General features: G+C 62.3%; 48 protein-coding genes (1 of these 48 running past the window's edge). 24 read left to right on the top strand and 24 right to left on the bottom strand.

Annotated elements, in window-relative coordinates:
- From GRI32_RS09885 to GRI32_RS09895, 3 genes are all read right to left on the bottom strand, one after another.
- Window positions 1-4826, bottom strand: a 4826-nt coding sequence (locus GRI32_RS09885; protein WP_160591795.1) for a beta strand repeat-containing protein, incomplete at its 3' end; no start/stop codon positions are given.
- Window positions 4827-4836: 10 nt separating this feature from the next.
- Window positions 4837-6693 (bottom strand): ShlB/FhaC/HecB family hemolysin secretion/activation protein, encoded by a 1857-nt coding sequence (locus tag GRI32_RS09890; protein ID WP_337190197.1) that lies wholly within the window; start codon window positions 6691-6693, stop codon window positions 4837-4839.
- Window positions 6694-6939: 246 nt separating this feature from the next.
- Complete coding sequence (locus GRI32_RS09895; RefSeq protein ID WP_160591798.1) at window positions 6940-7794, bottom strand: tetratricopeptide repeat protein; 855 nt, start codon at window positions 7792-7794, stop codon at window positions 6940-6942.
- Window positions 7795-8000: 206 nt separating this feature from the next.
- Between GRI32_RS09895 and GRI32_RS09900 the strand changes: the two genes are divergently transcribed.
- Genes GRI32_RS09900 through GRI32_RS09915 form a run of 4 tightly spaced genes read left to right on the top strand, consistent with a single transcriptional unit; the run spans window position 8001 to window position 13963 of the window.
- Window positions 8001-10451 (top strand): NAD(P)-binding domain-containing protein, encoded by a 2451-nt coding sequence (locus GRI32_RS09900; protein WP_160591800.1) that lies wholly within the window; start codon window positions 8001-8003, stop codon window positions 10449-10451.
- Complete coding sequence (locus GRI32_RS09905; protein WP_160591802.1) at window positions 10451-11311, top strand: hypothetical protein; 861 nt, start codon at window positions 10451-10453, stop codon at window positions 11309-11311. Before GRI32_RS09900 ends, GRI32_RS09905 begins: the two co-directional genes overlap by 1 nt.
- Before the next feature lie 8 nt (window positions 11312-11319).
- Window positions 11320-13053 carry a cytochrome c3 family protein gene (locus GRI32_RS09910; RefSeq protein ID WP_160591804.1) on the top strand — a complete coding sequence of 578 codons (1734 nt, stop codon included), beginning with the start codon at window positions 11320-11322 and terminating at the stop codon, window positions 13051-13053.
- A gap of 55 nt (window positions 13054-13108) precedes the next feature.
- Complete coding sequence (locus GRI32_RS09915; protein ID WP_160591806.1) at window positions 13109-13963, top strand: metallophosphoesterase; 855 nt, start codon at window positions 13109-13111, stop codon at window positions 13961-13963.
- 464 nt (window positions 13964-14427) lie between these two features.
- Here the strand turns inward: GRI32_RS09915 and GRI32_RS09920 are convergent, their stop codons facing one another.
- From GRI32_RS09920 to GRI32_RS09945, 6 genes are all read right to left on the bottom strand, one after another.
- The gene (locus GRI32_RS09920) at window positions 14428-18510 is read right to left on the bottom strand and encodes a hypothetical protein (RefSeq protein ID WP_160592063.1); all 4083 of its coding nucleotides are present in this window, start codon (window positions 18508-18510) and stop codon (window positions 14428-14430) included.
- 68 nt (window positions 18511-18578) lie between these two features.
- On the bottom strand, window positions 18579-20510 hold the full coding sequence (locus GRI32_RS09925; RefSeq protein WP_160592065.1) for a TonB-dependent receptor: 1932 nt from the start codon (window positions 20508-20510) through the stop codon (window positions 18579-18581).
- A 29-nt stretch (window positions 20511-20539) separates the two neighbouring features.
- A complete protein-coding gene (locus GRI32_RS09930) occupies window positions 20540-22555 on the bottom strand; it encodes a heme-binding protein (protein ID WP_160591808.1) in 2016 nt (671 codons plus the stop codon).
- Entirely contained in the window at window positions 22555-23979 is a 1425-nt protein-coding gene (locus GRI32_RS09935) for a multiheme c-type cytochrome (RefSeq protein ID WP_160591811.1), read from the bottom strand. Before GRI32_RS09935 ends, GRI32_RS09930 begins: the two co-directional genes overlap by 1 nt.
- Window positions 23980-24081: 102 nt before the next feature.
- Complete coding sequence (locus tag GRI32_RS09940) at window positions 24082-24801, bottom strand: hypothetical protein (protein WP_160591813.1); 720 nt, start codon at window positions 24799-24801, stop codon at window positions 24082-24084.
- Window positions 24802-24948: 147 nt separating this feature from the next.
- On the bottom strand, window positions 24949-26952 hold the full coding sequence (locus tag GRI32_RS09945; RefSeq protein WP_237437508.1) for an adenylate/guanylate cyclase domain-containing protein: 2004 nt from the start codon (window positions 26950-26952) through the stop codon (window positions 24949-24951).
- Window positions 26953-27273: 321 nt separating this feature from the next.
- Between GRI32_RS09945 and gdhA the strand changes: the two genes are divergently transcribed.
- The 5 genes from gdhA (at window position 27274) to GRI32_RS09970 (ending at window position 32534) form a co-directional block, all read left to right on the top strand.
- Window positions 27274-28629 carry an NADP-specific glutamate dehydrogenase gene (gene gdhA / locus GRI32_RS09950; protein WP_160591817.1) on the top strand — a complete coding sequence of 452 codons (1356 nt, stop codon included), beginning with the start codon at window positions 27274-27276 and terminating at the stop codon, window positions 28627-28629.
- A gap of 15 nt (window positions 28630-28644) precedes the next feature.
- Entirely contained in the window at window positions 28645-29430 is a 786-nt protein-coding gene (locus GRI32_RS09955; RefSeq protein WP_160591819.1) for an enoyl-CoA hydratase-related protein, read from the top strand.
- A 94-nt stretch (window positions 29431-29524) separates the two neighbouring features.
- Window positions 29525-31576, top strand: a complete 2052-nt coding sequence (locus tag GRI32_RS09960) for a pilus assembly protein TadG-related protein (protein ID WP_160591821.1) — start codon at window positions 29525-29527, stop codon at window positions 31574-31576.
- Window positions 31577-31581: 5 nt separating this feature from the next.
- A complete protein-coding gene (locus GRI32_RS09965) occupies window positions 31582-32097 on the top strand; it encodes a TadE/TadG family type IV pilus assembly protein (protein WP_160591823.1) in 516 nt (171 codons plus the stop codon).
- Window positions 32094-32534 (top strand): TadE/TadG family type IV pilus assembly protein, encoded by a 441-nt coding sequence (locus tag GRI32_RS09970; protein ID WP_160591825.1) that lies wholly within the window; start codon window positions 32094-32096, stop codon window positions 32532-32534. The genes GRI32_RS09965 and GRI32_RS09970 overlap by 4 nt, the downstream gene beginning before the upstream one ends.
- A 61-nt stretch (window positions 32535-32595) precedes the next feature.
- Here GRI32_RS09970 and GRI32_RS09975 read toward each other — a convergent pair whose 3' ends face one another.
- The 9 genes from GRI32_RS09975 to GRI32_RS10015 form a co-directional block, all read right to left on the bottom strand.
- A complete protein-coding gene (locus tag GRI32_RS09975) occupies window positions 32596-33399 on the bottom strand; it encodes a class I mannose-6-phosphate isomerase (protein ID WP_160591827.1) in 804 nt (267 codons plus the stop codon).
- 76 nt (window positions 33400-33475) lie between these two features.
- Window positions 33476-34603 carry an oxidoreductase gene (locus tag GRI32_RS09980; protein WP_160591829.1) on the bottom strand — a complete coding sequence of 376 codons (1128 nt, stop codon included), beginning with the start codon at window positions 34601-34603 and terminating at the stop codon, window positions 33476-33478.
- Window positions 34604-34719: 116 nt separating this feature from the next.
- Window positions 34720-35901, bottom strand: a complete 1182-nt coding sequence (locus tag GRI32_RS09985) for an APC family permease (protein WP_160591831.1) — start codon at window positions 35899-35901, stop codon at window positions 34720-34722.
- 130 nt (window positions 35902-36031) lie between these two features.
- Window positions 36032-36919, bottom strand: coding sequence for a TauD/TfdA dioxygenase family protein (locus tag GRI32_RS09990; RefSeq protein WP_160591833.1), 888 nt, complete (start codon window positions 36917-36919; stop codon window positions 36032-36034).
- A gap of 45 nt (window positions 36920-36964) precedes the next feature.
- On the bottom strand, window positions 36965-37162 hold the full coding sequence (locus GRI32_RS09995) for a helix-turn-helix transcriptional regulator (RefSeq protein WP_160591835.1): 198 nt from the start codon (window positions 37160-37162) through the stop codon (window positions 36965-36967).
- The gene (locus GRI32_RS10000) at window positions 37162-37584 is read right to left on the bottom strand and encodes a hypothetical protein (protein WP_160591837.1); all 423 of its coding nucleotides are present in this window, start codon (window positions 37582-37584) and stop codon (window positions 37162-37164) included. Before GRI32_RS10000 ends, GRI32_RS09995 begins: the two co-directional genes overlap by 1 nt.
- Entirely contained in the window at window positions 37581-38171 is a 591-nt protein-coding gene (locus GRI32_RS10005) for a hypothetical protein (RefSeq protein WP_160591838.1), read from the bottom strand. The genes GRI32_RS10000 and GRI32_RS10005 overlap by 4 nt, the downstream gene beginning before the upstream one ends.
- Entirely contained in the window at window positions 38168-38353 is a 186-nt protein-coding gene (locus GRI32_RS10010) for a hypothetical protein (protein WP_160591840.1), read from the bottom strand. The genes GRI32_RS10005 and GRI32_RS10010 overlap by 4 nt, the downstream gene beginning before the upstream one ends.
- Before the next feature lie 217 nt (window positions 38354-38570).
- Entirely contained in the window at window positions 38571-40625 is a 2055-nt protein-coding gene (locus tag GRI32_RS10015) for a TonB-dependent receptor domain-containing protein (protein ID WP_160591842.1), read from the bottom strand.
- Window positions 40626-40823: 198 nt separating this feature from the next.
- Here GRI32_RS10015 and GRI32_RS10020 point away from each other — a divergent pair, with 198 nt between their 5' ends.
- Together GRI32_RS10020 and ftsH are read left to right on the top strand one after the other, a co-directional pair.
- Complete coding sequence (locus GRI32_RS10020; RefSeq protein ID WP_160591844.1) at window positions 40824-42041, top strand: helix-turn-helix domain-containing protein; 1218 nt, start codon at window positions 40824-40826, stop codon at window positions 42039-42041.
- A 105-nt stretch (window positions 42042-42146) separates the two neighbouring features.
- A complete protein-coding gene (gene ftsH, locus GRI32_RS10025) occupies window positions 42147-44090 on the top strand; it encodes an ATP-dependent zinc metalloprotease FtsH (protein WP_160591846.1) in 1944 nt (647 codons plus the stop codon).
- A 66-nt stretch (window positions 44091-44156) separates the two neighbouring features.
- Here the strand turns inward: ftsH and GRI32_RS10030 are convergent, their stop codons facing one another.
- Complete coding sequence (locus GRI32_RS10030) at window positions 44157-45227, bottom strand: DUF3667 domain-containing protein (RefSeq protein WP_160591848.1); 1071 nt, start codon at window positions 45225-45227, stop codon at window positions 44157-44159.
- A gap of 172 nt (window positions 45228-45399) precedes the next feature.
- Here GRI32_RS10030 and GRI32_RS10035 point away from each other — a divergent pair, with 172 nt between their 5' ends.
- From GRI32_RS10035 to GRI32_RS10050, 4 genes are all read left to right on the top strand, one after another.
- Entirely contained in the window at window positions 45400-45801 is a 402-nt protein-coding gene (locus GRI32_RS10035; RefSeq protein WP_160591850.1) for a hypothetical protein, read from the top strand.
- Window positions 45801-46004 (top strand): helix-turn-helix transcriptional regulator, encoded by a 204-nt coding sequence (locus tag GRI32_RS10040; protein ID WP_160591852.1) that lies wholly within the window; start codon window positions 45801-45803, stop codon window positions 46002-46004. Before GRI32_RS10035 ends, GRI32_RS10040 begins: the two co-directional genes overlap by 1 nt.
- Before the next feature lie 107 nt (window positions 46005-46111).
- Window positions 46112-46927 (top strand): hypothetical protein, encoded by an 816-nt coding sequence (locus GRI32_RS10045; protein ID WP_160591854.1) that lies wholly within the window; start codon window positions 46112-46114, stop codon window positions 46925-46927.
- Window position 46928: 1 nt separating this feature from the next.
- Entirely contained in the window at window positions 46929-47195 is a 267-nt protein-coding gene (locus tag GRI32_RS10050; protein ID WP_160591857.1) for a hypothetical protein, read from the top strand.
- 15 nt (window positions 47196-47210) lie between these two features.
- On the opposite strand, the gene GRI32_RS10055 is transcribed toward GRI32_RS10050, so the two are convergent.
- Window positions 47211-47945: a ParA family protein gene (locus GRI32_RS10055; RefSeq protein ID WP_160591859.1), complete on the bottom strand. Its 735-nt coding sequence runs from the start codon at window positions 47943-47945 to the stop codon at window positions 47211-47213.
- A gap of 186 nt (window positions 47946-48131) precedes the next feature.
- On the bottom strand, window positions 48132-48476 hold the full coding sequence (rpoZ, locus tag GRI32_RS10060) for a DNA-directed RNA polymerase subunit omega (protein ID WP_160591861.1): 345 nt from the start codon (window positions 48474-48476) through the stop codon (window positions 48132-48134).
- A 106-nt stretch (window positions 48477-48582) separates the two neighbouring features.
- On the opposite strand from rpoZ, the gene GRI32_RS10065 reads away from it, so the two are divergent.
- The gene (locus tag GRI32_RS10065) at window positions 48583-49782 is read left to right on the top strand and encodes a phospholipase D-like domain-containing protein (RefSeq protein WP_160591863.1); all 1200 of its coding nucleotides are present in this window, start codon (window positions 48583-48585) and stop codon (window positions 49780-49782) included.
- 21 nt (window positions 49783-49803) lie between these two features.
- On the opposite strand, the gene GRI32_RS10070 is transcribed toward GRI32_RS10065, so the two are convergent.
- Entirely contained in the window at window positions 49804-51321 is a 1518-nt protein-coding gene (locus GRI32_RS10070; RefSeq protein ID WP_160591865.1) for a replicative DNA helicase, read from the bottom strand.
- 165 nt (window positions 51322-51486) lie between these two features.
- Between GRI32_RS10070 and GRI32_RS10075 the strand changes: the two genes are divergently transcribed.
- The 4 genes from GRI32_RS10075 (at window position 51487) to GRI32_RS10090 (ending at window position 53613) form a co-directional block, all read left to right on the top strand.
- A complete protein-coding gene (locus GRI32_RS10075; RefSeq protein ID WP_160591867.1) occupies window positions 51487-51990 on the top strand; it encodes a UPF0262 family protein in 504 nt (167 codons plus the stop codon).
- A 25-nt stretch (window positions 51991-52015) separates the two neighbouring features.
- A complete protein-coding gene (locus GRI32_RS10080) occupies window positions 52016-52714 on the top strand; it encodes a glycoside hydrolase family 25 protein (protein WP_160591869.1) in 699 nt (232 codons plus the stop codon).
- A complete protein-coding gene (locus GRI32_RS10085) occupies window positions 52711-53121 on the top strand; it encodes a cytidine deaminase (protein WP_160591872.1) in 411 nt (136 codons plus the stop codon). Before GRI32_RS10080 ends, GRI32_RS10085 begins: the two co-directional genes overlap by 4 nt.
- A gap of 69 nt (window positions 53122-53190) precedes the next feature.
- A complete protein-coding gene (locus GRI32_RS10090; RefSeq protein WP_160591874.1) occupies window positions 53191-53613 on the top strand; it encodes a hypothetical protein in 423 nt (140 codons plus the stop codon).
- Between the two features lie 28 nt (window positions 53614-53641).
- Here the strand turns inward: GRI32_RS10090 and GRI32_RS10095 are convergent, their stop codons facing one another.
- Complete coding sequence (locus GRI32_RS10095; protein ID WP_160591876.1) at window positions 53642-54772, bottom strand: M14 family metallopeptidase; 1131 nt, start codon at window positions 54770-54772, stop codon at window positions 53642-53644.
- On the bottom strand, window positions 54769-55380 hold the full coding sequence (locus GRI32_RS10100) for a DUF4136 domain-containing protein (RefSeq protein ID WP_160591878.1): 612 nt from the start codon (window positions 55378-55380) through the stop codon (window positions 54769-54771). The genes GRI32_RS10095 and GRI32_RS10100 overlap by 4 nt, the downstream gene beginning before the upstream one ends.
- Before the next feature lie 77 nt (window positions 55381-55457).
- Here GRI32_RS10100 and galE point away from each other — a divergent pair, with 77 nt between their 5' ends.
- The 4 genes from galE to GRI32_RS10120 form a co-directional block, all read left to right on the top strand.
- Window positions 55458-56471: a UDP-glucose 4-epimerase GalE gene (gene galE / locus GRI32_RS10105; RefSeq protein WP_160591880.1), complete on the top strand. Its 1014-nt coding sequence runs from the start codon at window positions 55458-55460 to the stop codon at window positions 56469-56471.
- A 111-nt stretch (window positions 56472-56582) separates the two neighbouring features.
- Complete coding sequence (gene ykgO, locus GRI32_RS10110) at window positions 56583-56708, top strand: type B 50S ribosomal protein L36 (protein WP_007165381.1); 126 nt, start codon at window positions 56583-56585, stop codon at window positions 56706-56708.
- 75 nt (window positions 56709-56783) lie between these two features.
- On the top strand, window positions 56784-57401 hold the full coding sequence (locus tag GRI32_RS10115; protein WP_160591882.1) for an HAD family hydrolase: 618 nt from the start codon (window positions 56784-56786) through the stop codon (window positions 57399-57401).
- 215 nt (window positions 57402-57616) lie between these two features.
- Window positions 57617-57671: the start of a winged helix-turn-helix transcriptional regulator gene (locus GRI32_RS10120; RefSeq protein WP_160591884.1), read on the top strand. 422 nt of this gene lie beyond the right edge of the window; only the first 55 of its 477 coding nucleotides appear in the window; its start codon is at window positions 57617-57619; the stop codon falls past the right edge of the window.

The following is a 57671-nucleotide window of genomic DNA, read 5'->3' on the forward strand; positions in this document are numbered from 1 at the left end:
ACTACGGGCGGAGGTGGAGGCGGCGGCGTTACCACGGGCGGAGGTGGAGGCGGTGGCGGCGGTGCAACGCAGCTGTTGTTCACGATATCGCAGTCATTGAAGGTCGAACCTGGTGTGAACTCATTGACCACATCAGTGCCGAAATCGACCAGGGCAAAGAAGTCATCATTGGTCACCAGCGTGCCACTGCCCAGGTCCTGCATGCCATAGGCGATGGTGCGCATCGTGGTGGCCATTGAATCCGAGAACTGGCGAATGGTCAATCCGCCCGGGCCGACAAGAATGCCGCCGAGCGTGCCGGCAGCGCCGGTATTCTGCATCAATATGTGGCTGTCTGCTTCCAGGCTGACGGTGTTGGCGGACAGGTAATTGGTTACCACGCTGGCACCGCCATCATCGCCCAGTACAAGGGCAAGAGCCGGATCATCGGGATTTGCCCGGATGCCCGGCAACACGTCACCGGTGGCAGCAAACAGCTGTTCGCCGAACATGTAGACGGTGCCGGTATATGCGAAACCGCTGACTGCCCCATTGTCCATTGTGATGGAGCCGGTCGGCAGTTCGATCGTCAGTTCGCCCAGGGCATAAAGGTTCAGCTGATCGGTAAAGTCGGCCGATGTGTAGTGCAGCGCGCCGACAATGCCCATCGAACCATCGCTGAAGATGCTGAGAGAGCTGATACCGCTATCCAGCGATCCGAGGATTGTCAGATCGCGCAGCTGGACATCATAAGTGTCCCCGCCGGTGGTGGCCGCACCGAAGAAGCTGATGTTGTCCCCTTCAATCGCTTCGGATTCAGCCTGGGTGATCGTGTAACCGGGGCCAGAAATCGTTCCGCCGATGATCGCCGAACTGCTGGTGTTGGTGGAGGTGAACGAAAGCGTTGGCGCGCCAAAACTCGTATTGGGCAGGATGTCGATGTCATTCGACGTGAAGCTCAGGCTCAGCGAGCCGAATGTTGGCGTGACATCGCTGTCACCACTGATGGTGATCAGACCACTGGATGTGAAATCGAATGAGGCAGACAGCGAAGACGGGCTGGTCCCGCCCACGATCAGTCCGCCTGTCGTTGTCTGGAACAGCAATGGCCCGTTGGCATTGATCACGGCGGTATTCAGGATCTGGATTTGCCCGTTCTGAGCGCTGAGGCCTGATTGTCCGCTACTGCCAAGACCAACCGAGGTGAGCGCATCGGCGACAAAATCATCGGCGCTGATCACGCCGCCGCTCAGCGCATCGAGGAAGAATGTTCCGCTGCTGGAGGACGTTCCCCCGAAAGCCGAAGTCTCGAAATCGATCAGTGCACTGCCGATCACAGTGCCAATTCCGTTCGCCTGCACCTGCACAACGCCGCCAATGGCCGAACCATCAGGGGCGGTGGTTGCGTTCGAAGTCAGGGACAGATGGATGAGATCGACAGTCGCCGCGTTGCTGGCCGTCAATGATGCGCCGCCTGCGACCGCAGATCCGCCGCCTGAAAATCCGCCGGTGTCGGCACCGGCAGTGGCGGAGGACAGGATGGTGAGATCGCCACCCAGCAGGGACGCATTGTCAATCTGAACATCGGCGTTGCCAGCGATGGCATTGCCGCCCTGGGTTACGCCGGTGCCGCCCAGCGCCGTGCTTTCAAAAGTCAGGCTGGTGCCATCGAGGATTTGCACAGTGCCCAGGTTCTGACCCAGGCCTGCGGCCAGTCCGGCTGTGGCCGTGCCGCCGGTGTCACCGTCGCCGCCGACCGCCAGCGATCTGGCGATTGACGTGCCAAGCAGGTCGATCGTCCCGCCGTTGGCAGTAAACCTGACTGCGCCGCTGGTGGCATTGCCCCCGGCAGCTGTGCCGCTGCCTTCACCGCCAAGGGCGCTGTCGGAAAGGGAAATCTCGCCATCGAGCAGGGAACTGGGACCGGCGAAAACCACCGAACCTGTTCCGGCAGTCACATTGCCGCCGGTAATGTTGAAGCCGGAATTGATGCTGTCCCCGCCCGAGGTCAGGTTGCTGAGCGAAATCACGCCCGCCCCCAACGTGCCGCCGCTGGTGGCCTGGAGGGTGACATCGCCGCCCACCGCATTGCCGCCACTGCCGCCATCGACGTTGGAGCCGCCACCGGTCGCGCTGATGCTGATGAGCGAAGGTATCGTGTCAGACAGGTTCAGCGCGCCGGCGTTGACCGCCTCGACAGTTGCGCTGCCACCTTCGGCAAGGCCGCCAATGCCCGTTCCGCCATTGGTATCTCCGCCGATGGCTGAAGTGGTGACCAGGAAGCCGTTGAGCACATCCAGAGTGGAGCCAGTGCCGGTCGCCCTGAAGTGGGCACTACCACCCAATGCAGTATTGCCCTGGGCAAACGGCCCGGACCCGCCGAAGGCCTCGATGGTGGTGGTCACGGTGTTCATGGTTATGTCGCCGCCATTCCTGGCATCAACAAGGCTGGCACCGGCGGTGGCATCCCCTCCGGAAAATCCCGATGATTGCGTATTGCCGCCTGCCCCGCCAAGGGAAATATCCACCGTTGCCAGCGATGCATCGATCGTGCTGTTGTCGGCAGTGATCAGGATATTTTCGAACTCGGTCGCATTGCGGCTGCGGCCACCGTCGCCGCCGGTGGCATTGCCGCCGAATGACAGGGTACTGGCGGAAAGGCTGCTGTTGATCGTGAGGCTTGATCCACCGGTTGCAATAACACTCACCAGACCGGATCGGCCGTCACCTGCAACGCCATTGGTGGCGTCACCGCCCGTGGTTGTGGCGTCCATGATGACATCGGTGAGGCTGACCACCGCGCCGCTGGACAGGTTAATGCCGCTGTTGCCGCCTCTGGCTTCTCCGCCGGTAACGCCTGTGCCGCCAGTGGAATTGGCCTGAATCGTCAGCTCATTGTTGAGTGTAAGGTTGCCCTGGCTGCTGGCCGCAACTGTGGCCTGACCGCCAAATCCAATTCCACCGGTGCCATTTACCGCGTCACCGCCAAAACCATCGGCAGTCATCAAGGTGGTGCCGGTTATCGTCACACCCGGGCCATCAATCAGCGAGGACAGGGACACGGTCCCGCCCAGGCCATTGCCGCCAACAGGGCTGGCGCTGGCTGCACCGGCGCCATTGGCGATGAGCGTGGCATTGCCGCCAATCTGAAGCGATGATCCGTTGGACAGGCCGCCAACGAAGACCTGCACCGTTCCCCCGATGCCATCGCCAACAGGATTGCTGTCACCTGTGCCAAGCAGCGTTGCGGCATTGCCGCTGGCGCTGGCGCTGGCGTCCCCGGTAATCGTCAGCGTACCGAAATTCTGCGCGTCAATATAAGCCAAGCCGCCGCTGCCGCCGCCGCCGGAATTGAAGTTGCCGGGCCGCTGTGGTCCCAGGGCATTGGCATCAAGGAAGACCGAACCGTTGATCTGCACGTCGGCACTGTCGGAGTATAGCTCGGCCGATCCCGCCACGGCATCGCCAAATATCAGGGCGGCGCTGTCGTCACCCGGCGTTGCGTTGGCGCTGATGAAGACATCGCCGGTGATCGTAAGCGACCCGGCCGAATCCGCTCCCACAAGCGCCACTCCGCCATTGGCATTGAGCAGCAGGGGATCGGACACGGACGGAATCGAATTGCCGATCGTGCTGGCAGAAACGGTCACATCGCCAGTTATGTTGAAGACAGAATCGGCGCCGGAGACCACTTCGGCGTCATTGCGGGCATAGACGAACACATTGCCGGTGATGGTGGACAAGCCACCGCCTGCGGCAATCACCGCATAGTCTGAACTGTGGACCGAGATATCGCTGGTAATGGTGGCATTCTGGACAAAGATATCGCTCTGCTGATCGCTCTTGGTGGATGCGGTCGTCAGATCGTTCAGCACCTGCGTGCCGGAAACCTCATAGTTCGCGCTGAGGATGATTTCCCCGTTCTGGATCGATGCGCTGGCTGCAGGCAGGAAGCCCAGATTGCCCAGGAACAACATGTTGATCGGGTTCTGCTGGGCCTGGGCCACAGCATAGATCACATGGTTGTCGCCAGGTCCCAGACTGGAAGGTCCGGTGGTGGTTCCGTCATGGTAGATGGCATTGGCAACATTGGTGCCGGTGGGAATGACGATGTCGAACAGGCCGTTGGAGACGCCGAGGGTGACATCCTGTGCGGCGACATAGGCGACCGAGCCATTGATATCCGCCGTGCCGCTCATCACGATCTGCGGTGCCACGACTGCAAATACGCTGCCTTCTGCCGTGCCCGTGATCGTGGCGCCCGGGTCGATCTGGACGAGCGAGCTATCATTGCTCACACCATTCAGGTTCATCGAACCCGTGCCGGTCACGAACTGCTGGAAGGCAAGCGAGTCCGGCTGGATGGACGTGAGCAGCAGGCCGCCCACATCGAAAGTGGCATTGCTGCCAATGAGCAGGCCGGTGGAGGAATAGAAGGCCACAAAACCACCCGGTGAGGTGGCCAGCGAGATGTCCTGCAATTGCGAGATGACCGCGCCGTCAATCACCGTGATATTGGCATTGGGAGCCGGGAGAATGCGGTTGATAACGCCGAAATTGGTGGCGCCGGGAACCCCCTGGAAAATCGCCGTATTGCCGTTGGGCAGGAAGGTCAGCGCATTGCCCTGGCCATCGGTGAAGGGGACCCAGGTGATGACCGCATCCAGATCATCGACGGTGATCGTATCCACCCCCGGAACGTTGCGATCGAACGTCACATTGCCGTTGACTGAATCCGGGATGGCCTGGAACGCCTGGGCTGCCGCAGCGCGCGGATCAACGGTCAGCGCCAGTGCCAGCGCGGCGCCTGCACAGCTGCGCAGCAGCAGCGATTTTCTGTTGGTCATCTTCGTCATCCTAGAACCTCCAGGGCAGCAGGCGCCCGGTAATCGAGAAGAGCACGCGCACATCGCCGCGACTGGTCTGTGCATCGGTCTTCCGCAGCGGCACCGCTATTGAAAAATCACCCTGTACGCCGCGCCCCTGAGTGAAACGCAGGCCCGCGCCGATCGAGGACAGCCTGTCCGGATTGAGTGCCCTGATGCTGGGATCGCGATCCCACACGGTCACGGTATCGGTGAAGACATAGGGTTGCAGGGCAAAGCTGTTGAGACTGGCGGGTATCAGCGATCCGTACCGCAATTCCAGCGATGTACCGAAGCCACTGTCACCATTGACGCTGCCCGGATCATACCCGCGTCCGATCGAATAATTGCCTCCCGACATTTCCTCGAATGCAGGCAGGGGATCGCGGCTGAACTGGCCTTCCACGTCGAGCGCGATCGTCACCAGCGGAGCCGGGCGATATTCCATCTGCACTTCGCCGCGCAGCAGCATTGGCGTGGGATCCTGTTCGATCCGGCTGGGGACCCGGCCCGACGCCACACAGGCCAGCGGCGTGGTGCGGCAATCGTCATTGGCCTTCAATATGCTCAGGCCCTGGCGCAATTCCACATTGGCAGACAGGCGGGTGCGCGGTTCAAAAGGCGTATAGCCACCGCGCCGGGCGATGGAATCGAGGTCGGTTTCCACATAACCGATGCGCGCAAAGGCCGTACGCACGCGGTCGCGCGAAAGGTTCAGCGTGTTGATTTCCACATCCTGGTTCACAACGTCCACGCCAACGCTGCCGTAAACGGATCGCTGCTGGGTACGCAGGAAGGGATAGCTGGCGTGCAGATTGCCAAAGACGGTTTCCGATTTGACATCGAAACCGGCAATGCCGAGCGTGGGATGGGTCCACCCCAGCGTCAGATTGCCGCCCAGCGACAGCCCATCCGATCCCACCATGAAATCATGGCCCATCTGGATGGTGCGCTGTTCGGAGAAGTCATGCGAGGAATAGACCGCCAGCGTGGTGCGATCGCCCAGGCCGGTGAGGTCATATATCTCCGCCCGCAACAGTCCGCCAAACCGCCCGAGCGCGCTGGAGCCATAATTCTGGATATTGAAATCGACAGATGCCTTGCGCCGAAGCACGGCCACCTCGCCGATCAGATCACCGGGCGCTCCATTTGCGGCGGGGCGCAGCGCAAGGCGCACATCCAGGCCGGGAATGTCATCGGCCAGCAGCAGCGATCGTTCGGCATCTCTGGTGTTGAAGACCGGTTGCCCGACCAGCGGCTGGAGGTAGCTTGCCAGCAAGCCTTCTGACGGCCCGCCGTCGCCGCGCACGCGCAGCGCGGTCAGGCGGCCCAGTACCACGCGAAATTCCGCCGCGCCGCCGGTAAGGCGCTGTTCGGGAATTTCCACCGCGGCCAGATAGCCGGCATCGGTCAGCATCGCCGTTGCCTGCGCGCGAATGTCGCACAGCACAGAAATCGGCAGCTCGCGGCCAAGATAGGCCTGATAGGATGGTGCCAGATCAACGTCTGTCGCCAGTTCGGCACCGGTGAAGCTGACCTGGCTCAGCGTGACGCGGATATCGCCCAGATCGGGGTTGTCGAGCGCGCAGGGCGTGCGGGTCATTTCCCCGTCGATTGTCAGCGTGGTGCTGCGCCGCTGTTCGGGCTGGGCCTGCGGCGGAACCAGCTCATCCCTGGAAGGCGGTGCTGCCGGGTTGGCCTGCGCCAGCGCCTGCGCCGGCGAAATGCTGACAATCCCGGCGGCAAAGGCAAGGCCTGCTCCGAAAGCAAGAATGCGGGAATGGGAGCTTTGCTGCCCAGGCGAATCGATCCGATCAGCTGCGACCGACTCCTGCTGCCAATTTTTCACGTGTATTTGCCCGTCCTTCCCCAATGCGGTCACCCCGGACATGGGCCTGCGCCATGCAAGGCGCGGCCCACGCAAGAGCTCTATCGTGCAATCTGAAATGCGAACCCGGCCCCTATTTCCGGTAACACCCGCATCTATCACGCACGATTTTCGTGCGACCCCTTGCGGTTGTTTATGACCCTATCGCGGCAGGTAAGCAACGTCGCATTGCTGCGAAATGCCGGGAATCAGCCATTTCATTGGACTTCATTGGGCATTCTGGAGGCCAAGCGTCTCGGCAGCCTCCCGCAGCTGCGCACTCGCTGCCGGATTGGCCTGCAGTGCACTGCGATATGCGGTGCGCGCGGCGTCCTGCCGGTCCAGCGTGATGTAACTGCGCATCAGCATGATCCATCCATCGACATTGGAGGGATCGTCTTCCAGCCTTGCAGCCAGCCGGGCCACCATGCTTTCGGCCATATCCTGTTGCTGGCTGGGGGGTATCGACGATGCGGCGGAGAGCTGTTCCTGCGTCGGCCCCGGAATGCCTCCCATGGCGGTGGCGGTCTGCGCAGAGGGCGGCAGCAGGTCGCGCGTTCTGGAAGCCTGGACGATGCGATCACCCACTTCGATATCGCGCAAGGTGCCGACCTGTTCGATCGTGCGGACAAGGTCGTTCTCCCACGGCGCGCCGGGCGGCGTATCGGCCAGCAGGGCCAGCCAGTTTCCGATTGCGCCCTGATGATCGCCTGCCAGATCCTTTTCCACAGCCATGAAATAGCGTGCCCGCGGATCGCCAGAATCGATTTCCAGTGCCCGGCGGAAGGCCTGCAACGCCTCCTCGGGCAGCGGATCACCGGTGCTGGCCATCACCCGTGCTTCGCCCAGCGATGACCACAGAACGCTGGTATCGGGCGCGATTTCCACCGCCTTTTCATAGGCTTCGACAGCTTCGGGAAACATGTTGGAGGTGAAATAGGCAAAGGCCAGACGCTGCCATGCCTGCGCATCGTCGGGCGCATTTTCAGCTGCGGCGCGCAATTCCTCCAGCGACACCGGAACGGACATGTCCCCGGCTGCGGGATCGTCGCCGGAAAGCGCATCGCATGCATTGGAATACATGCGCCAACCCACGGCGGCAGCCAGGATCAGCGCTGCAAGCAAGGCAATGAATACGGGCCTGCGCCAGACAGCTGTGCGACTTTTTTCCAAAATGTCCCCCTGAAGTGAGTTTACTACGGCCAATATTGCCCATGTCACAAAAGCATCGCTTCGGCCTGTTTTCAATGCATGCGCTTTAGGGCATAAGCCGTTTTGGGGGGACAGGAATGGCAATTAGTCCAGACCGGGTTCAAGTGGCGATTGTTGGTTCCGGGCCAGCGGGTCTTAGTGCCGCGGCTCATGCCGCGCATCTGGGCATGACGCATGTCCTGATCGAAAAGACAGATCACCTCTCGGACACGATATTCAAATATCAGAAGGGCAAGCATGTGATGGCCACGCCATCCAACCTTGTCCTGCGCGCTGACCTGGATTTCGATGCCGGGAGCAGGGAGACCATTCTCGACATCTGGGACCGCCAGATCGAGGAGAACAAGGTGTCCGTCCGCTACAATGCGGAGGTCGCGGCGATCACTGGTGAAAAGGGCAATTTCACCATAGAAATCAAGGGGTCGGAACCGATCCTGGCGGAAAATGTGGTGCTTGCCATCGGCACCCAGGGCAACCCCAACCTGTTGCGGATTCCGGGCGGTGACCTGCCGCATATCCAGTATCAGCTGGACGACCCGGGTGAATATTTTGACGAACATATCACCGTCATCGGATCGGGCGATGCGGGCATTGAAAACGCTCTTGGCCTGGCTGCCGATGCGGCCCAGCGCAACCGTGTAACCATCCTCAATCGCGGCGATTCCTTCGCCCGCGCAAAGGGTGCGAACGTCAAATTGCTGGAAGAGGCGGAGGCCGATGGCCGCATTTCGGTGCGCCGCGAAACCTCCCCGTCCGAAGTGCGCGTGGGTGAGCTGGTGCTCGATACGCGCGATGGTGAGGAAGTGATTCGTTGCGACCGGATCATCGCCCGGACCGGCTCCAAGCCGCCGCGCGCCTTCGTGGAAGCCATCGGGGTGGCCTTCAGCAGCGAGGAGCGCGATGCCTTCCCGTCGCTGACGCCCACGTTCGAAACCACCAAGGACGGCATTTTCGTGATCGGTGCATTGGCTGGCTATCCGCTGATCAAGCACTGCATGAACCAGGGCTATGACGTGGTCGAATTCCTCAACGGGAATGTCGATCTCAAGCCCGCTGACCAGCCGATCCTGGAAGAGAAATTCGCCGGCCTGCCGGGGCGTCGCTCGGTTGAGGACTGGCTTGAGGTGATCGGCAGCAATGTCTCCATCTTCAAGGAGCTGTCGCCGCTGCAATTGCGCGAACTGATGCTCGATTCGCGGGTCCATTCCTATGCGCCGGGTGAAGTCGTGTTCACCCGTAACGAGCCGGGATCATCGATGTTCGCCATCGCCCAGGGTTCTGTTGCGGTGGAGGTCAATCCGGCCGATCCATCGATCACCGTGCCGATCGAGGAAGGATCGATCTTCGGCGAAGTGGGCCTGATTTCGGGCCGTCGCCGCGGCGCCACCATCCGCGCGGCAGAGCCGCTGGTGGCGGTTGAGCTGTCGCGCACGGCAGCGCTGAAACTGATCGCCACCGTGCCCAGCGCGGGCCGGGTGGTGAACCAGATCAGCATTGAGCGGCAATTGCTGCAAATGTTCGGATCGGGCCTGACGCGCGAAGACGTGGCGCCGCTGGTCGAAGCGGCCGAAGTGGTGGACGTGCGCGCCGGGCAGAAGGTTGTCGAGGAAGGCGCGGACGACAAGGATATCTATGTCATCCGGCGCGGCTCCATGATCGTGGAGAAGGATATCGGCGGCAAGCCGATCTTCCTCTCCTACCTCCCTGCCGGGTCCTATTTCGGTGAAATGGCGGTGATCGACGGATCGAAGCGATCCGCCACGGTGAAGGCGGCGATCAAATCACAGGTCGTGCGCTTCCCGGGTGAGCTGTTCAACGCCCTGCTCGATGCCAGACCCAGGGTGCGGGAACGCGCGCTGGCGGACATGGCCGGACGGCGAGAGACCAATGCCTTTGTCGAAGCGCGCAAGGACAGCTTCGGCTCGGCTGCGGACATGTATTCCGAAACCGCGCAATTCCTGATCGACAACGGCCTGGGTGAAGCCACCGACGTGCTGCTGATTGACGAGACATTGTGCGTCGGCTGCGACAATTGCGAAAAGGCCTGCGCCGACAGTCACGAGGGGCTATCGCGGCTCGACCGTGAAGCGGGGCGGACCTATGCCCATCTGCACGTGCCGACATCGTGCCGTCACTGCGAACATCCGCATTGCATGGCCGATTGCCCGCCCAATGCCATCAAGCGCGGCCCCGATGGCGAGGTGTTCATCGACGATACCTGCATCGGCTGCGGCAATTGCCAGCGCAATTGCCCCTACGGCGTGATCCGCATGGATGCCAAGCCGCCCAAGAAGCCGGGCCTGCTCAGCTGGCTGCTGTTCGGGGCCGGGCCGGGACCGGGTGAGGCGAGCTATGACTGGCGCAAGAAACATGCGCCCGCAGGCCAGGCCAAGCTGGCGATCAAATGCGACATGTGTCTGGGAATTGATGGCGGCCCGGCCTGCGTGCGCGCCTGCCCCACCGGCGCCGCCATTCGCGTTGCGCCGGAAAAATTCCTCTCCGTCACCAAGGAAGGGGGGCTCGACTGATGGCCAGCATCGCCGAAGACGAAAACCCGCGCCGCGAACGGCAGAGCGATCACGAAAGCTTCCTGTCGCACAAGCGCATGCGCTGGATGAAGATTGCGACCTTCATCAGCCTGGTGGCGATTGTCGGCTATATTTTCGCCGATGTGGAGCCGCGCCCCAATGGCGGCACCTGGTATGGCTATACGCTGGGCACCATCGGCGCCTTGCTGATCCTGTGGCTCACCCTGCTGGGAGTGCGCAAGCGGCGGATGAGCCCGGGCAAGTGGTCGCTCAAGGCGTGGACCAGCGCGCATGTCTATCTTGGCTTGTCGCTGATCGTGATTGCCACGCTGCATACCGGTTTCCAGTTCGGCTGGAACGTCCATACGCTGGCCTATGCGCTGATGATGGTGGTCATTCTGTCGGGAATTTACGGGATTTCGGTCTATGCGACCTTGCCCGCCAGCCTTTCCAACAACCGCCGCGAGATGACGCAGGCGCAGATGCTGGAAGCGGTGGCGGCGATCGATCGCCAGCTTGAAGCTGCCGCGCAGCCATTGGGCCGCGAAGATGCCGATCTGGTGATTGCCGCGCTGGAGCAGGACCCGTTCGATTTCGGCCTGCGCGCCCGCCTGTCCGGCAATTATCGCAATTGCCGCACCGAAGGGGCGCTGGCGCAATTGCCTGAAAATGGCGTTGATCCGGCCGAGCAGAAGGTGCTGTCCCTGCTGCGCAAGCGCAAGGCCCAGCTGGACCAGATCCGCCGCCACATGCGGATCAAGGCTCTGCTTGAAATCTGGCTATACGTGCATGTGCCGGTCACCATCGCGCTGCTTGGCGCGCTGACCGCGCATATTGTCAGCGTATTCTATTACTGGTGAGACGAAGCATGGATTTCCGCATTCGCAGCATCGATTTCACCGCCGCCGGTCGCGAGATCGTGCGTGAGCGTGAAGAGAGCGCTGACCAGATCACCATTGGCCGCGATTCCGGCAACACCATCCACCTGCCCGATCTGGCGGTGGAGCAGGAACATGTCCGCATCACCCAGTCTCCCGGCGGCTCGTTCAAGCTGGAAGCGGTCGGGACGCTGGGCTTCGCGGTGGACGGGCGGCATGTGCAGTCCGCCACCGTCAATGCCGACAAGGGGGCAGAGCTCAGCCTGGGGTCCAGTCGCCTGCAATTCAGCATGGAGGATGGCAAGCTTACCATCACCGTGCGCCAGGCCGAAGATGACGACGGCGGCGCGAAGGATCGCCTGCGCGGCTTCTCGCTGGCGGGAACGCTGCCGGGCAAGCGCGTCATGGCGTGGAGCGCGCTGGCTGCCATACTCGTGGCCTTCCTGGCGATACCGATCTTCACCCATCTTACCCGCGCCGATGAACGGCCCGAACTGGAAGGGGAAGGCGCAGTGCTGATGGATGCAAGCTGGCGCACCGGCGCCTTGTCCTCTGTCCATCACGGGCTGGAGGATAGCTGCGAATCCTGCCACGTCGAACCGTTCCAGGCGGTGACCGACCAGACCTGCCTGTCATGCCACGAAGGCATTGCCGATCACGCGGTTGCCGATCGCATGTCCGTGGGCATGCACCAGCCGGAGGGCGGCGAAGCCTTGCTGTGGGATATTGCCGAGGCTTTCGGCAAGCCCGGTCCCGGCGCCTGCACCGATTGCCATACAGAGCATGAAGGCGCCGGCCGGATGGAGCCGACCTCGCAGCAATTCTGTTCCGATTGCCATGATACGCTGGACAGCCGGCTGACCGATACGGCGCTGGGCAACGCCCGCGATTTCGGCACGCTGCATCCGCAGTTCAAGGCGATGGTCCTGCCCAACCAGAATGCTGCCGAGGCGGTGCGAGTGTCGCTCGCTTCCAATCCGATGGACTGGAATGGCCTGCGCTTCCCGCACGACATGCATCTGGAGGATGATGGCGGCGTGGCGCAGATGGCGCGGCGCCTCAGCGCCTCGGCTGGCTATGGCAACGTGCTGGAATGTTCCGACTGCCACACCCCCACCGCCGATGGCACGCGCTTCCTGCCGGTGAACATGGAGGAGGATTGCGAGAGCTGCCACAGCCTCGTCTATGACCGGGTGGGCACCACCTTCCGCACGCTCAGCCATGGCGATATCGATCAGGTGGAGGCAGACCTTGCCGCTGCCGACCGCACCCCGCGCCGCCCTGTTTCCACGGGCCGCCGCCGTCCCGGCGATTTTGCCGAGAATGGCATTTACTACGGCAATTTCACCAGCGTTTCACCCGCCGTCCTGCGCTCCACCGCGATGGATGAGGATGGGCTGTGCGGCGAATGTCACCTGCCCGGCAATCCGGCGGAAGGTACGCTGGCGGTCGCCCCTGTGACGCAGCGCAATCGCTATTTCATCCACGGCTGGTTCGATCACGCCGCCCACGTGCAGGAAGATTGCGCCAGCTGCCATGCCGCCAGCGGATCGTCCACGGCCACCGATCTGCTGCTGCCGAAGATGGAAACCTGCCGCGATTGCCACGAAGGTGAGGATTCTCTGACCGCGGACGTTCCGTCCAGCTGTGCAATGTGCCATTCCTATCACCCAAGAGAAGGCGCGGCGGCCGCTCCGCCACGTATTGCCGGCATCCTTCGTTGACGGGTGAACACTACAAAAGAGGCCGCACAGCGGTCCGTAACGGGAGGGCGCATCTATGCTGATCGCGCAATTGACGGATATTCATATCGGCTTTGAGCCAGAGGCCCGGCCGGAGGAGTTGAACCGTCAGCGGTTTCGCGCCACGCTGGACCGGTTGCTGAGCCAGCCCAACAAGCCGGACATGCTTATCTGTTCGGGCGATATCACCGATCGCGGTGATGCTGAATCCTTCGACAAGACGGCTGCGCTGCTGGCCGAATGTCCGTTTCCCGTCCACATGATGGTGGGCAATCACGATACGCGCGAAGGCTTGCTGCACGCCTTTCCCGCCACTCCGGTGTACGATGGCTTCATCCAGTACGCCTTTGAGCAGGACGGCCTGCTGGTGGTGATGCTCGATACGCTGGAGATCGGCCGTCATGCCGGTGCTTTTTGTGAGCGGCGGCGGGACTGGCTGCGCGCCACCCTGGAAGCCAAACGCTCCACGCCCACGGTGATCTTCATGCACCATCCGCCGGTAGTGGCGGGGATCGGCTGGATGGACCCGAATGAGGACGATCCGTGGATCCTCAACCTGGCCGCCGCGCTGGAGGGGATGGATCAGGTTCTGGCGATCCATTGCGGCCATCTGCACCGCCCGATCGTCACCAGTTTTCGCGGCATTCCGCTGGCGGTCACGCCGTCTGTCGCGCCGCTGGTGGCCATGGACCTGCGGCCTATCTCATCCGAAAAGCCCGATGCCCGCGCGCTGATTACCACCGAACCGCCCAGCTATGCACTGCACCGCTGGGAAGACGGCACGCTCGTCTCGCATTACGAGAAAGTGTGCGATTGGGATGTGCTGGCCTATTACAACCCGCACCTGCAGCCAATGATCCGCGAGATGGAGAAGGAACGTCTGGGGGGTTAAGGTTTGCCGCGCAGTGGCTTGCTGCCCATGTCGGTATATGGGTGGGAGGCGGTCAATCGGTTTATCTGATTTTCGGCCCCGACCCGGTCCATTTCGCAACAATTTCCGCACTTGGTTTGTCACCGCTTCCTGCAGCGCACGGGTGATGATGTACGGCCAAGACGGTGCTGTAGTTCTCGGTAGCATCTCTGATTATCATGATGCGATCAGCGGGAGAGGGAAGCGCAAGGAACTCAAACTCGCCCCAGTCTTCTGAAAGGCTGTCTTTGCCTCGCACCATGATGACTTTTCCGCAGATCATCCACAAATCCTTCTACAAAGCCTGATGCATCATAGGCCACAAGGTTGCCGTGCCAAACCTACCATTCATTTGTGGGCCGTCAGATGCCGCTTGAAGTCCCAAAAGACTGAACATCCGCAGCTGGGTCGTCAGCAGACATTGCCCCCGCGCAGCACGTCGCCACCTATTCCCCGTTCGCCAACGGCCCTACACCCGGCACCCATGCCGCCATGTCCGGCTCATCGCTGACCATCCACGGAACACCTGCGCTGGTGAGGAACAGGTTTTCCATTTCCTCGCGGTTGAACGGGCGGGAGCCGAGGCGGCCGAACACGGCCATCTGTCCGCCCGTTTCATCCACCGCGCGGTCGCGGTCGAGGCCTTTGCTCATGGCGAGGGCAGGTGACGGCGTGCGTGCCCAGGCGATCAGTTCGGGCACCGGCGCAGGGCTGAAGCCATAGAAATTGCGCTGGCTGTCAGGACTGGTCAGCTGCAGCACTTTCATGCCGTTGCGGCCATCGGCCACGTAAGCGAACAGCGAGGCGTTGGTGGTGGCGACCACCACATCCTCCACATCGTTCATCAGCCCGCCAAATGTCTCCCGCAGATGCACGCGCGGGGCCAGCGGACGGGTAATGTCGACGATCACCAGCCCCTCATTCTTGGCCGCGACATAGGCGTAGGTCCGCGCCAGATAAAGGCGACGCGCATTGGCCATCGGCACTGTGCCTTCGGGCCGGGCTACGGGATTGCGCAGGCTGGTGATGTCGAACAGTTTCAGCCCGTCAGCATCGGTCACCCACAGATAGCGGAACTGCACCGCGGACCCGCGCGCATCGCGCATCTCGCGCACGGCGGAGAGCTGCGGATCGAGCGGGTTGGACAGGTCCACCACCACCAGGCCCACATCAGCTGTGATATAGGCCACTTCGCCCGCCAGCGTGATGTGGCGCGCACCGGCCAGTATGTTGTTCGGGTTCCACGCGTCACGGCCATTGGCCAGATCGGCGCGGTCCAGATTGTTGTTGCGCAGCTCGGCATCGGCCAGCGTGTCGACATTGACGAGGATCAGCCCCTCAACCGCATCGGTAACCACGGCGTAGGAGTAGATCGGCAGGAACGGCTGTTCCTGGTTCATCTCGCGCATCTGCTCGGTATTGCGGGTGGGCGCGATGGCCTGATTGGTCGGGATCGCCATGCAGGTGGCATTTGTGGTGTTCACATGCGTATCATTGCCCAGCGGGCTGAACGGGGCGGTGATGATCCGTTCCGAGAAGCCCTTGTTGGCGATGGAGGCGATGTCATAGACGCGGAAACCGCCGCGCCCTTCGGCCACGAAGATATATTCGCCGCGTGTCTGCAGGCAGCGCACCGCATCGGATGTGCCCTCAACCACATTGGCGAATTCTTCCAGCGGATGGGTTTCGCCTGAAAGGTCGCCGTCAAAAGCCTCGCCGCGGGTCCAGTTCTTCAGCTCGCGGTCATTGTCCTCCACATGCATGCGCCAGTAATCGGGGTAGGCGTAGCGTTGCAGGTAGGAGCCGATCACCGCCTGCGGTTCATCATATTCGGTAACGCGCACCGCCTCAAACCCGCCTTCAAGACCGGTCCAGGCGTTAAGGCCGACGAAGTTCACAAAATTTGTGCCCAGCAGCAGCAACTGCGCCATCACGGCATTGTTGTCTTCCGCTTCGGAGAGGTGGCAATCGCTGCAGGTCTTGGTCTCTGTCAGCCGCACCGTATGCGGGAAATGCGGGGCGAAGGCCTGGCTGGAGAAGCCGATGGAACTGATCGGCGGCTGCTGCACATAGATCCGCTCCCGGTTGATATTGGTGGAGCTGAGGACCAGCGCGCTGGTGGAGCGAACTGGCGCAACCTGGTTGCCCTTGGTCGACTGGTGGCGGCCCAGCTGGAACATCTCGTCACGCGCAACCTGCGGGTTGTAGGTGGCGAAGTTACGGGTCGTCTCACCCTCATAGCGGTGAACCTGGCTTTCCCAGTTCGCCTCAATCGGCAAATGGCAGCCGCCGCAGGATGTGGTCCATGACAGGTGGCAGGTGAAGCAGGCCATTTCCTCATCGCCATGCGCGCGGTTTTCAGGCGTGATGCCCAGGCCGAATTCGAAATTGCCCGTTTCCGCCCCGTCCACGCTCATCAGTTTTGCGCGCGCCGCCTTGGCGTTGAAATGCGGGTTTGCGGGATCGACGCTGTCGCGCACCAGGCTGATCTGCCATTCCAGATCGGGATCGACGATGGAGCGCTGGGTCAGCTGGCGCCGGCCCATGGAATCATAGGTCCATTCAAAGCGGCGCTGGCCATCGGGATTGCGGATCAGCGTCAGGTCATTGCCTTCTGGCGGTGCAGCCGGACCGGATGTGCGCAGGGTGGGATAGGCATCGGCGGTGCCGTGGCAATCCTTGCAGCCGATCTCGATCGCATTGGCCACTTCGCCATAGATCAGGCCGTTGCCGTGGCTATCCTGCGAGAAGTGGCAGTCTGCACATTGCAGGCCCTTTTCGGCATGAATATCCATCATGTGCACGGTCTTGCCGGGGTTGGTGCCCACTTCGGCAAACTGCTCTTCGCCTTCGCGGCGCCAGCGCTCGGGATCGTCGGGATCGACGATATTGCCCTCTGCATCGAGCAGATTGCCCTCGCGGTCACGCTTGAAGATGGCGCGGAAGTTCCAGCCGTGGCCGTGGTAATCGGCGAACTGCGTGTCGTTCAGTTCCGGGTTGAGGTCATAGACATTGCGCAGGAAATCCAGATCCGCCCAGTTGCCGCGCGGGCTGGCGCCTTCGGGATTGCGGTCCAGCACGGCGCGCACTTCCTCTGCCGTGGGATAGGCCTGCTGCTCGGGCCACATATGCGGCGCGTCGCTCTCATAATCCCACATCGTGTAACCGAGGTAGGAATTGAGGAAGATATTGGGCTGGTGCATGTGGCAGTTCATGCACTGCGCGGTGGGGATCGCGCGGGTGAACACGTGCTGCAGCGGATGGCCGCGCTCGCGATCGGGGCTGAGGCCGTCACTCTCATGGCCACCATCATGACCATCGTCATGATGGTCTGCGTCGCCGGGTTGCTTCAGCGCACCGTGGACGGGAGCGGCATGGGTATCGCCATGCTCATCACCATGCTCATCTCCATGCCCGTCACCATGTCCGGTAACGTCATCGTGCAGTTCCTGAATCTGGCTGGCGATGGTGGGGTCGACGGTGATCGACTGCCCGTCGCGGCCATATTGCGCATAGATCAGCGAATGGCGCGGCTCCCGGTCATTGGCATAGATCACGTGGCACGATGCGCAGCCGGAATGACGGAAATCGCCCGGCTGGTCATTGGTGCCCATGAACCATGTGAACGGATCGTTGAGGCGCGTCTTGTGGATGTTGAGCACCGGAATGGCGGCGCGCAGGCCGGTGCCGGGGCCGCGGTTGGACTGGCGCAGGTCGGGGCGGCCGGGTTCTTCCAGCCGCTGGATCAGGCCGGTCGGGTTGGGCAGGCCAATCTCGGGGAACTGGCTGGCGATATTGCGCCCGCCGCGTTCAAACACACGGAACACGTCGGCAGGGGGCACCACATGCCACGTCGGCAGCGGATAGAGCGTGCCCAGCGCGCCGCGCGCCTGCTGTTCGGCTGTCACCGTGCCGTGCGGCGCACCCGGAGACATGATCTGGGCCGCTTCGCCTTCGCGCGTATAGGCTTCACCCACGACGTAATTCTTGAACGGCAGAATGCCGTTATTATAGGACGCGCCGCCCCACAGCATGGCACCGGTGGCCATCAGCGAGCGCTCCGCCGCCTCGATCACCGGCATATGGCAGGCACCGCAGGCCTCACGCGCCACGCGGTAATCGCTGGGATTGTTGAAGCGCACGAATTCGGGCGATTCATTGTTGAGAAGAGAATAGCTGCGTTCCGGATTGGCGGAACTGGGGAAGTGCCATGTTTCGGGCAGGGTCGGCAAGACGTGAGCCGAATCGCGCGCGGCGACATAGTCCGGGTGGTCCTGCGCCAGCTCGCTATTGCCCATGATTGCCGGATTGCCGCCGTGGCAATCCACGCAGCCAAGCCGCACGGCCGGACTGAGATGCATGGTCGGCGCATCGGTCTGCACGTGGCAGGAATTGCAGCCTTCGGACTTGGCTATCATCTCGGCCACGCTCTGGTTCTGCGGAGCTGGAAGGGCGGTGACCAGGCTGTAATCGCGCTCAACCGGAGTTTCCCCGCCGCCTGCTGCGCGCAGGTCCGGCCCGGCCAGCATGGCACCGCCAGCGGCAATCAGGCTGAGAGCGAAGGCGACGTGGCGCCGGGGGAGTCTGAAGCTCAGCATCAGTAGCTCAAGGTCACATTTGCCAGCACGGAAATATACGTCCGATCATTGCCCAGATTGTCAAACAGGTCGCGAAATCCATCGCCCGAGACCAGTGCCGCGCCAGACAGGCGGGCTACGATATTCTGCGTCGCTTTCGGCCGCCAGATCGCCGATGCGGACAGGTCATAGCCGATATCGGCGGGGATTGACCCTTCGTTGCGCAAGGCCTCCAGCGTGGCCGTGTTCTCGAACCACAGGTGGTTGGCATTGGCGGTCAGGCGCAGTTCGGGAGAGATATCGAAATCCGCACCCAGGCCCACCAGGATCAGGCCGGGATTGTTGAAATTGGACTGGCCCTGCTCCTTGCTGGAGCGCAGCGAATTGAGGATGCCGTTGCGGCCATTCACGCTGACCGCGCGCCCGCCGCCGGCAAAGGGAATGGTCTGACGTATCCAGTATGACGTATCGGCGCCGGCAAAGACCGGATTTTCGAAAATCGCATCATAGCCGGTTTCGGTATTGTCATAGGGATCGCCGTCGCCGCTGGCCCATGCACCGGACAGGCGAAAGCGCATCCAGTCCTTGTCATAGCTGGCCTCTGCCGCGGCGAAGAAGCCGCGCACCTGCGCCGGGCGATCGGTGAAGAAGCTGTTCCGGTCCTCGCCCAGTGCGGCATAGGTGCTGGCGGTGATGTTGATGCGGCCAAGCCGGCCATCGGCGTTATAGCCAAGGTACACCACATCGTAATTGCGCCCGCGCAGCGAGCCCAGCAGCGCCGGGCGCACGGGGAAGCCATTGTCGTCGATCTGGATATCGCCCGCTTCGCGGTTGCGGTTGTAGACCACCGTCACCTGGCTGGTGAGCGCGGGGATCAGGAAATCCTGGCGATAGGCATTGGCCATGAACACCCAGTCATCGCGCGGGGTCTGCAGGATCGCGTTCAGCCCGCTGTTGGTGTCTTTCTCCAGCCGCCAGAAGGCCGCCAGATTGTACTGGAAGCGGTTGTTGTCGCGCGTGCCGAACAGGCGAAAGCCCAGCTGGTTGTCATTGAACAGGAAGCCGCGGAAATCCGCCTGCATCGGCTGGATACCGATGCGGAAGCTGTCAAAGTCATAACGCTTGGACGTGTTGCGGATGTGGTAATCGAAGAAGGCTTCCTGCACGCCCAGAAAATGGTCCGTGCGGTGCGTGGGCAAGGAAGGCTCCACGTGCAGCACGCGCCGTTCGGGCACATCTACATGGTTGACGTTGAGCGCCAGCGTCAGCCGGTATTCCACATCTGGCGGCTTGTAGGCGGTGGAGCCTTTCAGCAGCGCGAAGCCGGCGATGAAGGTCTGCGCGAAGACATAGGAGAAATCATTGCCGAACACGTCCAGCCGGTCCGGGTCCTGCGTGGTCTGCACGCCCACCGGAATGGGGAATGTGCGCGGCTCGAACACGGTATCGCTGATGGCGTTGACGACGAAGAACCACTTGTCCTCCTCCAGATCGAGGAAGCGCGGCGTGCGGCATACGGCGCTGCCATAGGGCGGCTCCACCCCGGCGGCGGCGGCTTCCTCACGCTGGCGGGCGCGGAACTCGCGTTCCTCATCGCTGTTCACGCAGATCGGGCGATCGCCCTTGTAGGTGTTCTGGTTATACGGGTCAGACCATTGTTCGGTCACCAGCCCCAGGTTCTGGATCAGCCGCCAGCGATCGGGGATGGGGATCTGGTCAGTGGGGAAGGCCTGTGGCGGCGGCGCACGCACGGCGCCGGGATTGTCCTGCGTAACCGGATCGGGCAGCTCACCCACATAGCCGGGACGCGTGCGCCCCTCCACAATGCCGGGGTCAACCGGCGGCGGTGCGGGCGGGTTGGGATTGACTGTCTGCTGTTCTGCCTGCTCTGCCGCCTCTGCTTCCGGTGCAGGATCAGCCTGCCCGGCCCGGGCCGCAGCCTCTGCCTGCATCAGCAGCGGCACAAGGAGCAGCGACACACTCACAGGCCAACGCACACATTCTGGTCTGGCGTGTCGAGGAAGGGCGCGAACGGGCAATTGACATAGCGCAGGCGCACGATGCGGCCCTGCACGTTCACTTCGATCCGGTCCGCGCGAATGGCAGGCGCGGCATTGCCCAGCGTGCCAAGGCGAACGCCGGCATTGTTGAGGCCAAGGAAGCTGACCATGTCATCCTGGTCGATACCGTCACCCGAAACGCCGATGCCGCCGATCAGTTGCCCGCCGCGATAGATCGGGACCGAACCGGGGAAAATCTGGATACCATTGGCGATCCGCCGCTGGCCGGGCGCTGCTTCGGGCACGCCGGTGCAGCCAACGCCAGTATCCGCCGTGGCCCCGCCATTGGCGACATAGGTCACGTGCTGGACGATATTTCCCGCCACCAGATCGGTCTGCAGACCCACGGCAAAGGGGCTGAACAGGCCGGATGAGGCGACCGAAAGCGGGCCGGGCATCTGCGCCACTTCGCCATCGGGGAAATAGGGGCGCGACAGATTGCCGCCCGACCTGTCGGCAAAGGCGTGGGTGCCGGTCAGCGCGCTGGGCGCTCCCAGGAAATCACGCACGCGCTGCACATAGGCGGGCACATTGGAAACACCGGGCAGCACCGGCACGGCGAGCAATTGCTGGCCAGCCAATGGATTGGAGAAGAAGGTCGCCGTGCGCGCCTTCTGCAGGCTCACATCGGTGCCGAACAGCGGGCCATCAGGCGAACGCACGATGCCCAGCACCGCGCCATGCGTATCGACCACGCTGATGGTGGCCTGCATGCGGCTGTCCAGCGGACGGCGGATCTGCGCGCGTGCGTGCGAGAGGACCTTGAACGCCTCCTCCATGATGGCGCGTACTTCGGCAGCGGTCAGCGGCTGTGCCACGCTGCCAAGATCTGTGCCGGCGCGAATGGGGAAGCGCGAGTTGCCGCTGCCATCTGTCAGCACAAAGGCATCGGGATTGGTGAATTCGCTGGCCTTGGCGGCACGTACGCCTGAAGCTTCCGTGCCATAGGTGGTGCCCGCCCGAAGCGAGCCATCGCTGTAACCGGTCACCGCCACCAGCGCCCCGGCAGAACCGTTGATGGCGGCGAAATTGCTGTGCAGCGGGGCCAGGTTGGCAGGCGTGGCATCGCTGAAACGCAGAGTGGTGCCATCGGCGCTGATCATCTCGGCACGGATGGCGGATGGCGGCATGAAGCCCTGTATGCCTGCCAGCGCGATCGCTTCCTCGGCATCGCTGTCAATGTCGAGCGTGTTGGCATCAAAGCCATAGTCGCCATCGCCCATCACGCCGATGCCGCCCACGACCACGCCATTCTTGTAAATCGGGAAGCCGCCGGGATCGGCAGACAGGCCCAGCGGCGAACGCTTGGGGCCGATCAGCGCACCGGGACCGCCAGCGGAATTGTAACGCTGGCTGAGGTCGGAGCATGGCAACTGGCTGAACTGCACGCCAAACAGCGGGCCGCTTTCCAGCCCCACCGTGCTGGGTGCGGGCGGGAAATGCTGCTGCACGATCTGGCTGGCCGTGCGGCTGGAAAAGGCATTGCCGCCACTGGAAAGATAGGCCCCGGTCACGGCCTTGGCGATGGCGCCGGTCACTGCGGGAACCGTCGCTCCTTGCAGGCCGATACCGCCGCCGACAGGGGCAATGCCGCCAATGCGCTTGCGGCTGACTTCCATCAGATCGGGCGCGCCGTTCATCTTGAACACGGCCAGCACATTGCCGACCCGGTCCGTTACCGCGATATAGGATGGCAGGCTGCGCGCCTGCGCCTCGCCCACCGCCTGCGCGATGATGGTCTGCACTTCAGCGACCGAAAGCGATTCCGCGGCGGGCGGGTTGAACACACCGCCAGCCGGTGGCGGAGCGGGCGAAGGCGTGGGCGTGGCCCCACCTGTGCCGCCGCCTGCGCCCGGAGTGCCGGTGCTGCTGCCGCCGCATCCCGAAAGGACCAGCGCGGCGCTTGCCAGCAGTGCTGTTGCCACCCGCACCCGCATTACTGCAGACGTCCGATCGCGCCCACCGCATTGCCAAGTGCAGAGCGGAATTCCGCCGGGCGATAACTCTCCGGAGTGCGCACCGCCTGGTAGGCGCGGTTGATGTCGGTGCGGATGCTGGCGGCTGCACCAATGGTGATGCGGCCCTGCGTGACCAGCGCGTTGAGCAGCGTATCCACCGCCATCACCGCCTGGGCGGAACCGGCATAGTCGGTGAAGCGGGTGCTGGTGGCGCGATCTCCAATGGTGGCGATCACCTGGAAGGCATCGTTTCCGCCATAGGACCGCGATGCCAGCGCATCGGAAAGCCGTGCGGCCTCCGTGCGCAGCGCCATGGCGGCGGCCTGCGCCTGCGGGCGGCCCTCGTTCATGGCATCGTGGAAGTTGCGGCTGGCACTGCGGAAGCTGTCTGCCCGCGCCGGGGCCAGCGCCTGCGCCACTGCATCCAGCATGATGATGTTCTCGTCATTGAAAGGCGGCTGACCAAAGGGAATGGGCCGCTGCGGATTGGTCTCGAACGTCAGGCGGCGCTGCGCCCCGTCGGTGATCTGGCGGTGGCAGCTGTGGCAATCATAGAAGGTGAATTGCGGGAACACGCCCTGCGTTGCCAGTTCGGGCCGGGCGAACAGATCCGTCGCGCGGGCCACGGCCTCTGCCTGTCCCACGGCCCACAACTGCACATTGTCCGGCGCACGCTTGCGCATCAGGTAATCGGCATCGACATCGTGATGCTGCTGGAAGGCGCTGAACAGGTCCAGCTCGAAGGAAATGCGCGGATGGCCCGCTGCCATCATCGCATGGGTCACGAACTGGCCCTGATCGGCGCTGCCATAATGGCAATCCAGGCACACGCGGGCGCGGGCCTGCGGCTGGTCCAGCGCGGTCAGTCCGTTGGCGATATTGGCGGTGTGGGTGCCGCCCACCTTGTAATGGCTGGCGATCCAGCCCGCTGCCGGTCCGTGGCAGCTTTCGCAGCCGACCCCGTCAGTGGTTTGAAAGCGCGGACCGCGATCGGATGCGGGCACGAAGGTGGAATGGCAGCCCAGGCATTCAGAGCGCGAGGTGGCGTTGTCCCAGCCCAGCGACTGGGCAATCTGCCGGCCGCGCGGGGAGCCAAGAACGGCATAAGCCCGGCTGTGTGCGCCGCTGACGGCGGAGGATTCCTGCCATGTGGCGATTTCATCCTGCCGCACCACTTCGCCATTGCCTTCGCTGCGGCCGTGGCAGGTCGATCCTGCGCAGGTGGCAACGCCGGTATAGGAATAGGCGCTGCCAGTATCGGATTGGGCGTTGGCGCTTTGGGCTTGCGGCAGTCCGGTAAACAGCGCGGCCAGTGCCAGAGTGGCGACGGCGATGCCGGGAGCAAGATTGCGCAGGCGGCGCAAGGGTGCCGCAAATCCGGACCGCTCCGCGCGCTTGCTCATTATAGTCCCCCCAAACTTGCACTATATGCCGGACAATCCCCTACCGTCCGCCATCTCCGCCCCGCCCGGACCCCCCGGCCAGGACAGAACCTGTATGGTAACCTATTCGCCCATCATCGCTGAGGACATCTGGTTCAGCTGTTCCATGCAGCCGTTTGCAATCAATGTCGCCGCCAGTTCCTCGGCAGCAGAAGGCGCGGAATCGAGGAAGACGAATTTCACCTCCACCGCATTGCTGCCCGATCCGTGGCCGATCTGGTAAGTGGTGCCTTCGCTGGGCGGATTGCTCGCATCCCAGCTTGCCAGCATCTCGCCCGCCGGGAAGGTAATGCGCGATGTCATGTTCCCGGTTCCGACGGAATAGGTGCTTTCGGCCTGCGTATCGGCGCGCCACAGGCGCACGCCCTGATCGGCCGGCAGGCAGATCGTACCCGCCTTGCTGACATCGACATACCACAGGCTGGGATTGCTGACTTCGCCCACATTCGCGCTGCGCACCGCCCCGGTGCGGGCCCTGGTGGCCGACCTTTGCGTGGTGAGCGAGGCAAAGGCGCGGTTCTGGCTTGCGCCGCTCTGGCTGGCGAGCGTGAAACTTCCCGATCCGCGCAGCACGCGCGTTCCGCCATTGTCCAGCACGGTCACGCTGTCCCCGTCGCGCAGGGTAATGCGCTCATTACCGCCGATCTGGCGACCGACCGGGAACTGTCCGGCAGACGGTCCGCTGGATGACACGACCACGCCTGCCTCGGCGCTTTGCGGAGTGACGGCGAGGCCGGTCGCAATCAATGCGACAGCGGCGAGTGTTCCCCTGGTCAAGGACATAGTCTCTTTCCTCGTTCAAATTCTTGGCTGTGCTGTAGCAAATTCTGCAGAGCTTTGTCAGCCGGATTGATTGGATTGTTTTCAGGCTTAGGCCGCCCGATGTGAATTGCGTGTGACTTGGATGAGTGTTTCCGCATGCCGTGGTGACTATTTCCCGGCAAGGACATGCGCCCCCGCTTCGTTCAGATTGTGACTGCGTTCTATCAAGGCGCGCAGGCCCTCGTCATCGGGATGGCGGGCGCTGATCTCCTCCAGCATGGCAAGGCCGGCGGCCTTGCTGTCTGGCATGACGACCATTTCCAGCGCCTCGGCCAGCGCTTCCCGGTCTTCCCTGGGGAAATCGGGGGCCGGTTCAAACAGGGCCACGGGGCTGGAGCGGCCTGACAGGACCACGCTGCCCATCGGTCGCCACCAGTCGAGCGAGGTGCGGCTGGCGATTTCCTGGCTGGCCATGACCGATGTCTTGAGTGCCTTGTTGGCCGATTCGAGCCGCGCGGCGGTGTTCATGGAATCACCCAGTGCGGTATATTGAATGCGGTTCTCGCCGCCGAAATTGCCGACCACCGCTTCGCCGAAATGCATGCCCACGCGGGTCTTGCCGATCTTGGGCAGGTCCGGGTCCATCGCCGCCACTTCCTGGCGGAAAGTCTCGCCAGCCTGCCACATCGCATAGCCGGCCTGTGCGGCGCGGTCCGCATCGTCCGGGCGGGCGATCGGCGCACCCCAGAACGCCACCACCGCATCACCCACGAACTTGTCCAGTATCCCGCCATGATCGAGCACCACGGCGCTGAGCATCTCGAGATAGCGGTTGAGCAGCTTGGCGACCATTTCCGGCTCTATCGCATGGCTCATCTTGGTGAAGCCTTCGAGGTCGGAGAAGATCACATAGATCTCCCGCTTGGCGCCGCCCAGAGCCAGCAGTTCGGGCTTTTCGATGATCTCCTCGGCAATGCTCTGCGGCAGATATTTGCCCAGCGCGCCTTGTGCGAACTTGCGCTGTACCGCGCCCGCAGCCCGGGCGGCTGATACCACGGCGGAGAACGCCAGCACCCAGCCCAGCGCCGGGCCGATGCTGGGGAACAGATAGGTGTCCACCCCGCGCGCGTGCAGGAAGAAGGGCAGGCCGATGAACAGCGCCAGCTGCGCCACCAGCAGGGGTATGAACTTCCAGCTCTTCACTTCCAGCAGCGCGGTCAGTCCGGCTGCCAGCACCACCACCCCGGCGAAGAACCACAGGAACAGCGGCGAGGGATGCGGCAGGCGCGCGCCATCCAGCATCTGGGCAATGGTGTGGGCGTGGATTTCAATTCCGGGAGGGCGCACATCGCGCGCACCGCCCGCCACCGCATCATCGTCGAAGCCGGAAAGCGGCGTCAGCGCACGGTCGTAATCGATGATGTCCCCGCCCAGCAGCACATAGGCGCCATTTACCTGCTCCTCCAGCGGAGCGCGCACTTCGGGTATGGCCAGCAGCTCATCATTGGCGAACAGGTCGATCTGCAGCGTGGTGAACACCGGCCGGTCTACCAGCGCCGGCTTGCGATAGCGGATGGCCCCTTCATAACCGGGCATCGCCAGATGCGCGTCATCGGCGTTGCTTTCCACCATCGAGCGGCCAAGCAGCGGGGGCAGGCCTTCCTCTATGGTTGGCCACACGCGGGTGACGCCCGAAGATTCGGCCAGTCGCACGCTGGCGGGGTAGGCATTGCTGCCTTCCAGCTGGGCCATGAATTCATCGAGAAACTGCTGCTGCTGATATTGGATATCGAGCGAATTCGTCGCCGTTTCGGCATAGGCGATGGACACCGGGGTGTTCATCGATCGCAGCGCGTCGATCAGTTCGCCGTCTTCATCCTGCGGCTGGTCGAACAGGATATCGATGCCGATGGCCTTGGCGCCCATGCCATCGATATTGCGCAAGGCCCGGGCCAGCAGGCCGCGATCGAGCGGGGAGCGCTTGCGCAGGTTGATCAGCGTCTGATCGTCATAAACGATCATCAGCACGCGGTCGTCCTGCTCCACCTGCTCGGCCAGGATATAGCTGCGATAGTCATACAGCGCGCGTTCGGCATTGTCGGTGAACGGCAGGTTCCAGCTGAAGCGCGCCAGTATCAGCGCGGCGATCAGCAGGAAAACCGTTATCGCCAAGCGCTGCGACCCCGCTTCGCGCACAGAGCGCCAGCCGGCAGAAAACAGATTTTTGGTAGCCTGTCTGGGCATCGCTTAGCCGCAATACCCCCGAAGCCGATCCTGGCTTGTCATTCCACCCCCTCCTGGAACGTTGCTTTGCCCTGAAAGGACGTTGGGGCATCGTCCGCTCCAAGGCAAGTGATAAGGGGATTGCACCAGCAGCCTTTATTTCACTCCCCCGAAGTGGTCTGATTGCGGCGAGTACATGTCGGCGAGTCGCATCAGGAACTGGAAAGTCCAGTTCCTGCCATTCGCCGTTACTATTGGGGGGATATACTCATGGCAGTTTCCGATCACGTTGACTTCGATACCTTTATGGCGGGGGTAAAGAAGCGCAATCCGGGGCAGACCGAATTTGTTCAGGCAGTCCACGAAGTGGCAATGGACATCTTTGATTTCATTGAAGACAAGGAACAATACCATGCCGCGCAGATCCTGCGCCGCATGGCCGAGCCGGACAGGGTGATTTCCTTCCGCGTGTGCTGGGAAGATGACAATCACAACATCCGCGTGCAGCGCGGCTGGCGGGTGCAGAACAACAACGCCATCGGCCCGTACAAGGGCGGCATTCGCTTCCACCCCAGCGTGACCGAAAGCGTGCTGAAGTTCCTGGCGTTCGAACAGACCTTCAAGAACTCGCTGACCGGCCTGCCGATGGGCGGCGGCAAGGGCGGTTCCAACTTCAACCCCAAGGGCAAGAGCGATGCCGAAGTCATGCGCTTCTGCCAGAGCTTCATGACCGAACTGTACCGTCACATCGGCCCTGAGACCGACGTGCCTGCGGGCGACATCGGCGTGGGCGGGCGTGAAATCGGCTACATGTTCGGCCAGTACAAGCGCATCACCAATCGCTGGGAAGGCGTGCTGACGGGCAAGGGCATCGAATATGGCGGCTCGCGGATGCGGCCGGAGGCGACCGGCTATGGCGCGGTCTATTTCATGCAGAACATGCTCAAGCATCAGGGCCAGGACATCGAAGGCAAGACCGCCGTCATCTCCGGTTCGGGCAATGTGGCCACGCACGCTGCGGAAAAGATCGTCCAGCTGGGCGGCAAGGTGCTGACCCTGTCCGATTCAGGCGGCTTCATCCATGATCCCGACGGCTTCACCCAGGAGAAGATCGACTGGGTCAAGCATCACAAGACGCACACACGTGGCCGGATCAGCGAATATGCCGATCACTACACCAGCGCGACTTTCCATGGTGATGGCGCCCGTCCGTGGGACGTTCCGGCCGATCTGGCGCTGCCTTGCGCAACCCAGAACGAGCTGGACGAGGACAATGCCAGGTCACTGGTCGCAAACGGCGTTATCGCTGTGTCCGAAGGCGCCAACATGCCGACCACGCTGGACGGGGTGAAGGTCTTCCACGATGCCAGGATCATGTATGGTCCGGGCAAGGCGGCCAATGCCGGCGGCGTGGCGGTTTCGGGTCTGGAGATGAGCCAGAATTCCGAACGCATCAGCTGGAACCATGAACGCCTGGGCGAAATGCTGACCGATCTGATGGAAGGCATCCACGGCAAGTGCGTCGAATATGGCGACCAGGGCGGCTATGTCGACTATGTGAAGGGCGCGAATATCGCGGGCTTCAAGAAAGTCGCCGATGCCATGCTGGCTTTCGGGGTCGTCTGATTATAAACGGTCTGCATGGCCGAATATGAAAACCTGATAGTGGAACAGCGTGGCGGGGTTACCCTCGTCACGCTGAACCGCCCGCAAGCCCTCAATGCCCTCAACTCCGCCGTGCTGGAGGAGCTGATTACTGCCTTCGCCGCTTTCGAGGCCGATGACACGCAAGGTTGCGCGGTCATAACCGGCTCTGGCGAAAAGGCCTTTGCCGCCGGGGCGGACATCAAGGAAATGGCCGACAAGCCGCTTTCCGAATTCTATTCCCAAGACATGTTCAGCCGCTGGCAGAGCCACCTGGTCTGTGCCACGCGCAAGCCGTGGATCGCCGCCGTGAACGGCTTTGCGCTGGGCGGCGGGTGCGAACTGGCGATGATGGCGGACTTCATCATCGCATCGGACAAGGCGAAGTTTGGCCAGCCCGAGATTACGCTGGGCGTCATCCCCGGCATGGGCGGATCGCAGCGCCTGACCCGCGCTGTGGGCAAGGCCAAGGCGATGGACATGGTGCTGACCGGCCGCATGATGGACGCCGCAGAGGCAGAAAGCAGCGGACTGGTGGCGCGTGTGGTCCCTGCGGATGACTTGCTGGCAGAGGCGATGAAGACCGCCGCCAAAATCGCCGCAATGCCTCCTCTGGCGGCAAAAGCAGCCAAGGAAGTGGTTAATGCTGCTTTCGAGAACACGCTGGAATCCGGCATCAGGCATGAGCGGCGGATGTTCCACATGCTGGCGGGAACGGCTGACAAGGCAGAAGGCATGGCCGCTTTCGTCGCCAAGCGGGAACCGCGCTTTTCCGGGCGATGATTCAACGCTAGAGCATTGTACTTATGGTAAAGTTTAGCCCACGTTAACCATACATCTAGAGCTTGCCTTATCTCTGATCCGGCTAACTGGGCTCATGTCCACAATCCGTTTCCTCCGACTCGGTTACAAGCGCCTCCTCCGCGATGTTTCGGGTGGCGTCACGACTATCGCGACACTGGCGCTGCCGGTCGTTATCGGAGCGGCCGGGCTCGCATTCGATCTCAACCGCGGATATCAGACGCGGGAGATCAACCAGCGTGCCGCCGATATGGCCGCCCTGGCTGCGGCCATGGCTTATTCTACCGCCGGAAACGAAGCGGTCCTCACGCCCACGGCGCGCGACATCGCGCTTGCCAATGGAGTCAGCGCGGCATCCGTAAGTGCCCAGCTGGTATCGGATTTCCCCAATGCCGGGGACCAGTCCGTGCGGGTGACGATTACCCGCGCCCTGCCATTTTCTCTTGCTTCCGTGCTCGGTTTTTCCGGGACCTTCGATGTGTCCGCCGGCTCGCTCGCCAGCCTCAGCTCCAGCGTCAATTATGCTGCGCCCTGTTACCTGGCGCTGGATGGCGGCAATGCCGCGATATCGGTGACCGGCGGCGCCTCGATCGATGCGCCCACCTGCTCGATCGCGGCCATTGGCACGGTGGAGAACAAGGGCCAGCTGATCCGCGGCGCCGATATCATATCGGGCGGCGGGGACATTACGGTGAATTACGGCACGCTGGATGCCAATACGCTGCGCTTCGCGGGTGTCTTTTCCAAGCCGGCATGGAACAATAATGTGCCGCCGGTTGAGGATCGCATCAATGAAGCCACACCGCTGGCCGATCCGTGGGCGAATGATCCCGCATTGATCAGCGCATATGGCCTGCTGGGCAATTACAGCGCGCCCGCGACCATTCCCATGCCCACCATCAGCGGTGGCAGCGATTTCAAGATCAAGCAGAACGGCGCCAGCAACAACGTCAAACCCTATCAGCAGTCCAACAGCAGCGTCTATGTCTTCCCGGCGGGCACATATAACATTGCCGAGCTGAACATTGCCGGCGGCATGAACGTCAGCTTCGCCAACGGATCAAGGATCAACGTTTCGGGCAATGTCGTGATTGGCGGCGGATCAACCGTCAATTTCGGCAACAGCGATGTTGTGGTGAAAGGCAATTTCGGCAGCGGATCGACCGGCGTCACCATTGGCGCTGGCACCTTGTGGATTGGCGGCAGCGCAAAGTTCGAAGGCACCAACACCAAGGGCAACGGCGATGTGTTCATTGTCGGCGATGTGAATTTCTGGGGCGGATCGCGCATGACCATGGGCGCGGGCCAGCATCTGTTTGGCGGTAATGTGGATGTTGGCGGCGGCGCGGATGTGCTGCTGGGCGCGGGTAATTTTCAGGCGACAAACGGCCTGAACATGAGCGGCGACAGTGAACTGGCACTGGGCGCGGGCAACGTGGTGATCGGCCCGGGCAATGGCGGCAATGCCATCAAGATGATGGGCTCTGCCCGTTTCTTCATGGGCAATGGTGCGTTTTCCGCCAATGGCGATATCGATACCGCTGGCGGCACCAGGCTGGTGTTCGGCGTTACCGGCAATCATTACATCAACGGCGATCTCAATCCCAAGGGGTCGGTGCTGTTCGGTCGCGGGCGCTATACCGTGAACGGCGATTTCGAAAATGGCACGGGCGGCACGACCTGGCCCTATTATTCCGACCTCACCGGCCAGACCTATGGCAATGTGGTTGAAGGGCAGAGCGGCAGCGGATTCGACATGGTCGGGATTGAAGTGACCTTCATCCTGAATGGCGTGATCAAGCTTGCGGGCGGTGCCAAGACCAAACTCGAAGCGCCGTTCTATAATGTCACGGGTGCACAGATTTCCGAACTGCTGGTTTCCAGCGAAAGCGCCAATGACGCAAACTGGACTGGCGGATCGGTCAATGCCTTTGCCGGCACCATCCATTTCCCCAATGCACAGGTGAAGATGGCCGGCGGCAACAGCACCGCAGGCAATGGCAAGTGCATGACGCTGATTGCAGACACCATCCGCGTGAATGGCGGTGCTGCAACGGGAACGGCCTGCAACCGGATGGACCCCAACGCCGGTGGCGGTGGCAGCGCCAGCATCAGGCTGGTCGGGTGACCGGTATGCTCAGGATTATTCGTCGACTGTCTGGCCTGAAGGCGGACAACAAGGGCGTGGCCGCGGTTGAATTCGCGCTGTGGACCACCGCATTCTTCTTTTCGGTGATGGTGGCGATCGATTTCGGCACGTTCTTCCTCGAACGCGGCAAGCTGAATGGCGCAGTGGGCGCCGCTGCCGTGTCCGGCTTCAACACCGCTGACAACGTCAATTTCGGCAGCATGCCAGGCTATGTCCGCAGCCTTACCGGTGAACCGGCAACCGCTGTCACCATATCCTGCAATGGCACCGCCAACAGCTGCACCAACCTCAATCGCACCTGCGCCTGTCTGAAATCCAACGGCACCTATGTTTCCGCGAGTTGCGGCAATACATGCACGGGCACCGGTGTGACGGCCGGGTCCACGGCGGGTTATTACATGACCATCAATGCCACCAATCCCTTCACTCCGATGATCCTGCCCAACAGCGCTCTGGCTGACACGGTCTTGTCCCAGCAGGCCACGGTGCGCCTGCAGTGAACCCTTTCAAACGCCTGAAACGCCTGCAACGCACGGGCGGCCTTATGCGCTGCGAACTGGGCGCGACGATTGTCGAATTCGCGCTGGTGGCGCCGGTGTTCTTCATATTCCTGTTCGGCACGATCGAAACCAGCCGGCTGGTGTGGATGCAGCAGACGCTGGATGAAGTGGCCTATTCCACGGCGCGCTGCATCTCTGTCAGTTCATCCTGCGATACCGCAACCGAGCAGCGCGACTATGCTGTCAGCCGGGCATCGGGATATGGCATTGGCGTGGCCAACGGCAATGTGGCGCCGCAGGTCGATGTGACCTGCCGCGGATTTCCCGGCTCCAGCAGGGTCAAGATCACCCATGCATTCGATTCGGTAATGGGCGGACTGGTGCCGGTATTCCCGTCACAGATCGTGGTTGAGGGCTGTTACCCCACGCTTTCTTGAGGTTGGGGCCCTGAAACTTGGGGGCCTGAAGCTGCGATCATAAACGGCCGGACTGGCTGGTTCAGGCCAGCGCCCGGGCAATCAGGCAATCCCCATCACGGGCCAGATGCACGTCCGCAAGCGAGGGCGCGAAGGCACATTGGCCGGGGCTGATTGCCTGTCCATCCACCGCAATATCCCCCACGCGCGGTATGGCCAGCAGCGGGCCGTCATAGCGCGCCAGCAGTTCAGGCGAAGCCAGACCATCGACCCTGTCCAGAGTGAAGAAGGGGCCGTCCACCAGCGGCACGCTGCCCGATGGCGGCAGGTGGCGACGAAGCTGCGCATCATGCGGCGTGCCGCTGGCCACCTCTATCGCCTGATCCAGATGCAGCTCACGCGGGCGCCCGTAATCATACAGGCGATAGGTCAGGTCTGAATTCTGCTGAATCTCGATAATGGCCACGCCCGGCCCGATGGCATGCACCGTATTGGCGGGGATGTAGAAGAAATCGCCCGGCTTCACCGCATGCCACACCAGCATGTCTTCGATCGATCCGTCCAGCGCGGCGGCGCGCATGGCCGCCTGATCCAGATCGCCTGCAAAACCCACGCCCAGCACCGCGCCGGGCTGTGCATCGATCACCAGCCAGCATTCCTCCTTGCCCTGCCGGCCAAGTCCGGCGGCCTGCGTCTGCTCATCCGAAGGGTGCACCTGGACAGACAGTTTCTCGCTGGTGAAGATATATTTCACCAGCAGATCGGGCAGCTGGGCGGGCGGTTCAAACCAGATCTCGCCAATCCGCTGTCCGGCAGGCACGGTGAACGGCGCAGGCAGGCTGTCACGGCCCCAGGGCTTTTCAACACTGCGTGTGGGAAGCAACATCGGCGCTCAACTCTCGCGGCAGGACAGATCGGTGCAATACAGCACAATCATCTGCGAATTATGAAACGGGCGGCGGTTATGCGCCATGCGCTTCCTCGACAATCGACAGGTCCCATTCCAGCTGGCCCAGATCGTCGCGCCGGAAGGTGCGGATGGCATCGTAATCGCGGGCCTGCACCTTGTTGACGAAATCGGGATCGCCGATCAGCGCGCGGCCTACCGCCACCATGTCAAATTCACCCGCGCTCATGCGCCGGGCCAGCTCGTCTATTGCCACTTCCACGCGCGGCCCGGGGTCCAGCCCTTCCATGAACACCGTCATCACATCGATATCCAGCCCGACAGAGCCGACGGTGATGACCGGCAATCCGCCGCCTGCCCTGGTCCATCCGGCCAGGTTCCGGCCATCGCCTGCCCATTCGGCATCCCAGAAGCGGCGGGTGGAGGCATGCAGGACATCGACGCCAGCCTTACGAAAGATGGTGGCCATCTGCGCCAGATCTTCAGGAGAAGGGGCGACCCTGGCCTCAAAATCCACTTCCTTCCATTGCGAGAAGCGCAGCGAGATGAGGAAATCCGGTCCGCATTCCGCGCGGATGGCGCTGACGATCTCCGCCGGAAAGCGCGCGCGGTGGGCGATCAGCGGGCCGCCATAGCCATCATCGCGAATGTTGGAGCCGTGCCACAGGAACTGATCGAGGAAATAGCCGTGGGCGGCATGCACCTCCACCCCGCAGGCGCCAATGTCCTGCGCAATCCGGGCCGAACGCACGAAACCATCGCGGATCTGTGCCAGCTCATCCACAGTGGCGGCGCGCCCGCTTTCCTTGCCGGGATGGGCCAGGCCACTGGCGCTGAGGGCGTGGCCATCCGTGCGCATCGCCCCTTCGTGCCACAATTGCAGCATCATCTGCCCGCCGCCCTGGCGCACCTCGTCCACGCAATGCGCCCAGGCATCGCGCGTGGCCGGGTTGATATGCGCCGATGTCGGCTGGACGGTGGCGGAAGGGTGATCGATCGCCGCGCTTTCCCCCACGATCAGCGCCGTGCCGCCTTCCGCGCGGCGGCGGTAATAGGCGGCCAGCTCCGCGCTGGGCGCGCCGTTGCTGCACATGCCGCGCTGCATGGCGGGCATAACCCAGCGATTGTGGAAGGTCACCGTGTTCAAGGTGATCGGGCTGAACAGGATATCGTGATCGCTCATCGGGCGGGCATAACACTTTTTCCGTAGCAGTTACTGGTTCCGTAGCGGTTACTGGTTCCGTGGCAGTTACTGGCCAGGCGGCAGATACTGGCAATCAGCACGCCGCGCGCAGCCTATCACCCGGCATTGGATGATTCCACGTCATTCCCGAACAATACGATCATCGCGCCCAGTGCCACCAGCAGGCAGAATCCCAGCTTCCTGTGCCATGGCGTGCCGGGGATGATGAAGGCGCGCCTTGCGGCGATGGCGGATTGCAGCGTGTAATACAGGGCAAAGGCGCGGCTGGCATAGGCGATGATCTGGAAGACATCGGCCTCCCACGTCATCACGATCCCGATGAAGACCAGCAACACATAGCCATAGCGGGCAGTCATGCGGCCGCGGGTCAGCTCCTCCACCAGCCCGCCGGAGCCGCTGGTATCGGCAATGGCCGCGCTGAACTGTGCCGCCAGCGCCGCCAGCACCAGCATCACCGTCAGCAGCGGCGTGATCAGTGCCATCAGGTCGATGATCGCGGTCTCGCTGAGCTGGAACTCGCTGCGGTCAAAGGCATAGGCGAACAGGCCGATATAGATCATGTAGATCGCCGTGCAGACCAGCTGCGCAAGGCGCATGGAGCTGATCCGGGTCTGCGGATCATATTCCTGGCCAAGATAGCGCGAAGTCTCGAAGCCCTGCACGGTGATGACCAGACCAAAGGCGAGCGTGACGGCGGGCCAGCCGGACAGCTGTGCCTCATGGAAGAACAGCTCCCCCGCGCTGGCGCGCTGATAGAAATACCACGTCAGCCCGATCAGCAGCCCGGCAATCACCGCCAGCTTGATCGTCACTGCGGCATATTCCATCCGCTCCAGCGCCTTGAAACCGTGGAACCAGCCGACCGCCAGAATCAGGATGTACACCGCCGATGTCAGCAGCCTGGCATTGACCGGATTGTCATAAGGGGTCTGGCTGATGGCGAAGGCGCCGAACAGGTTGAGGTAATATCCGACCGAAATCATGAAGGCGAAAACCAGCGCCCATGAAGCGCCCAGTTCCAGCCGTTCGACCGCCATATCCTCCACCGGTCGGGGCACGTTGCGGGCAAAGATGTTGAAGCGGATCGCCTCGCCGAACAGATAGGCGCCAATGCACAGCCCAGCCATCACCAGCGGCGCGCTTCGTCCGTATGCTGACACCAGAATGGGCGCGAGCACCAGGAATCCGCTGCCGATGATCGATGCAAGCGGCGTCACCGTTGCCCGCCAGACCGTGGACTTGGCAAAGCGCGGAGAGAGCAGCAGCAAGCCTGCCATGACAACGGACAACAGGATCGCGATATTGAGTGCCAAGGCGTTGTCCGATCAAGCGGCTGCGGGCGAGGGAGGCGCTATAGCTGGCGCGCCGCACAATGTTGCAGGCAAAATGCGCGCGCGATCCGGTTTCTCACCCCGCCAGCGCCGCTTCTCCCCTCCACAATACGTCCGAGGTGACGATGGGCGTGCCATAGAGCAGGCGGCGTTCGTCCGGGTCGAAGCTTTCGCGGCGGTGGGCGCAGGCGCGGTTGTCCCAGATGAGGATATCGCCCGCGCGCCATTGGTGCAGATAGTTGAACGCCGGCAGCGCGACATGATCGTAGATCGCGTCCAGCAAGGCGGCGCTGCCATCCTTGTCCAGCCCGGTGATGCGCGGCGCGGTATCGATGTAGGAGAGGATGCGCCGTGCCCCCAGGAACAGGAATTTTGCCCCGGTCACCGCATGGCGCTGCACCAGCGGAACCTTGCGGAACAGCGCCGGGTCTTCGATATCGGCATCGTCCAGCTCGCCTTCGAAATCATTGACCTTGAGCGGGAAATGGATCGATCGCCCCTCGATCCGCGCCAGCAGGTCTGCGGGCAGGGCGTCATAGGCGGCGACGAGGCTGGCGATCCCGGTGCGCCCGCCTGACTTGGTCACCTCCACCCCGTGCAGGGCGGTGGCGGGCGGCGGGACGGCATCGGTCCAGCGGTCCTGATGCCAGCCCATCTCGTCATTGCCGAACTGGCCGACATTCCTGCCGCCGCTCTCGATATTGGAGACCAGCCGCAGGCCCTTGAAACCGTCAATATCGATCGGTTCGTGATAGCGCGAAGTGTCGGAGGCATCGGGCTGCCCGAACTTGCGGATCAGATCGACATACTGGCGCGGCGTCAGCACCGTGCCGCGGATCACCAGCGCCAGATGCTGGTGGAACAGATCGACCAGAGCGTCTCGTGTGCCCTCATCCAGCGGGGCGGTGGTATCCAGTCCCACCACCTCAATCCCCAGCGCATCGGCCAGCCTGCGTGTCTGCATCCTTGTTCTCCCGCACCGGAGAATGCCGCAAGCCGGGGGCTTTGCCTAGGCCTCGTCGCGCAGGAAGATTTCCTCGATCGGCAGTTCGAAAACATCGGCAATGCGGAAGGCCAGCGGTAGCGAGGGATCGTATTTGCCAGTCTCGATGGCGTTCACGCTCTGGCGCGAAACACCCAGCTGTTCAGCCAGGTCCTGCTGGCTCCAGTCGCGCTCTGCCCGCATAACCTTGAGACGGTTTTTCATTATTCGCCGCCCGCCGTGCCCATGGTGAACTTGTTGTAGATCCCGCCAATCGCGGTGGCGAAGCACCAGATCGTGGGCCACCAATAGGCGGTGACATGGCCGACCAGCATATATTGTTCCAGAAATCCCCACACGGCTGCCGCAGTCAGGGCAATACCTGTGGCGACCATGATCTGGCGGACAAGCAGCAGGCGCAGGAACTCATCGGTCTGCTCGGTCACCAGCCGCACCAGAATCCAGAATATCGATGCCAGGCACAGGCCCGGAATGGCGGCGAGCAGATAGGCGAGCGGTCCAGCAACCTGTTGCTGTTCGATCAGCCAGTCGGCGCTGAACAGCGATACCAGATAGATCGCCATCGAAATGCCCATGCGCACATAATAGCGGCGCATCTCCGGCGTCTTGGTCAATGACGTGGTCATTCTTCCTCTCCCTTGGCGCGCTGGAAGCACATGCCGATCCCCAGCCCGATGGCCCACACGGGGAAAACCCACCAGCTCCAGATATGGCCGACCAGCCCGTACATCTCCAGAAAGCCCCAGATCGTCCCCAGCACCAGAATCAGCGCGAGGCCGAACAGCGCGCCGGTAGTGGCCCGGTGGCGCAGATATTCGTCATCCTCTTCCTGAAGGTAGCGATACATGGTCCAGATCATGCCCATCAGCGGCACCAGCGGGGCGATGGCCAGCGCCCACATGGCGGGCGAACCATCGGCCACCAGATGAGACAGGTTCCCGCCGCCGATCATCGCCACCATGTAGATCACCATCACGAACAGCACGCGCCGGTTATAGACGCGCAGGGCCGGGCTCATCGCGCCCTTCAGTTCCTGCCTTGCCTTGGCCGCGCGCGTCATCGGCACCAGCAGCCCCATGTTCAGCGCGATCAGGATGATCGGCACCGGCTGTTCGATCACATCGAAAATATGGGCAGCTGCGATCAGCGCCATATTGATGATGAACAGCGCCGACCACAGCAACGGGCGCGGCATCGCCTGCTGCGCGGTCATGCGTCATGGGCCTTGCTGATGCAGCGATTACCGCCGTTCCGGCCCAGTGAGAGGACCCACATCACCGGCAGCACGATCAGCAGCGTGCTGCTCATGTCCGGCGTAATCATCTGCTGTGCACCCAGCCAGGCGGCCAGCAACATGGCAGCGGCAAAGGCGAGGGCCGTGTAAATCTTCTTCATATCAAGCTCCCTTGAATTTATGTAAAGGAAGCTAGACATGGAGCCTCTTTATGTCAAGCACCATTGACATGATGATTGGGAGGCTTGACTCACGAGACCGCAAGTGCCGGAAATTAAGGAAGAAAGGCCCGGCTGTCGCCATGCACGCAGCCGGGCCTTTCATGGTCCTGGCGCTAAAGGAGGGTCGCACCAGGTCCCGCAAGATTGATGTGAGGCTTCAGAACCTCTTGGTTACGCCGACTCGCAATTGCCGGGGTTCGACGATGCGGCTGTTGCGCCCCTCGATGCCTTCTGCCGGCTCACCGGGCAGGCGCACGGCGTAGAAATAGTCGATATCGTCATCCTTGGAATCGAGCAGGTTGAGCACCTCGCCATAGAATTCGAAGCCGCTGAAATCGTCAGGGGTCCAGGCCAGCCGGGCGTTGACCAGCACGGTGGAGGCGCCGCGCTGCGAATTGTCCTCGATCAGCGGATGCGGCCCCAGATAGCGCGCGCGAATGGCGGCATTCCACTGGCGGAAGGCGGCCGAAACCCCCAGCTCGCCGGAACTTTCGAGTGCACCCGGAACGAAATTCTCGCCTTCGGGCAGGCCCGTGAAGCGGCTGTGCGATCCGGTCCACACCGCGTCCACGGCCAGCCAGTTGTTGGGCTTCCAGAAGGCGGTGAGTTCGTAACCGTGGCGCTTGCTGGGATCGCTCGGTTCCACCGCGCCGCTATCGCCGACATAGATAAGCTCGCTGTCGATGCTGCTCCACCAGTATACGCTGCTGAAGATCAGTCCGCCGCGCTCCACGCGGAAGCCGACCTCTTCGAATTCGCCCTTGACCAGGCCGGGTGCGGGATTGGTGGGATTGGTCACGCCGCGGGCATCGTTGGAATGGAAGCCCTCGCCATAATTGGCATAGAGGGCGATACCGTCGGCCACTTCGTAATTCACGCCGATCTTGGGCGCGAAGGTGTCGTCATTGGCCTTGCCGGACCACACGTCCACGCCGTCCAGCGCTTGCGTCCTGAAGCCATACCAGTCCCCGCGCATGCCCGCAGTCACGAACAGGCGGTCGAGCGGCTCCCACGTTGCCTCGGCATACAGGCCAATGGATTTTTCGTTGATGTCGAAGCTGTTGTAATTGAACTCCAGCGCGCCATCGATCGTCTCATCCAGGCCGATCGGGCCGATCTGGTCGAAGCGCGTTTCCGCCCCGGCGCGCAGGGTCAGGCGATCCGTCGGGCGCAGCGTGCGCTCCACCCGCCCGCCAAAGGTCCAGCGTTCCTCGAACTGGCGCAGCTGGTCGCCATTGACCGGGTCTTCCAGGAAATAGGTGAAATTGGACAGCAGGCTCCAGTCGTAGTGCTGGGTATAGGCTGTCAGCCGCCAGTCATCGCTTTCATAATTGGCGGTCAGCACCTGCCGCTTGGTATATCCGCGCAAGGTCGGGTCCAGCGTGCCGAAATGGTCCTCCACCAGCGTGCCGATGGCGCGTTCGGGCAATTGTTCGGTGGGTGCCCAGCTGGCATCATAGACATGCAGGGCAATCTGGAAATCGCCATCGCCAACGGGGGCGGAATATTTGACCAGCCCGGAATAGCCCTCAAAATCCTCGGGCAGCTCCCACGGTCCGTCATTCAGCTTCACCTGTCCCACGACCAGCAGGTCGCCATTGCCCAGCGGCACGGAGCCGCCTGCCACGAAGCGGCGATAGCCATAAGATCCCACCTCCGCCGTGGCGAAGGGTTGCAGCTGGTCATGGGTGGTGATGAAACTGGCGCCAACGAAGCTGAAATCGCCGGTGTCGGCACGGTAAGGACCCTTGCGGTAGTCCACCCGGCCCACCGTCTCCGGGATCAGCCCGTTCACATCCAGATAGCCCTGTCCGTGACCGTGGGTGCGAAAGTTGACCGGCATGTCATCGATATACAGCGCGTAATCGGTGCCGTGATCGAGGTTGAACCCGCGCAGGAAGAACTGGTTGGCCTTACCGCCACCCGAATGCTGGGTGGCGATAAGGCCGGGGGTGGCTTCAAGAATTTCACCGGGACGCAGCAGCGGACGGATCTCCAGATCGGCGCCGGCCACGCCGCCCTCGCTGGCGGCAATGGCTTCGCCAATGCGCTTCTCGCCGCGGCCATAGACATAGATCACATTGCCGCTGTCTTCATCGATCACCACGCCGATGTTCTCACGCTCGCTCTGCACCTGTTGTGCCGCGTTCTGGGTTGTCTGGGGTTCGACCTCAGCTGCGGCCTCCTCCTGCGCCCAGACAGGAACAGCCACGCAACCAAGCATGGCAATGGCGGTGGATAAGAGCAGGCGGGCAGCAGGATTATCGGGCTTTGGCAATGTGTAACCTTTGTCTTGTGAAGTGCTGCGACCTCTTCTGACCAAGCGGCTCTGGGCAAACCACGTAAATTACGGTAATCGGCCTGTTACATGGACGTTACAGCCGCCCGGCGCGGTATTTGAGGGGCAGGATTGGACAGCGCACGCACCAGTAACGCAGCCGGCGATGCCTATGCGGCAGAGGTTGAGCGGCTGCGCGCGGCGGGGCTTGTCGGGGCTTCGGGCCGCCTGCGCGAACTGTTCGACTTTCTCGCCGATCGCGGCGCCGAAGCGCAAAGCGCCACGCAGGCGGAGATCGCCGAGGCGGTGTTCGGCCAGAGCGAAACCGATGGCGATGATGCCACCGTGCGCGTCTATGTCCACCGCCTGCGCAAGAAGCTGGACGATCACTATCTCGCCAATCCGCCCGCACCGGGGCAGGCGGTGCTGGAGATTCCGGCGGGCGTCTATGCGTTGCAGATGGCAGAGCAACTGCCTGCGCCCTCCGCCTCAGTACCAGCACTGACCGTGCCGCCTCGCGGCCAGATGATGCGGTACTGGCCCGCGCTGGGCGTGCTGGCGCTGCTCGCCGCATTCCTGGCCGGAATGGTGCTCAACCGCGGATTTACGCCCGCCACCAATGCCATCTGGCAGCCGTTGAACACATCGCAGCGCCCGGTGCTGGTGGTGCTGGGTGACTATTACCTGTTTGGCGAAATTGATCCGGTGAACCCCGAGGACGGGCGGCTGATCCGCGATTTCCGCGTCAATTCCGCCGAAGACCTGCTGCGCATGCAGGAGGCGGAGCCGGACCGGTTTGGTTTTGCCGAGGATGTCGGGCTTAACTACCTGCCGTTCCAGACCGGCTATGCGTTGCAGGCGCTGGCGCCGCTGCTCGCTTCTGCGGACAAGCCGCTGGACGTGATCGCCGCATCGCAGCTGACCTCCGACATGCTCAACACCAATGACGTGGTCTATATCGGCCTGCTTTCGGGCATGGGCCTGCTGGAGGAAATCACCTTTGCGCAAAGCAGCCTGCGGGTGGGTGACAGCTATGACGAGATCATCGACCGGGAGACCGGCCAGCGCTGGATGAGCGATGAGGCGCGCCGCCTTGCCTCGCCCGCATTTTACCGCGACTTTGCCTATATCACCCGTTACCGCGCGCCCGGCGGGGCACTGGTGACCGTGATCGCCAGCGAGAGAGTGACCGGCTTGCGCGGGATCGGTGCGATTGTGGCCAGCGGCGATCTGCCCGATGAATTGAGCGATGCGGCGGCGCATGATGGATTTGAGGCGCTGTTCCAGATCACCGGCCAGCAGGGCGCCGATCTGTCCGACAGGCTGATCCTGGCAAGGGAGCGCGAATAGCGCCGTTCAAACCGCCCGATCGCCGCCCGAAAATACCCGCCCGCCATTAGCTTGCCATTCACCCGCGCGATCCTACATTGGCAGTGTTGAAAGGACTTATTGCGCATGAGCGAAAATCGCGAACCGGAAAACAATCCCAACCCGTGGATGAAGAGCATGGTGGTTTGGGGCGGGATTTTTCTCGCCCTGCTGCTGACTGTCTCCATGTTTGGCGGGCCGAGTGAACCTGCGGGCACGCAGATCAGCTATTCCGATTTCCGCAACAAGATTGCCGAGGGCAGTGTTGAAAGCGTGACGATCAGTCCTGATCGCATTGTCGGCACATTGAAGAACGATGGCGCCTTCACCACCACTCCGGTGACGAGCGACCCTGGCCTCACGCAATTGCTGGAAGACAATGGCGTCGAGTTTTCCGGCGCGCAGCCTGAACAGATGAGCGTCCTGTGGGTGGTGCTGATCCAGGCGCTGCCGTTCATCCTGATCCTGGGCATTGCTTTCTTTGCGCTGCGCCAGGTGCAGAAGGGCGGCGGATCGGGCGCGATGGGCTTTGGCAAATCCAAGGCCAAGCTGCTGACCGAAAAGCAGGGTCGCGTCACTTTCCAGGATGTCGCCGGCATTGATGAAGCGCGCGAAGAGCTTGAGGAAATCGTCGAATTCCTGCGTGATCCGCAGCGCTTTTCCAAGCTGGGTGGCCAGATTCCCAAGGGTGCTTTGCTGGTCGGCTCGCCCGGTACCGGCAAGACGCTGCTCGCCCGCGCCATCGCCGGCGAGGCGCGCGTGCCCTTCTTCACCATTTCAGGCTCCGACTTTGTCGAAATGTTCGTGGGTGTGGGCGCCAGCCGCGTGCGCGACATGTTCGAACAGGCCAAGAAGAACGCACCGTGCATCGTGTTTATCGACGAGATTGACGCCGTGGGCCGCCACCGTGGCAATGGCATCGGCAATTCCAATGATGAGCGCGAGCAGACGCTGAACCAGCTGCTGGTGGAGATGGATGGTTTTGAGGCCAATGAAGGCATCATCATCATCGCCGCCACCAACCGCCCCGACGTGCTCGACCCCGCGCTCCTGCGTCCGGGCCGGTTTGACCGCCAGGTGGTGGTGCCGATCCCCGATATCGACGGGCGCGAGAAGATTCTGGCCGTGCACATGAAGAAGGTGCCGCTGGCTCCCGATGTGAACCCGCGCACCATTGCGCGCGGCACGCCGGGCTTTTCCGGCGCGGATCTTGCCAACCTCGTCAACGAAGCTGCCCTGCTGGCCGCGCGTCGCAACAAGCGCCTGGTCGCCATGCAGGAATTCGAGGACGCCAAGGACAAGGTGATGATGGGGACTGAGCGCCGGTCCATGGTGATGACCGAGGATGAGAAGAAGATGACCGCCTATCATGAGGCCGGCCATGCGATCGTCTCTGTCCATGAAGAGGCATCGGACCCGATCCACAAGGCCACCATCATCCCGCGTGGCCGTGCGCTGGGCATGGTGATGCGCCTGCCGGAACGGGACAATTACTCCTATCACCGGGACAAGATGCACGCCAATCTGGCGGTTTCCATGGGTGGCCGCGTGGCGGAAGAAATCATCTTCGGCCATGACAAGGTCAGCTCTGGCGCCAGCTCCGATATCCAGTACGCCACCGATCTGGCGCGCAACATGGTCACCCGCTGGGGCATGAGCGACAAGCTCGGCCCGCTGCAATATGAGGCAAGTCAGGAAGGCTATCTGGGCATGGGCACGACCCAGCGCACAATGGCATCTGATGAGACCAACAAGCTGATCGACGCCGAAATCAAGCATCTGGTGGAAGGGGCGCACAAGCGCGCGACTGACCTGCTCAAGACGCATGAGGACCAGCTGCACCTGCTGGCACAGGCGATGCTGGAATATGAAACGCTGACCGGTGACGAGATCACCGAACTGCTCGATACCGGCAAGATCGATCGTCCCGAAGCGCCCAGCGGCCCGGCGGCGGTGGTGCCGGTCCACGGCTCCGCCATTCCCAAGGCAGGCAAGCGCTTTGGCGGAGACGGCGCACCGCAGGGCGCGTAACTCCCGCACGAATGACATGACTGAACAACAACAGGGCGGTGCAGCGATGCGCCGCCCTTTTCCTTGTCAGAAGGCGCCGAGCAGCAGCAGTGCCTGCAGGAACAGCAGCACGATCAGGAAGATCAGCAACAGCAGCGCCACCAGCCGCCAGATGGCCGAGAAGCGCGACAGGCCGTAGGCTCCGCGCAATTGCTTGTAGATGTGCAGGGGTGCCAGCGTGGCAAAGGCGGTGAACAGCCATCCGCCGCCGACGCCCAGCCACCCCAGCACCGACAGCACGACGAAGAACAGCGTCATGAAGCTGAGCGAATAGGTCACGAAAATGGCGTGATCATACCCCTTGAACCGGCGTTTCCACGCGAACAGCAGCCATACGAAGGGGATGGAGATCGGAATTAGCAGCCAGGAGAACTTGTAGCTGTTCGCCTGCAATTTGTAGAGCATCAGGCTGGGGTTCTCTCGCCACTTCTTGCCGATACCATCGTCAATGAAGGCAACACCTGTCGGCTTGATCGACATGTTGGCGCCCAGATTCTCACTGATGGTGTAACTTCTCACCAGCCGCATGGCGGCAAGCGCTTCGCTGGCTTCACTCAGCCGCGTCTCCGCAGCGGCGCGGCCGGGGTCAGTGGCGGAAAGGCGGTCAAGCTCTGTCTGCGCGGCATTCTGCGCCGCCTCAGCCTCCACCATCCCCGTCTCAATCCCGCGCTGGACGGGGTTATTGGTCTGCAGATCGGTAGGAGCGGTAATGCCCAGCATCTGGAACACGGCGAACATCAGGAAAACGGAAAACAGGAACAGCGCCATGGGTGAGACAAAGCGCGCCCGGGCCCCTTCGATATAGCGCCGCGTCAGCCTGCCCGGACGCAGCACCAGCAAGGGCAATGTGCGCCACATCTTGCCATCCAGATGCAGCGCGCCATGCATCAGATCATGCCAGAAAGCGCCGATCGTGCGGTGTACATGGCCGTGCTGGCCGCAGGCGTGGCAATAGGCACCAATCAGCGGCGTGTCGCAATTGAGGCAATTGTCCGGCTGGTGCGGGTGCTTGCCCTGCGCGCCCGAATGCGGCTCCAGCGCACGGGCGAACAGGCCGCCTTCCGCAGCCGTGCCGATACCATCGAGAATGTCGCTCATGCCCCCACCATGCGGACATTGTATCCACCAGTCCCGCGCAGGTCGAGGCCGCTCGCGCATATCTGCTGGCGCTCTGGGTCTCTGTAAAACTATTTGGACAATTGCTGTAAAAACACTTTGACAATCCTCTCGTGATTGTCCAAATGTTTTTACAGCAAGATGGAGACGCAACATGGAAATAAGCAAACATCGCAAGAAGGTTCTGGGGGCAGGGGCGCTGGCCTTTGTCGCGGCGATTGCCGCAGGGATCGCGGGCGGACAGATCCTGCGGCTGGGCGGCGGAAACCTGCCCTTTGCCGTCACCTTTGCCCTGCTGACGTTCGTCCTGATCGCGGCGCTGCTGGCCACACGCCCGTGGTGGAACAGGCTGGATGATGTGGAGCGCGATGCGCATACCAACAGCTTTTACTGGGGCGGTACCTTTGGTGCCGGAACGGCAATGCTGGGTCTGGTTGCGTGGGCCGGCACGCAAAGCGATCTGGCGCGCGGCAGCCTGATCACCTTTGCCGCGATGACAGCAGGTTACGGCGTGTTCTGGCTGGTCTGGTGGCTGCGCCGCCGGGGTGAGGCCTGATGCGCAACTGCCTGCGCCAGCTGCGGACACAAAAAGGCCTCAACCAGGGCGAGCTGGCCGACCTGATCGAAGTCTCCCGCCAGACAATCAACGCGGTGGAGGCAGACAAATATGATCCGTCGCTGCCGATGGCCTACCGGCTGGCGGCCTTCTTCAACGTTCCGGTGGAGGAGCTGTTCTTCAACCCCTTCCGCGAGTCTTAACCGGCCGCGTTTCGGGCTGCTTATCGGGGCGCAGGGCGTGCACCACCGCCGCCAATGGCTGGCCAAATTCCTTTCGATGATCTATCTTTCCCGCGCTGGGGGCAACTATGTGGGAAAAGATTCGTACAGAACTGGAGAAAACCGGAACGACATTTTCCGACGGAATGTCTTCGGTAGTTGCAAAGGCGTCCAATAATTCGATAACTATATGGCGTCTGCTGGCATGTGTGCTTGGCGCGGCCCTGTTCTTCTACTGGCCCAGTTATTTCAGTCTAATTTTCCTCACAATCGTCTTTTGTATTACCTTGTGGCTTTTCCTCAAGGACAGTTCGCACGACAGCCGACACAGCATGGAAGGGTTGGCGGCCTTCCTATCGTGTCTGGCGCTGCTGCTGGCCGGATACTGGTACTTCGTTGACCGGCGGGGAATTCCCAAACTCAACGCCGTGCCGATTGTTCAGGTTTGGCCTGTGGGGGATCACAAGGCGTTCGTCAGGGTAGAACTGCTGCTCGAAAACGTCGGCAATACCGATATCGATATCGCCCCTGATGACGATAAGTTCTTCCTGGAGATCGGCCAGGTCCTGCCCGTTACCGGATCAGATATCGAAACGTTGACCCAGGACTACCACCCGCTGGAAAAAGGCGGCGAACCGTTGATGATCATCCGGACAGACCGTTATCCATCCCGGGCACTGATTGTTGGCGGAATGGACCTGAAGATCGAATCCGGGGAGACTGAGAGGCGCTATTTCAAGGCCCTCATTCCATGTGTGGACGGGCTGGTTGCATCGGCCCGGGTGGAAGTGCCCAAACGGCTGGACCGGTTGCAGAGATTTTTCGAGGACGATCAGCGCCAGCATGTGTGGCGCGGTCAGTCTGTTTCCAAAATTATAGAAAGCTGTTCAATCGAAGGAGAGTAGGGTGAAGAAATATCTCAAGGTCTTCAACGCTGTGGTTCTGGGCGCTTCGGTGGTTGCACTGGCGGCGTGTTCGCAAGAAACGGCTGATTCAAGCGCAGAAGAAGCCATGGCCGATGTAGAGGCCAATGCTGACGCGATGCTTGCAGACGAAGGCGCGGGTCTGGACTCTGCAGACGCCATGGACGGCGCGATGGACGAAGCAGCCGAAGCCATGGAGGATATGGGCGAAAGCAGCGGGATTGGTGAAGGTCCCGGTACTGTGGAATAGCTGCGCGCTTCTGGATCACCCCTTCTGCGTCAGCTTGCGTTCTATCGCGGTCCATAGCTGGCCAAAGCTGCGGGCGGCGGGGCTGGTGGGGGCGAAGTCTCCAACTGGGCGCTGCAATACCGCGCATTGCTCCACCGCGCTGGCTTGCGGGATGGCGGGCCAGGTCCTGTTCTCCTCACGCGCCTGACGGTGCAGGTTGCGCCGCATGTCGAGCATGGAGAGGACGGGCAGGATCGGCGGATGGCTCTTGGTCTGGTCGCGGATCTCGCGCGTCACCATCTCGAACGCGCGCGCCGATAAGGGCGAGGGCGGCAGTGGCACGATCACGCAGGTCGCTGCTCGCACAACCTGCGCGCTGATTTCATTGAGCACGGGCGGGCAGTCCAGGATGATCCGCTCATACCGCCCCGCCAGCGTTTCGGTCAGCTTTGCGAGCCGCTTCTTCTTGCCGATCCGCGCGAGGATGGAATCGAGATCGCGCAGGCTTTCATCGGCGGGCAGAATGTCGAGCCGGTCAAAAGCGGTCTTGCGGATCAGATCGGCAGGGTCGGCCTCTCGGTCAAAGATCGATCCCGCCTGCGCCTTCTTGCGCGGTTCCACGCCGTACAGGAATCCCGCACCGCCGGCGGCATCCAGATCCCACAGCAGGGTCTTGCGGCATGAAATGCTGGCGGAAAACCACGCCAGGTTTGCCGCAATCGTGGTTTTGCCCACGCCGCCTTTTACGCTGTAAACCGCGATGACCGCCATTGTGTGGTGTCTTGCCCCCTCTTGCTGCGCAGATGCCAGAACATGGTGGCGGGGATCACCCGTCGTCGCAAGATGTCATGCAAAGGACATATCTTGCCAATCATCCCTGGAACGACCTCGGCGCTGCAAACAAAAAGGGCCGCGCCTTGTGAGCGCGGCCCTGTTGAAATTCACTCTGGCTGACAATCAGCCGTCGTAATCGGCACCGATCGAGGTCGAACGGGCCGGAGCCGACGCGGACAGGCGCATGGCCTCCGCCGACTGGCTCAGCGAGCCGATTTCATCGGCTTCGTCTTCTTCATCGGGCAGGAAGTTCTGCATCGACTGGACGAGCGATTCGGCCAGCTGCTTGGGCTTCACCGTCTGCTCGGCAATTTCACGCAGGGCGACAACGGGGTTCTTGTCCCGGTCACGGTCAATGGTCAGCTCCGCACCGCCGGAAATCTCACGCGCACGCTGGGCTGCCAGCAGGACGAGATCAAAACGGTTGGGGACCTTGTCGACACAATCTTCGACGGTTACGCGCGCCATGTGGCACTCCAATTCTGCAAGCTACTTGTTCGGAAAGGAGGCCAGATAGGTCAGACAGGCAAATTCGTCAAGGTTTTCCGGCGACAGAAGCCTGCTATCAGGGGCAATGCCAGAGTGCGAAAAGGCCAGTACTGACGTGCCCGAATACCGTGACCCGATTCCCTTCCATGTCGAGGCACAGGGCCTGACGCTTGGCTTCTATCCCGCCGGACCGGACCGGCTGGAGCGCCTGCTGCGGCTGATCGGCGAAGCGCAGCACACGCTGGATATCGCCTTTTACATCTTCGCGCGCGACGCCAGCGGCATCGCCGTGCGCGATGCGCTGGTCGCTGCGGCCGGTCGCGGCGTGGCGGTGACGATCATCCTGGATGGCTTTGGCGCGGTGGCCGATGCGCAGTTCTTTGCCCCGCTGGTGGCGGCGGGCGGCACCTATCATTCCTTCCTGGCCAAACCCACGCGCCGCTATCTGATCCGCAACCACCAGAAGATCGTGATTGCCGACAAGGCCAAGGCCATGCTGGGCGGCTTCAATATTGAAGACAGCTATTTCGATCCGCCCGAGAAGAATGGCTGGAATGACCTGGCCTTCACCGTGACGGGCGAAGTCGTCGAACAGCTGGCACAGTGGTTTGCGCAGATGACGATTCTGGCGGCGACCGAAAAGGGCCAGTTCGGGGCCATCCGCAAGGCCGTGCGTGAATGGCGTGGCGGCAAGGGCGCGGTGCAATTGCTGATTGGCGGGCCGATGACGGGGCTTTCCAGCTGGGCGCGCTGTGTCAGTCACGATCTGCAGGAAGGGGAGCGGCTGGACATGATGATGGCCTATTTCTCCCCGCCCCACCGCCTGCGCAAGCTGATCGAACAGATCGCCCGCAAGGGCCACACGCGGCTGGTGATGGCCGGCAAGTCCGACAATGGCGCCACCATCGGGGCCAGCCGGGCGCTGTACCGGGAATTGCTGGAAGCGGGCGCGAACATCTGGGAATTTCAGCCGTGCAAACTGCACACCAAGCTGATCGTGCTCGACGATGCGGTCTATCTGGGCAGCGCCAATTTCGACATGCGCAGCCTCTATCTCAACATGGAGATCATGCTGCGCATTGAAGACGCCCATCTGGCCGATGTGATGCGGCAGTTCATCGTGCGGCATCTGGATGCATCGCAGGAAATCACGCCGCAGCTTCACCGGCGCAATTCCACGCTGTTCAACCGCATTCGCTGGACGCTCAGCTGGTTCCTGGTGTCGGTGGTGGACTACACCGTCAGCCGCAAGCTCAACCTTGGCCTGTCTGGCGAGAGTCCCTGAAGCAGGCTCGGCAGCGGGCGATCAGTCGTAATCGCGGCCGGGATAATCGCCTTCTTCCAGATCGGTGAACTTGGTGATCTTGGCTTCGAACTTCAGCCGCACCTTGCCGGTGGAGCCGTGGCGCTGCTTGGCCACGATCAGTTCCGCCAGCCCGTGTACGCCCTCCATCTCCGCCACCCAGGCGTTATGCGCATCGTGGATCTTGGGATCGTCGGAGGCATTGGGCACCTTTGGCTCGCGCGAGAGGACGTAATAATCCTCGCGGAAGATGAACCACACCATGTCGGCATCCTGCTCGATCGATCCCGATTCGCGCAGGTCGGACAGCATCGGGCGCTTGTCCTCGCGCTGTTCCACCGCACGGCTGAGCTGGGACAGCGCGATCACCGGGACCTGCAATTCCTTGGCCAGCGTTTTCAGCCCGCGCGAAATCTCCGAAATCTCGTTCACGCGGTTGTCCTGCCCGCGGCCTGATCCTTGCAGCAATTGCAGGTAATCGACCACGATCAGGCCGATATCGTGCCGCCGCTTCAACCGCCGCGCGCGGGTGCGCAGGGCGGAGATCGAGAGCGCGGGCGTATCGTCGATATACAGCGGCAGATCGGCCAGTCGCTGGCTGGCGCGGGACAGGTGCTGGAAATCCTCGCGGCTGATCTTGCCCATGCGCAGCGCTTCGGAAGGAATGCCCGACTGCTCGGCCAGGATACGCGTGGCGAGCTGGTCCTTGCTCATTTCCAGGCTGAATACGGCCACGCCTGCACCCACGGACTTTGCAATCTCGTCCTTCATGTCGCGCTTCAGACGCGCGGCGCAATTATAGGCGATGTTCATCGCCAGCGCAGATTTGCCCATGCCGGGGCGGCCAGCCAGGATAATCAGATCCGAATCATGCAGGCCGCCACATTTGGAATTGATCGATTCGAAGCCGGTGGTCTTGCCCGCGACATGGCCGCCGGAATTGAGCGCGGTCTCGATCAGGGTCAGCGCCTGCTTGCTGGCACTGCCGAAGCTTTCCGCCTCATTGCTGCCCGATGCGCCTTCGGCCACGCGGTAGAGCGCGGCTTCGGCCTCTTCGATCTGGCGCATCGGCTCGACCTCTTCGGAGGTGTCGAGCGCGCTTTCCACCAGCTCGCGGCCAACGCTCACCAGTTCGCGCAGCAGCGCCAGGTCATAAATCTGCTGGGCCAGTTCGCGCGGGGCCAGCAGGCCCTGCCCGTCCGCCGTCAGCTGCGCCAGATAGGCGGTGCCGCCCAGCTCCTTGAGCGCCTCGTCATCCTGGAAATAGGGTTTGAGCGTGACCGGAGTGACCACCATCTGGCGGTCTGTCAGCACCATGATCCGTTCAAACACGCGGGCATGCAGCGGTACGAAGAAATGATCCGGGTGCAGCGGAACGGTCAGTTCCTCCAGCACGCGGTTATCGATCAGCACCGCGCCAAGGAAGGCCGCCTCCGCCTCCAGATTGGCGGGCAGGGCGCGGCCGACCACAGCAGTGTCGGGCTTGGTATCGGATCGGATCAGGAGGTCTTCATCGGACATGGCAGCCTGATGGGCCAGCGCGCCTGCTCCTGCAAGATGGCTGCGGTGAATGGGGCCTGTGGATAGCGGGGATGACGTGGCCGAGCGCCCGCATCCGGCCAGGACTTCGCCCGTAAGCTGTCATTCTACTTCGCAATTGCACAATGAGCGTGGACCTGCGAAAATATGTCCATCATGCTTACAACCGCGCCCCAAGACCGTATCACCTCCATCGTGCTCGACGAAGCCACGATCATCGCCCGCAATGCCGATGTGGAGAATGAGCGCGAGGTGGCCCTGCGCGATCTGGTGGAGGACAATGAGTTCCGCCCGCTGCGCGCCGTGAGCAAGGGCCACAAGGGGCCGTGGCAGCTGCACCTGTCCGTAATCGACGGCAAGCTGGCGATCCTGGTGTATGATAACAACGGCGCCGATGCCGGCACGATTGGGCTGGGAATGGCGCGTCTGCGGCGGGTGATCCGCGAATATTTCGCCATCTGCGATTCCTATTACAAGGCGCTGCGCAAGGCGACATCGGCGGAAATCGAGACGCTGGACATGACCCGCCGCGCCATCCATGATCGCGGCACGCGCCACCTGCTGGGCATATTGGAAGGCAAGATCGTTACCGATTTTGCCACCGCAAGGCGGCTGTTCACATTGATCTGCGTGCTGCATATCAAAGCCTGAGAAAGGGTGGGGTCGCAGGCAAATCATGGGCAGGAAACGGGCATTCCCCTGGCGCTGGCGCATCGCCGCCTTTGTGGCCCTGCTGCTGGCGGTGGCCGGTATTTACGGCTGGTGGCAGGCGCAGCACTGGACTCCGTCGCGCGAGGATTATCCCACCCAAGGCGTGCTGGTGAGTGCGCAGGACGGGCAGGTGGACTTTGCCGGTCTGGCCGCGATTGGCGCGGATTTCGTCTATCTGGAAGCCAGCGAAGGGGCTGACGGGCGCGATCCCATGCTGAGTGACAATCTGCGCGCGCTGGAAGGCGGCGTGCTGCCCTATGGCGCGGTCCACGCCTATGACCCATGCGTTCCGGCGGAGCGTCAGGCGGCCAATTTCGTCACCATCGTCCCGCGCGATGCGGCCATGCTGCCGCCGGTGATCGCGCTGGACAAGCTGGCCACCGACTGCTCCGACCCGATTACCGAAGCGGCGGTGGAGAGCGAGCTGACCACCTTCCTCAACCAGGTGGAGGGCCATGCCGGCCAGTCCGCCATATTGAAGGTCTCGCCTGCGTTTGAGGAGCATTACGCCATCGCCAGCCGGATCGAGCGGAACCTGTGGCTGGAAAGCTCCTTCCTCGAACCCGACTATGGCGGGCGGCCGTTTACGCTATGGACAGCCAATCCGCGGCTGTGGACGGCGGTGACGCAAGAACCGGTACATTGGGTGGTGGTGCAGGAATGAGCATTAACAGCGTAGAGCTTCTGGACGCCGCGCGCGCTGCCGCCGATCTGGCCCACGCGCCCTATTCCAACTTTCGCGTGGGCGCGGCGCTGCTGTTCGACGACGGGCAGGTGGTGACCGGCGCCAATGTCGAAAACGCCAGCTATGGCCTCTCGCTGTGCGGGGAGACGGTGGCGGTGGCCAGGGCGATGAGCGAAGGGCGCCGCGGCGGTCTGGTGGCGGTGGCCATCAGCGGCCCCGATGCGGACGAGATCAGCCCGTGCGGTCGCTGCCGTCAGGTGCTGACCGAACTGGCCGGGCTGGATGGCAGCGATCCGCTGGTGCTGGGTGAGGGGCGCAGCGGCGTGCGCGAATGGCGCCTGTCACACTTGCTGCCCGACAGTTTTGGCCCTGCCGCCCTGTCGTAATTCGTTTGCCCGCCAGCCAATGTTGGGCTTACCATCCGCTCCAGGGACTAACAGGGAGAGGATCATAACATGAAAAGCCTTCGACTTGCCGCCATGGCAATTGCCGCATCGCTTGCCGCCACGTTCACCGGCGTTCCGGCAATGGCACAGGATTCCAGCGCACTTGGCACATGGGATACGGCCATTGACGTGCAGGGAACCAAGATTGAATCGACGCTGATCCTGACGCAGGCCGATGACGGCTACGGCGTGGAAATCGTCGACGGCCCGATGCCGGGTGCCCCCGCCGATGCGCCGCCGATGGCAAGCGTGATCAGCGATGTGGCCGTGGACGGCGCCACCTTCACCTTCAAGCGCGCGCTCACCACGCCGCAGGGGCCGATGAACCTGACCTATTCGGGCACTGCCGATGGCGACACGCTGACCGGGCAGATCCTGTCCGACTTCGGGCCGATCCCGCTCACCGGCACGCGCGCCGAAGCTGCCGAGTAAATTGTCTGGAGGGCTGGCGCGCGCCGCGTCAGCCCTCCAGCCACTCCAGCAGCGCGCCCATGCAATCGCGCGCCAGCAGTTTGCAGCGCTCCGGGCTCCACCCCTGCTCGGCATCGGGCATCGGGTCATGGTCCTTGAACGGCATTTCCAGCGTCATCGCGCAGGCGCCAAAGCGCTCCGCCACCTGATTGGTGCTCATCGACAGATTGGCATTGCCCGGCCGGGCGGGCGGATAGCCCAGCCTGATCTGGAAATCGGGAGTGCGCCGCTGCAGGATCGAGCGGTAGCGATCATAAGACGCGCCCAGCTCATCGGTCCATGACGGGATACCTTCGAAACCGGCGAGGAAATTGGCCGCAATCGCCTCATCCCCGTGCACATCCATCGCAAAATCCACGCCGCTGGCGTCCATCGCATTGCGGATGGCGAGCACTTCGGGTGAGCGGTCAGCTGTTGGCGTATGCCATTCGCGGTTGAGGTTCACGCCTGCGGCATTGGTGCGCAGATGGCCGCGAAAGCTGCCATCGGGATTGCAGTTCGGCACGATGTGAAAGCGGCACAGCTGGCGCAGCCTGCGGGCGATGGGATCAGAATCATCGCACAGCATGTCCAGCGCGCCTTCGGCCCACCACTGCGCCATGCTTTCCCCCGGATGCTGGCGGGCATAGAGCCACACCTGCTTATCGCCCTCACCCAGCTCAAGGCAATCGATGCTGCGCCCGTCGAGCGAGTGGCCCAGGGTGCGGTGGCGCACGCCTTCGAAAAGGGCGGCTTCGGCCACCAGGTCATCGTGGCGTTCCATCGAATAAGGCGCAAAATATGCAAACCAGGCCAGATCGGCGGAGGGGGCAAAATGGATGGTCAGCGTGCCGCCGTCCTCACCCTTGTCATAGCTGCTATGCGCCCGGCCCCAATATTGGCGGTCTTCCGAAACGCAAGCCTGATATCCCGGCCAGCCTTGCGGATAGGCGGTGGCTTCCATGCCGGTGATCTTCAGTTCGATCTGCCGCCCGGCGCAATTGCTCACGCGGAAATGGAACCACTGGGCGAATTCGCTGTCCCTGTCCTTGCGGATCGCCAGCCTGGCGTTGGTGCCGTCTGTGGACAGGACTTCAATATTGCCGCTGTCGAAGGCGGCGTTGATGTGGATGTCGGTCATTGGTCCTCTGGGGTAATCTCTATGGTCTCGCCCGATTGTCCGGGAAAATCGGTGAACAGCGCGGCGATGGCTCGGTCTGCTGCCAGTGCCGGGTCCACATAGTCGCTATTGTCAGTGGCTGTGAACCGGGCGCGGCCTTCCCACAGGTTGGCTCCGCCCGTGGCGCGGCGGATGGAGACCGCCACCTGCGTATCGATGCGGTCCGGCGGCGAACCTGACAGGTCTATGCCCACGCCCAGTCCCACGCCCGAGCCATAGGAGCCAACGCCCGCGCCGCCGCCCACGCTGACCGGGCTGCGCCGCTCTCCCTCGGCCACAGTGCGGGCGATATCGAGCATGGCGACCTGGCTGCCCCTGCTGGCGACCACGTGGTAGCCAATCACGCTCAGCTCGCGTTCCAGCTGGTCACGGAACACGGTGAATTCGATCGATGCGCTGTCCCGCCCCGGCGCGGCCTCCACGCTGATGGTGCCCTGTCCCAGCTGGGCAGGCGCCGCGCCGGTAAAGCGCGTGACCTCCACTGGTGAGACATAGGCCGGCGTGGTGCAGGCAGACAGTGCGGCGGAGCAGGCTGCCAGGGCGAAAATGGTCTTGATGGCGTGTTTCATATTGTCCCAACGCATGAAGGGGACCACAGGTGCCAGGCTTAACGCTTGATTTGCCATATGTTGCTAGGCGGCCCTTCATGAGCACACCTCTCCCTGTTCCCGTACTTGTCACCGGCGGTGCCGGATATATTGGCAGCCACGCCGTGCTTGCGTTGCGCGATCGTGGCTGGCCGGTCACCGTGATAGACAACCTGTCCACCGGCTTTCGCTTTGCCATACCCGATGGTGTTACCTTCTACCAAGGGGACATTGCCGATGGCGATCTGCTGGCGCGCATTTTTGCCGAGCAGAAAATCGGCGCGGTGATGCATTTTGCCGGCTCCATCATCGTCCCCGAATCGGTGGACAATCCGCTCAAATATTATCGCAACAACACCGCCAACAGCCGCACCCTGCTGGAAGCGGTGGTGACTGCGGGCGTGCCGCATTTCATCTTCTCCAGCACGGCGGCGACTTATGGCGTGCCCGAAACCTCGCCCGTCAGCGAGGATCTGCCCAAGGCGCCGATCAACCCCTATGGCTGGTCCAAGCTGATGACCGAGCAGATGCTGGCCGACACCGCCGCTGCGCATGACTTCAACTATTGCGCCCTGCGCTATTTCAACGTGGCCGGGGCCGATCCGCAGGGGCGCAGCGGGCAATCGACTGCGGGCGCGACCCATCTGATCAAGGTTGCGGTGGAAGCCGCGCTGGGCAAGCGCGCCAATGTCTCCGTATTCGGCACCGATTACGATACGCCCGATGGCACTGGCGTGCGCGACTATATCCATGTCAGCGATCTGGCGGCGGCGCATGTGCTGGCGCTGGATGCGCTGATCGGCGCGCCCGCAACCTCGATGACGATGAATTGCGGCTATGGCCGGGGGTTCTCCGTGCTCGAAGTGCTGGATGCGGTGGACCGGGTGACGAACATGAAGATCGAGCGGGTGATGGGACCGCGCAGGGCCGGTGATCCCGATTCGCTGATTTCGGACCCCGCGCGCATCAAATCCACCCTGCCGTGGGTGCCGCAGCATGCCGATCTGGACGAAATCGTCCGCCATGCGCTCAATTGGGAGCGGAAACTGGCCGATATGCGCGCCGAGCCTTGACTTGGGGCGGCTTGGACCATAGTTGCGCCTCACGAAATTCCGGCACTGTGGGTTGAAGATCGCCTTTGGGGGGTCAGCTCCGGTGCCGATTATTTTTCAGGAAAAGATGTCATGAAGATCCGCAACAGCCTCAAGTCGCTGAAGAACCGCCACCGCGATTGCCGCGTTATTCGCCGTCGTGGGCGCACTTATGTGATCAACAAGACCAACCGCCGTTTCAAGGCCCGCCAGGGCTGATGATGTCGGCCGCACCGCGAAATCATCGCGGTTCGGGTCTCTTGCAAAGCCCCCGCGCAATCGGGGGCTTTTTGCATGTCTGATGCACCTTCCGCCGTGGTGTTCGATATCGGGCGCGTGCTGATCCAGTGGGATCTGCGCCACCTGTTCGAAAAGCTGATTGCCGATCCGCAGGAGCTCGACTGGTTCCTGGAAAATGTGGTGTCCGAAGCGTGGCACCACCAGCAGGACGATGGCCGCCCGCTGGCTGAAATGGTGCCTGAACGCAAAGCCCAGTTTCCCCGCTATGCGCATCTGATCGATGCCTATGCGCAGCGCTTTGATGAAACGATTCCCGGACCGATTGCGGGCACGCACGCGCTGGTGGATGCGCTGCATGCGCGCGGCGTACCGATCTTCGGCCTGTCAAACTTCGGCGCTGATTTCTGGGGTCCGTTCCGCGATGCCTGGCCGGTGTTCGACGTATTCCGCGACATTGTCGTTTCCGGCCATGAAAAATGCACCAAGCCCGACCCGGCGATCTACCAGATTGCCGAGGCGCGCTTTGGCCTGCCGCCGCAGCAATTGTTCTTCATCGATGACAAGGCCGAGAACATCGCCGCCGCCACCGCGCGCGGCTGGCATGGCCATGTCTTCACCCATGCCGATGCGCTGGAGGCCGACATGATCGCCAAGGGCCTGCTGGCGCCATAGGCCCTGCCAAAATCCGGGACCTGCAAAAATCCAGCTTTGGCCAAAAAACAGGCCCCCACGCAGACCTTGGGGGGTGCGCAGGGGCCAGTCTCGTCCCGGGATGGAGATTGATGGAGGGACGCAATAGAGTTTCTAATAACAACCTATACCAATGTCAGCAAGGGCGAATCCACGGGGAATTGGGTTTGTCCGCGCGATAGGCTAGAAGATGTCCGATGAATGACTTGCGCGAACCTCTGAAACAGCTGGCCACATGCGGATTGCCCCAGG

It is taken from the genome of Alteraurantiacibacter aestuarii, from assembly GCF_009827405.1.
Classification (GTDB): domain Bacteria; phylum Pseudomonadota; class Alphaproteobacteria; order Sphingomonadales; family Sphingomonadaceae; genus Alteraurantiacibacter; species Alteraurantiacibacter aestuarii.

What these genes read in the sequence shown, in the direction of transcription:
- GRI32_RS09895 (WP_160591798.1), bottom strand. Translation starts at nt 7,794, where the DNA reads ATGTATTCCAATGCATGCGATGCGCTTTCCGGCGACGATCCCGCAGCC.
- GRI32_RS09900 (WP_160591800.1), top strand. Translation starts at nt 8,001, where the DNA reads ATGGCAATTAGTCCAGACCGGGTTCAAGTGGCGATTGTTGGTTCCGGG.
- GRI32_RS09905 (WP_160591802.1), top strand. Translation starts at nt 10,451, where the DNA reads ATGGCCAGCATCGCCGAAGACGAAAACCCGCGCCGCGAACGGCAGAGC.
- GRI32_RS09910 (WP_160591804.1), top strand. Translation starts at nt 11,320, where the DNA reads ATGGATTTCCGCATTCGCAGCATCGATTTCACCGCCGCCGGTCGCGAG.
- GRI32_RS09915 (WP_160591806.1), top strand. Translation starts at nt 13,109, where the DNA reads ATGCTGATCGCGCAATTGACGGATATTCATATCGGCTTTGAGCCAGAG.
- GRI32_RS09920 (WP_160592063.1), bottom strand. Translation starts at nt 18,510, where the DNA reads ATGCTGGCCGGGCCGGACCTGCGCGCAGCAGGCGGCGGGGAAACTCCG.
- GRI32_RS09925 (WP_160592065.1), bottom strand. Translation starts at nt 20,510, where the DNA reads ATGCAGGCAGAGGCTGCGGCCCGGGCCGGGCAGGCTGATCCTGCACCG.
- GRI32_RS09930 (WP_160591808.1), bottom strand. Translation starts at nt 22,555, where the DNA reads ATGCGGGTGCGGGTGGCAACAGCACTGCTGGCAAGCGCCGCGCTGGTC.
- GRI32_RS09935 (WP_160591811.1), bottom strand. Translation starts at nt 23,979, where the DNA reads ATGAGCAAGCGCGCGGAGCGGTCCGGATTTGCGGCACCCTTGCGCCGC.
- GRI32_RS09940 (WP_160591813.1), bottom strand. Translation starts at nt 24,801, where the DNA reads ATGTCCTTGACCAGGGGAACACTCGCCGCTGTCGCATTGATTGCGACC.
- gdhA (WP_160591817.1), top strand. Translation starts at nt 27,274, where the DNA reads ATGGCAGTTTCCGATCACGTTGACTTCGATACCTTTATGGCGGGGGTA.
- GRI32_RS09955 (WP_160591819.1), top strand. Translation starts at nt 28,645, where the DNA reads ATGGCCGAATATGAAAACCTGATAGTGGAACAGCGTGGCGGGGTTACC.
- GRI32_RS09960 (WP_160591821.1), top strand. Translation starts at nt 29,525, where the DNA reads ATGTCCACAATCCGTTTCCTCCGACTCGGTTACAAGCGCCTCCTCCGC.
- GRI32_RS09965 (WP_160591823.1), top strand. Translation starts at nt 31,582, where the DNA reads ATGCTCAGGATTATTCGTCGACTGTCTGGCCTGAAGGCGGACAACAAG.
- GRI32_RS09975 (WP_160591827.1), bottom strand. Translation starts at nt 33,399, where the DNA reads ATGTTGCTTCCCACACGCAGTGTTGAAAAGCCCTGGGGCCGTGACAGC.
- GRI32_RS09980 (WP_160591829.1), bottom strand. Translation starts at nt 34,603, where the DNA reads ATGAGCGATCACGATATCCTGTTCAGCCCGATCACCTTGAACACGGTG.
- GRI32_RS09985 (WP_160591831.1), bottom strand. Translation starts at nt 35,901, where the DNA reads ATGGCAGGCTTGCTGCTGCTCTCTCCGCGCTTTGCCAAGTCCACGGTC.
- GRI32_RS09990 (WP_160591833.1), bottom strand. Translation starts at nt 36,919, where the DNA reads ATGCAGACACGCAGGCTGGCCGATGCGCTGGGGATTGAGGTGGTGGGA.
- GRI32_RS09995 (WP_160591835.1), bottom strand. Translation starts at nt 37,162, where the DNA reads ATGAAAAACCGTCTCAAGGTTATGCGGGCAGAGCGCGACTGGAGCCAG.
- GRI32_RS10000 (WP_160591837.1), bottom strand. Translation starts at nt 37,584, where the DNA reads ATGACCACGTCATTGACCAAGACGCCGGAGATGCGCCGCTATTATGTG.
- GRI32_RS10005 (WP_160591838.1), bottom strand. Translation starts at nt 38,171, where the DNA reads ATGACCGCGCAGCAGGCGATGCCGCGCCCGTTGCTGTGGTCGGCGCTG.
- GRI32_RS10010 (WP_160591840.1), bottom strand. Translation starts at nt 38,353, where the DNA reads ATGAAGAAGATTTACACGGCCCTCGCCTTTGCCGCTGCCATGTTGCTG.
- ftsH (WP_160591846.1), top strand. Translation starts at nt 42,147, where the DNA reads ATGAGCGAAAATCGCGAACCGGAAAACAATCCCAACCCGTGGATGAAG.
- GRI32_RS10030 (WP_160591848.1), bottom strand. Translation starts at nt 45,227, where the DNA reads ATGAGCGACATTCTCGATGGTATCGGCACGGCTGCGGAAGGCGGCCTG.
- GRI32_RS10035 (WP_160591850.1), top strand. Translation starts at nt 45,400, where the DNA reads ATGGAAATAAGCAAACATCGCAAGAAGGTTCTGGGGGCAGGGGCGCTG.
- GRI32_RS10040 (WP_160591852.1), top strand. Translation starts at nt 45,801, where the DNA reads ATGCGCAACTGCCTGCGCCAGCTGCGGACACAAAAAGGCCTCAACCAG.
- GRI32_RS10045 (WP_160591854.1), top strand. Translation starts at nt 46,112, where the DNA reads ATGTGGGAAAAGATTCGTACAGAACTGGAGAAAACCGGAACGACATTT.
- GRI32_RS10055 (WP_160591859.1), bottom strand. Translation starts at nt 47,945, where the DNA reads ATGGCGGTCATCGCGGTTTACAGCGTAAAAGGCGGCGTGGGCAAAACC.
- rpoZ (WP_160591861.1), bottom strand. Translation starts at nt 48,476, where the DNA reads ATGGCGCGCGTAACCGTCGAAGATTGTGTCGACAAGGTCCCCAACCGT.
- GRI32_RS10065 (WP_160591863.1), top strand. Translation starts at nt 48,583, where the DNA reads ATGCCAGAGTGCGAAAAGGCCAGTACTGACGTGCCCGAATACCGTGAC.
- GRI32_RS10070 (WP_160591865.1), bottom strand. Translation starts at nt 51,321, where the DNA reads ATGTCCGATGAAGACCTCCTGATCCGATCCGATACCAAGCCCGACACT.
- GRI32_RS10075 (WP_160591867.1), top strand. Translation starts at nt 51,487, where the DNA reads ATGTCCATCATGCTTACAACCGCGCCCCAAGACCGTATCACCTCCATC.
- GRI32_RS10080 (WP_160591869.1), top strand. Translation starts at nt 52,016, where the DNA reads ATGGGCAGGAAACGGGCATTCCCCTGGCGCTGGCGCATCGCCGCCTTT.
- GRI32_RS10085 (WP_160591872.1), top strand. Translation starts at nt 52,711, where the DNA reads ATGAGCATTAACAGCGTAGAGCTTCTGGACGCCGCGCGCGCTGCCGCC.
- GRI32_RS10090 (WP_160591874.1), top strand. Translation starts at nt 53,191, where the DNA reads ATGAAAAGCCTTCGACTTGCCGCCATGGCAATTGCCGCATCGCTTGCC.
- GRI32_RS10095 (WP_160591876.1), bottom strand. Translation starts at nt 54,772, where the DNA reads ATGACCGACATCCACATCAACGCCGCCTTCGACAGCGGCAATATTGAA.
- GRI32_RS10100 (WP_160591878.1), bottom strand. Translation starts at nt 55,380, where the DNA reads ATGAAACACGCCATCAAGACCATTTTCGCCCTGGCAGCCTGCTCCGCC.
- galE (WP_160591880.1), top strand. Translation starts at nt 55,458, where the DNA reads ATGAGCACACCTCTCCCTGTTCCCGTACTTGTCACCGGCGGTGCCGGA.
- ykgO (WP_007165381.1), top strand. Translation starts at nt 56,583, where the DNA reads ATGAAGATCCGCAACAGCCTCAAGTCGCTGAAGAACCGCCACCGCGAT.
- GRI32_RS10115 (WP_160591882.1), top strand. Translation starts at nt 56,784, where the DNA reads ATGTCTGATGCACCTTCCGCCGTGGTGTTCGATATCGGGCGCGTGCTG.